This window comes from Enterobacteriaceae bacterium Kacie_13, assembly GCA_013457415.1.
Taxonomy (GTDB): Bacteria; Pseudomonadota; Gammaproteobacteria; order Enterobacterales; family Enterobacteriaceae; genus Rahnella.
On the sequence record CP045666.1, the window covers coordinates 173,014 to 230,181 of the forward strand.

Below are 57,168 nucleotides of genomic sequence, written 5' to 3' on the forward strand. Positions count from 1 at the left end.
TGTCTCGCTCGAGAAACATCATCACCACGGTAGAAAAGATGAAATCATAGTCGCCACTGAAACGGTGTGCGTTGAGATCCTGTTCGCTAATGTTGATATTGTGCAGGGACTCTGCCGCAATAATCTCCCTCACTTTGGCGACGCTGAGCGGATTGTTGTCCCAGCCCGTTACATCAAACCCTTTGAGGTTCAAATACAGCGAATTTCGGCCGCTGCCGCACCCCAGATCCAGTGCCTTTCCGGGCTGAACGTGGTGGGCTGCGTTAATGATTTCTGAATGGGTGCGGGACAGGCCGTATTTGTCGGCATAGTAATCTTCTGGTGCGGGCTGCTGAGTCATTCCCTGTTTTCCTCATAAGTTGAATCGAATGCGAGTGATTATCCTCCTAATTGCGGGGGGCGCTATTACTCTTAGTGGTAACGCAAAGAACGCGACTGGCAGTGTTGTGAACCAGGCTTGTATGTTACATGATGAAATCAGAAGGAAATGATCAATCTGTTGAGAACAAAGAGGGAGATACCATGTCTGGTCCTGATCCGAAAAATAAGCATCCGATGGCAGGTTTTCCACAGGTGTGCTTTATCAACAATACTGTCAATAATCCGAACATCATCATTGGGGATTACACCTATTATGATGATCCTGATGATTCAGAAAACTTCGAGCGCAACGTTCTGTATCACTTTCCTTTTATCGGCGACAAATTGATTATCGGCAAATTTTGCGCGCTTGCACGCGGTGTGAAATTCATCATGAACGGCGCCAACCACAAGATATCGGGTATATCGACTTATCCGTTTTATATCTTCGGTAACGGCTGGGAGAACGTCATGCCTGCCGCAGAAGAGCTTCCGTACAAAGGTGATACTGAAATCGGAAACGACGTGTGGATCGGGTATGACGCGTTGTTTATGCCCGGCGTAAAAATTGGCCACGGTGCCATTATCTCTTCACGCTCGGTGGTGACGGGCGATGTCCCCGCTTATGCCGTCGTCGGAGGGAATCCCGCTAAAGTGATCCGTTACCGGTTTGACGCGGAAACTATTGCTAAGCTGGAAGACATCGCGTGGTGGAACTGGCCTGTGGAGAAGATTTCCCGCAATCTGCCACGGATAGTTTCGGGTGATGTCGGGGCGCTGGTTTCCTGCGAATAAACCCGCTTTACCGGTAAGCCCTTCTGTCAGTTTGCCGGTAAAGATAACTGCCGACACCGTAGACCGGATCGCCCTGAAATCCGATTTTCTGCATCCCGATTTTCTCCAGAACACGCTGTGAGGCCAGATGATTTTCACGCACGGTAGCGGAAATTTGTGCTAATCCCAACCGTTCAAAGCCTGCATTGAGTGCCGCACTGGCAAACTCAGTTGCCAGTCCCTTTCCCCAGACTGTTTTCGCCAGCCGGTAGCCGAGAAATACCCGGTGATTATCGTAACCTTCGCGTACACTCAGCCCGCCAAATCCAATGATTTCCTCCGGATGATTGCGCAACGCGATCGCCCAATGCCCGTGACCGTAAGTGGGCCATTCCAGCAACCAGCCGTTGAGCTTGTCTCGTGCGAACTCCAGATTCGGATAGGGGCCACGCGGATTAAACTCATTGGTCTGCGGATCGCCGTAGATAGCAAAGAGTGAATGAACATCAGTGTCCGCAACCGGACGAAGCAATAGTCGGGATGTTTCAATGATCATAATGAGCGTTTTCCTCCTGTTACCTGAGTTAAATCTTAGCCTGAGTGGTGGAGTCCGCCATCCTCTCACGTAAAAAATCAATAAAGCGCCGCACCTTTTCCGGCACGTGGCGGGTATTGGGGTAGAGCGCAAAAATGCCTTGCTGTGGAAAATGGTGATCGGGCAGCAGATGGCACAGGCGACCGGCGTCGATTTCTGGCTGTACCAGCCAGTCGGGCAGCAGCGCGACACCGGCATCATGCAGCGCAAAAGCGAGCAACGCGCAGGCGCTGTCAGCGGCAATGACCGGTTGCGTATCGACCCGAAAGGGGAGGGTAGCGCCCTGATTGTCGGTTATCTTCCAGCTCATCGGCAGAGGAAGCCGACTGTGGGCAATCCATTTCAGCTGCGCCAGTTTTTGGGGCGTGGTGATCGTTCCTGTTTGCCGGAGAAAGGCGGGTGAGGCGACAGGCAAAATGCCAAACTGGCCGAGCGTGGCGGCATGATGGCTGGAATCCTCCAGATGCCCCAGGCGGATGGCCAGATCAAAGCGTCCGCTGATCAGATCATCATGATGAGAAGATGCAACATGCTGGACCCGCAGTTGCGGATGCAATGCGGCAAAAGCCGACAGCGCCGGTACCACCACTCGCGCACCATACTCTGGCGTACTGGTGATGCGTAACTGACCGCTCAGGCCGCCGTGATCGCGGCGCACGTCGTCAAGCACGGCTTCGGCTTCCTGCAATAACAACTGACAGCGCTGAAAAAAGCGCTCACCGGCATCGGTCAGCGCCACTCGCCGCGTGCTGCGGGTCAGCAGCGCAACGCCAGTTTCACTTTCCAGCAATTTTACATTGAAACTCACCACCGCTTTGGTGAGCCCCAGTGACGCAGCCGCACCGGTGAAACTTCCTGCAGTAGCGACGGCGACAAAAATCTCCAGTCGTTGTAAATTCAGCATACTAATTCACCTGATTGTCAAAATAATTTTGACAGTGTAACCCTGTGCTGTGCGTATATCCCGCAAAAGTTTTCCGCTACATTCCCGGCCTGACAGGTTAACGTGGAATTTATAAGTATGAATTATCGGACGCGCGTTGCCGTGGTGTATCTGCTCGGTTTCTTTGTCGATTTGATCAATATGTTTATCGCCAACGTGGCGTATCCCGGCATCGCGCGGCATTTTCAGGCGCCGGTCAGTGCGCTGGCGTGGGTCAGCACCGGGTACATTCTCGGGCTGACGCTGGTTATCCCGCTCAGCCGCTGGCTTGCCGCGAGATTCGGCGCACGCAGAATATTCATCATTTCGCTGGTCATCTTTATCCTCACCTCATTGGGGGCTGGCGCCGCCGGAAGTCTGATGTCACTTATCATGTGGCGAATTGTGCAAGGGCTGGGCGGAGGGTTACTGATTCCCATCGGACAGACGCTCACTTATGCCCTCTTTCGCAGCCATGAGCGCGCCAGACTTTCGGCGATGATCATGCTGGTCGGCCTGCTGGCCCCGGCATTATCACCCGCGTTCGGCGGTATGATAGTTGACAGTTTCAGCTGGCGCTGGGTATTCGTTGCCAGTCTGCCACTGGCGATACTGACGTGGGTTCTGGCCATTTTCTGGCTGCGTGACGATGAGGAAAATGAACCTGCCGGACAATTTGATTTATCAGGTTTTTTGCTGGCCGGAACGGCGCTGGCGCTGATTTTGCCAGGACTGACGATGCTCGGTGATACCGGGGATATCTCGATGGGTATCCTATTATTGCTTAGCGGGTTGATCCTGATGACGTTTTTTGTGCGTAAATCATTACAACAGTCGCGACCCTTGCTGGAGTTAAGGCTGATAAAGGATCCGCTGTTGCGAACCGCGATGCTTATCTATCAGTGTATTCCCGGCATATTTACCGGTATCAGTCTGATTGCCATGCTGTACCTGCAGCAGGAACTGCATTTTTCTGCCGCGCAGGCGGGCGGGCTGATGGTGCCCTGGTCGCTGGCTTCGTTTGTCGCCATCAGTGTGACCGGTAAGATGTTTAACCGGACGGGGCCGCGCGCCTTGTTCATTCCCGGATGCCTGATGCAGGGCATGGGCATAGGTTTTCTGGTGGCGCTCAGCGTAACCCCGCAACCTTGGCTGGCCGTTACCGCTTTCTCGCTGATGGGATTTGGCAGCAGTTTGTGCAGCAGTACGGCGCAAAGCTGCGCATTCCTGCAGGTTCAGCAGACACAGTTGGCCGATGCCAGCGCGCTGTGGAATATCAATCGCCAGCTCAGTTTTTGTCTCGGCGTGACAGGCGTCAGCGTTATGCTTAACGTTTTGCAGGTTTATTTTCCGCAGCACGCTTACCCGCTGACCTTTATTCTCGCCGCTGCCAGTGTGTTATTGCCGGTGATGTTATGCCTGAAATTGCCGGGTCGTGAGATTGCTCAGGCATTCAATTTGAAGGAAAAAAGATGAATCGTTATATCCAGGAAGTGTTCGACGCTCATGAGCTGATCCAGCGCTGGTTCAGCGATGCCGCTGCGCCGCAAAGTGTTTGTGATGAATTACTGGCTCGTTTTAGCCCGAAGTATTCCATGGTGACACTGACCGGCCATCAGCTTGATTATCCAAAACTGTGCGGATTTTTCGCCGCGCAACGCGGAGCCAAGGCTGGTTTGCAGATTGACGTCGGGCAGCCCGTGGTAATTGCCGAAAGCGCACGACATGGCGTGGTGGCCTATGAGGAACGCCAGCAATTACCGGGGCAGGCGGCAACATTACGCTATTCAACGGTAGTGTTTGAGGTTGACGAGCAGGGGCACATATTATGGCGACATCTGCATGAAACGGCGGCAGGGTGACAGTCAAAATAAACGCGTCTGTTTCGTAACCTCAGTTCATCCACAAAGCCCTGTCCTCTTTTGCAGGGCGATATCTTAATTCCCATCGCGAATTATTTCCCCAAAATGTGAAGGGAGTCATAAGCGATGGTCAAGGAGAGACGATTTTTTGGGTTACAAAATTATCCCCCTCTTAAGTGTTGCCGTATACTCCCTTCAAGCAGAGACAATCAGCATTCTCACTTCATCGTTTATGCCCGTTATTGTCGGCAAAGCAGGATCTCTTGCCGGACCTGCAATCACTTTTGATATGAGGGTTTCGTTATGGATAAGAAAGTCATCTATTTGTTTTGTTCCGCAGGAATGTCTACCTCATTGTTGGTTTCGAAAATGAAAGTCGTGGCAGAGAAATATGAAGTGCCGGTCATTATTGAAGCATTCCCGGAAACGCTGGCGGGGGAAAAAGGCGGTGCGGCAGATCTCGTGCTTCTGGGTCCACAAATTGCCTATATGCTTCCTGAAATTCAAAAAGTATTACCGGGTAAGCCTGTCGAAGTGATTGATTCTGTCATGTACGGAAAAATTGATGGGCTGGGCGTGCTGAAAGCGGCCGTCGCGTCTATCAAGAAAGCAGCAACTGCGTAATGTATGACTTTGCTTTATTTAGTTTTAAATTAGCGTTTATTTAAGTCAAAGAGAAATCCAGTCAAAGAGCGAATTTCATACCCTTGCCGTCGGATGGCGGCATTAAAGGAAAAATCGAATGAGTAAAGCTATTGATTCCCTGGAAAAGATATTACTTCCTTTTGCCGTTACAATTGGTAAGCAACCCCATATCAATGCCATTAAAAATGGTTTCATCAAATTAATGCCGCTGACCCTTGCCGGGGCGATGTTCGTTTTAATTAATAACGTCTTCCTTAACTTTGGCGACGGTTCTTTCTTTTATTCTTTAGGTGTGCGTTTAGATGCCTCCACGATTGAAACACTGAACGGTTTAAAAACTATTGGTGTGAATGTTTATAACGGGACATTAGGGATAATGTCGCTGATGGCGCCGTTCTTTATCGGCATGGCCATGGCGGAAGAACGAAAAGTAGACTCGCTGTCAGCAGGTTTGCTCGCCGTCGCTGCCTTTATGACCGTTACACCTTATAGCGTCGGTGAAGCTTACGCAGTAGGGGCTAACTGGTTAGGCGGTGCCAATATCATATCCGGTATGCTTATCGGTATCGTCGTCGCTGAAATGTTCGCTTTTATTATCCGCAGAAATTGGGTGATTACTTTACCGACAAGTGTCCCTACTTCCGTCGCGCGTTCATTCTCCGCGTTAATTCCAGGTTTTATTATTCTGTTTATTTTCGGGGTAATTTCCTGGCTGCTGGGATTATACGGTCATAACTTCCACCAGATTATTATGGACTCCATCTCTAAACCTCTGGCTTCGATGGGCAGCGTTGTGGGCTGGGCTTACGTCATCTTCAACTCCCTGCTTTGGTTCTTTGGTGTGCACGGTTCACTGGCGCTGACCGCGCTGGACAACGGCATTATGACCCCGTGGGCGCTGGAAAATATCGCCCTGTACACTGAGTACGGCTCAGTGAGTGCGGCGATAGAAGCGGGTAAAACCTTCCACTTCTGGGCCAAACCGATGCTGGATTCCTACATTCTGCTGGGTGGGTCCGGTGCGACGCTAGGTCTGATTATCGCGATTTTCATCGCGTCACGCCGCGCAGATCATCGTCAGGTAGCAAAACTGGCATTGCCGTCAGGCATCTTCCAGATTAACGAACCGATTCTGTTTGGTCTGCCGATCATCATGAACCCGGTGATGTTTATTCCATTCGTCCTGGTTCAGCCAATTTTGGCGGCCATTACGCTGGCGGCATACAGCATGGGTATTATTCCGCCGGTGACTAACCTCGCACCCTGGACGATGCCAACCGGCCTGGGGGCCTTCTTTAACAGTAACGGCAGCATCGCTGCATTGTTAGTCGCGTTGTTCAACCTCGGGATTGCCACGCTGGTGTATATACCTTTCGTTATATTGTCTAACAAGGCGCAGGCGATTATCGAGGAAGAAGAGAGCGAAGAAGATATCGCTGCAGCACTGAAATTCTAATCTAAGCCGGTGCAGGGCGGGCTCACCGCCCTGATTTTTACCGCAATCACGGAGAGATAAAAATGATTGATTTAGACAGCATCACTGATACGCAAGACGATATGCAGGAACTCGAAGAAGTAGTGATGGGGTTAATTATTAACTCCGGGCAGGCCCGCAGTCTGGCCTATGGCGCCCTAAAAAAAGCCAAAGAAGGCGATTTTGAACAAGCCAAAGCGTTAATGGATCAATCCCGTCTTTCGCTCAATGAAGCACATCTGGTGCAAACCAAACTGATTGAAGACGATATGGGCGAAGGCAAGATGAAAGTCAGCCTGATTCTGGTTCACGCACAAGATCACCTGATGACATCGATGCTGGCGCGTGAGTTAATCACGGAACTCATTGAGCTTCACGAGAAAATAAAATAACGTAGGGAGCCATAATGCAGCCACCGGTACTGAGTATGGAAATCAAGACAGCACGCGAAAATCAACTCTTCGACGGTCAGAATTTCCATATGTTCATCTACAACAAAGTAGAAAGCATTTCCGGGTTGCATGAGCATGACTACTACGAATTTACGGTCGTACTGACCGGCCGGTATTATCAGAATGTGAACGGGAAAAGGGTACTGTTAGAACGTGGTGATTTTGTTTTTATCCCATTAGGTTCGAATCATCAAAGCTTTTATGAATTTGGTGCGACGCGGATATTAAATGTCGGGATCAGTAAGGCGCTTTTCGAACAGCACTATTTATCATTATTACCTTCACATTTTGTCGCATCACAAGTGTATAAAATTAAAACTGAGTTTCTGACTTATATTGAATCAGTTATTGCTTCTCTGAATTTCCGCAACGGGGAGTTCAATGAGTTTCTGGAGATGGTGACGTTTTATATTGTCAACCGGTTACGTCACCACAGAGAATCTGAAGTAACAACGGATGCGCCAGTATGGCTGAAAATGGCCATTGAAAAAATGCATGATAAAGCGCAGTTCGGTGAAAAAGCATTGTCGAATATGGTGGAGTTGTCCGGTAAATCGCAGGAGTATCTGACCCGCGCCACGCAGCGACACTACGGCATGACGCCCATGCAGATTATCAATGAGATCCGGATTGATTTTGCGAAAAAGCAGCTTGAAATCACCAACTATTCGGTCACGGATATTGCATTCGAATCCGGATATAGCAGTCCGAGTATGTTTATCAAGAATTTTAAAAAGCTGACGTCTTTCACGCCGAATCATTATAGAAAGAAATTATGCAGTATTAATTAACTCAACATCTTATATTAATTTCTGTTTTCATTTGCAGTGCAATAGATTGCACGGGAGTTCCTATGAGCAAAAAACTGAAAGTCGTCACTATTGGTGGCGGGAGCAGCTATACCCCGGAATTACTGGAAGGCTTTATTAAGCGTTATGATGAACTGCCGGTTTCTGAATTATGGCTGGTAGATGTCGAAGGCGGAAAAGAAAAACAGGATATTATTTTCGACCTCTGCGTGCGTATGGTCAAACGCGCGGGCGTCCCTATTGAAATACATAAAACCCTGAACCGCCGCGAAGCGTTAGTCGACGCAGATTTCGTCACCACGCAGCTGCGCGTAGGTCAATTAAAAGCACGCGAGCTGGATGAGCGTATCCCGCTCAGCCACGGCTATCTGGGACAGGAAACCAACGGCGCGGGTGGCTTGTTCAAAGGGTTACGTACCATCCCGGTGATTTTTGACATCATTAAAGACGTCGAGGAAATCTGCCCGAATGCCTGGGTGATCAACTTCACCAATCCGGCAGGTATGGTCACCGAAGCGGTCTTCCGCCATACAAAATTCAAAAAATTCATCGGCGTTTGTAACATCCCTGTTGGCATGAAAATGTTCATTCAGGACGTACTCAGTCTTGAAAAGCAGGACGATTTGTCGATTGACCTCTTTGGTCTGAACCATATGGTATTTATCAAAGACGTGATCGTTAACGGGGAATCACGCTTTGCTGAACTGCTCGACGGCGTGGCGTCCGGCACACTTACCGCCGGTTCGGTCAAAAACATCTTTGATTTACCGTTCAGCGAAGGGCTGATCCGTTCACTGAACCTGTTGCCATGCTCGTATCTGCTGTACTACTTCAAACAGAAAGAAATGCTGGCGATTGAAATGGGCGAATTCTATAAAGGCGGTGCGCGCGCAACCGTGGTTCAGAAGGTCGAAAAGCAGTTGTTTGAGCTCTATAAAGATCCGGAACTGAGCGTAAAACCGAAAGAGCTTGAACTGCGGGGCGGTGCCTACTACTCCGATGCAGCATGCGAAGTGATCAGCGCCATTTATAACGACAAACAAACTGAGCAATACGTTAATTTCCCGCACAACGGGCACATTGATAATATTCCGGCGGAGTGGGCAATCGAAATGACCTGCACCATCGGGCGCGACGGTGCAACGCCTCATCCGCGGCTGACTCACTTTGATGATAAAGTCCTTGGGCTTATCCACACCATCAAAGGGTTTGAAATCGCGGCCAGCGAAGCGGCACTCAGCGGCAAATTCAACGATGTGTTGCTGGCGCTGAACCTTAGCCCGCTAATCCATTCGGACAAAGACGCTGAAATTTTGGCGCGTGAAATGCTGCTGGCACATGAAAAGCATCTGCCCAACTTCGCAGAAGCCATTGCCGCACTGAAATAACCCGCTTGCCTTCCCGTAAGGGAAGGCAATGCCAAGAGGGAATGATGGATAAATTACTGATAGTCAACGCCGATGATTTCGGGCTTTGCAAAGCGCAAAACTACGGCATTATTGAGGCATTCAGAAATGGCGTTGTCACCTCTACCACGGCGATGATGAATGCTGGCGGCGTTGAACATGCCGCCGCACTGAGTGCCGCAAACCCCGACCTTGCGGTAGGAATGCATTTTGTTCTGACGCTTGGAAAGCCTCTGTCGCTGATGCCAAACCTGGTGCGAAACGGCGAGCTGGGCAAATGGATCTGGGAAGTGGCGGAGCAGGGCACGTTGCCACTTGACCAAATTGCGCAGGAGCTGAGGTGTCAGTTTGCGCGTTTTGTCGAAATTTTTGGTCGCAAGCCGACACACATCGACAGCCATCACCACGTCCATATGATCCCGCAAATCTTCCCGATTGTGGAAGCTTTTGCGAATGAGCAGGGTATTCCGGTGCGTATTGACCGCGATGATCTCCGCAAAGGGGAGATCACGCTGAAAGGCGCGCAAAGTACGCAAGGTTTTGAGAGCGGATTTTATGGCGATGCAATTTCGGAAACGCTCTTTCTGGAAACGCTGGACAGCGCGCTGAAACGTGGCGAGTCGTCGCTGGAGGTCATGACCCATCCGTCATTTATCGATAATACGATTCTGGCGAGTAAGTACTGTTATCCCCGCCTGGCTGAGCTTGATGTGCTGACCTCTCCGACGTTGAAACAAGCGATTGCGGAACGCGGGTTCCGGCTGGGGACGTTTAAGGATCTCTGAGTTATCCATACGACAAAGGCCTGAAGGAATATTCAGGCCTTTTTTTATCGCTCAGAATATTTCAATCAGAACGAGAAACAAGAACAACCCAGCGCACCCCAGAATGCATTGTCATTGGAAACCGGCACGTCGGATCCTCTGGCAATATCGTGGCTGTGTTTATGCACGCCACAGGGGCCAGCGCACTGGTGAGCCTGTCGAACCAGCCCGACGCGTGCGGCACCTTCCGGTGGCGCGGAGCGATAATGCCCCGGTACGCGGGTGACCGGTGACCAGTCAGGTAATACAGGAATAGCAGTCGGTGCGAGGGGCGAGAAGCCGCCAGCGGCATAGACCACCTTGCCGTCCACCATTGTCATGACCGACTCAATCCCCCTGATGCGCTCTTCCGGCACGCTGAAGAAATCTTCAGAAAGTACCGCCAGATCGGCTAACTGCCCGGCTTTGATCTGCCCCTTTTTGCCTTGTTCGCTGGAGAACCAGGAGCTGCCCTGTGTCCACAGCATCAGCGCGGTTTCACGATCGATTCTGGCGTCATCGTCATACATCGCCATCCCGCCGACGGTGCGCCCGGACACCAGCCAGTACAGCGCGGTCCACGGATTATAGCTCGCGACGCGGGTGGCATCCGTCCCCAGTCCGACCGGCAATCCGGCTGCGAGCATTTTCGCCACCGGCGGCGTGTGTTTGGTCGCTTCGAGGCCATACCGTTCAGCGAAATATTCCCCCTGAAACGCCATGCGATGCTGAACGGCGATACCGCCGCCGAGCGCTTTTACACGTTCGATATTGCGCTGCGTAATGGTCTCAGCATGGTCGAAGAACCAGTGAAGACCGTCGAACGGGATATCGCTGTTTACTTTCTCGAAGACATCCAGCATCCGGCTGATCGACTCGTCATAAGTCGCGTGCAGGCGGAAAGGCCAGCGATGCTCGACCAGATGGCGCACCACGCGTTCCAGTTCTGCTTCCGTACCCGGCGGCAAATCCGGGCGCGGTTGCAGAAAATCTTCAAAGTCGGCGGCTGAAAACACCAGCATTTCGCCCGCGCCGTTATGGCGGTAAAAATCCGTGCCCTGACCGGGTTTCAACATATCGGTCCAGAGTGTGAAATCATCCAGCTCTTGTTTTGGGCGTTGGGTGAACAGGTTATATGCGATGCGGATTGTCAGCTGCTTCTTCTGATGAAGTTCATCAATGATCTGATAATCCTCAGGATAGTTCTGGAAACCGCCGCCTGCGTCGATAGCGCTGGTCAGTCCGAGGCGATTAAGCTCACGCATGAACTGACGGGTCGAGTTCACCTGTTGCTCAAGCGGCAGTTTCGGGCCTTTCGCCAGCGTCGAATATAAAATCATGGCATTCGGCTTGGCGATTAACATGCCAGTCGGGTTGCCGTTGCTGTCGCGCTGGATCTCGCCGCCGGGCGGGTTCGGTGTGTCTTTGGTGTAACCAACCACGTTAAGCGCCGCACGATTAAGCAGGGCACGATCGTATAAATGCAGGATAAAGACCGGCGTGTCGGGTGCCGCCTGATTAATTTCATCGAGCGTTGGCATACGGCGTTCAGCGAATTGAAACTCCGTCCAGCCGCCGACCACCCTTACCCATTGCGGGCTGGGTGTGCGCATCGCCTGGTCTTTTAGCATCCGCAACGCATCAGCCAGCGAGGGCACGCCTTCCCAGCGCAGCTCAAGATTGTAATTCAGACCGCCGCGAATCAGATGCAGGTGCGAGTCATTCAGGCCGGGGATCGTCGTATGACCTTGCAAATCGATTACCTGCGTCTGTCCATCGGCAAACTGCATCACTTCATTTTCAGTACCGACTGCTAGAAATTTACCGTCTTTAATCGCCACCGCATCGGCAAGTGGTTTTTCGCGATCGACGGTATGAAATTTGCCATTTATCAGGATCAGGGAAGCAAAACTGTTCATTGGAAAAGCTCCTGTCATTGCGCAGAAGTGCGCGTCAGCCATGAATGAAAAACTCGGGTTATAACGGGCATCCAGAGAAATACCACCAGCGCAACGACCGAGGCGTCATTGAGTAAATGACCCCCTTCCGTGCCTTTGAGCTGTGGCAAAAACTGCCCCCAAAACCAGGGCACAATGTGGGTAGAAGGGTAAATGACCAGTAATGTCAGCAGATATTGTTTCCAGCGGGCAGGTGGCCGGACATTTGCGGCAGGCGGCGTGAACCAGAATTCTGCACCGGGTCGGACTTCGGTCGCATCGCTTTGCAACAAGAGCGGGCTGACTTCCGCCACCAGCTGCTTGCGCAGATCGGAGTTATGCCAGGCATTAAGATTTTCCAGCGTGTCGAAGCGCACCAGAATAGTGTAGGGATCGCCGCTGCGGCTTGGGCGAATGACGTTGACGCCCAGATGCCCCGAAAAATTGCTCGCCTGCGGCATGATTTTATTCAGCCAGGTTTCGTACTGCTCCTCGCTGGCGGGCGCAATTTTATGAGTAATGACGAGTGTTACATGTTGCTGATGGGTTTGGGGCCTGGACATACATCACCTCATTTGATTGAAAATAATTATCGAATCAATGAAATGATGTTAGTCGGCAGGTTGGATCAATGATAGGCGAGAATTTTGGGCTTCTTGTTAAGTTTTTTTGTGAATCATTCCTCGCCCACCACGTGCAGGCTGCGTTGTTTCATTACGCGATGAAGATTGGATTCAAGCCAGTTGGCAAGTCCGGCAATCTGGTCTTTCACCTCAATCCCGAGTGGCGTCAGGCGGTACTCAACGTGCGGTGGTACTACTGGAAATGAACGGCGATCAACAAAGCCATCTTCTTCAAATGACTGTAGCGTCTGTGCCAGCATTTTCTCACTGACGCCGCCCACTTTGCGGCGCAGCTCGCTGAACCTGAGTGTCTCATCACTCAGGGCTATCAGCACCAGCAAACCCCATCGACTGGTGATGTGACGTAAAATCTCGCGTGAGGGGCAGTTAGGATCAAGCACTTCACCACGGCGAATTTGCTCGGTGAGCGGCATTTTTTCAGCGGGATGATCAGACGAAATTATTTTCATACTTACCTTTAGGTGCGTACTTACGAAAAGAAAGTATATCGCATAGGATGTTTCCACGGCGACGCTTTTCGCGCCTTCTGACAAAAATCTTGTGACTGACATTTTGGAGAAACAACATGATCGCAATTACCGGTGCCACCGGCCAGTTAGGCCGCCTTGTTATCGCTGCATTGTTGAAGAAAGTCCCCGCGAATCAGATCATTGCTGCCGTGCGCAGCCCTGAGAAAGCGAAAGACCTGGCAGATTTGGGTGTGGAAATTCGCCAGGCAGATTACAGCCAGCCGGCGACGCTCGACACCGCTTTTAAGGGCGTGGAAAAAGTGTTACTCATTTCCTCCAGCGAAGTCGGTCAGCGTGAAGCGCAACATGGTGCGGTGATTGCCGCGGCCAAACGCGCAGGCGTGAAACTGCTGGCCTACACCAGTCTGCTGCATGCCGATAAAAGCCCTTTGGGGCTGGGTGTAGAACATCGCGCGACCGAAAAAGCGCTAAGCGAATCCGGCGTCCCGTTTGTATTACTTCGTAACGGTTGGTACACCGAAAACTATGCGGCAAGCATCGCTCCGGCGCTGGCGCACAATGCCTTTATCGGTGCGGTGGGCGAAGGGCGTATTTCCTCTGCGGCGCGTCAGGACTATGCCGAGGCAGCAGCGGCGGTACTGAGTCTGGATAATCAGGCGGGCAAAGTATACGAACTGGCGGGTGACGAGTCTTATACGCTGGCAGAATTCACGGCGGAAATCGCGCAGCAGTCAGGCAAAAAAGTAGATTACATTAATATGAGCCAGGCCGATTTTTCTAACGCATTGAAAGGGGCCGGTTTACCCAACTGGCTGGCAGATATGCTGGCGGATTCTGATGCAGGGGCAGCGAAAGGCGCGCTGTTTGATGATTCTCATACATTGAGCAAGCTGATTGGTCGCCCGACAACGCCGGCGAAAGAAGTGATTGCCGCGGCGCTTAAAGCGTAAATAATCACGCATGGTAAGAAAGAATGTTTCCGGCCTGTTAGCGGTATGCTTTACAGGCCGTTTCTTTTTTAAATCACGTCGTCTTGCGTGGATAAAAGCACCAGCTCCAGCAGATTCCGGCAACCTTGCTGGTTGCTGACATTGGTCTCTTGCTCAAGCTGACGGACCAGCCCTTCAATAATGGCTTTGTTGCTCACCGGATAGCGGCTGTACAAAAGGCTGGAAACGACCCTGCCAAGAATCTCCACTTCGCTTAAGGTCTGATTTTCTTGCTGATTGAAGTATTCATTAATTTCTGTAACTGATTGTTCTGCTTCGAATTGCATGTAGACCTCCTTAAACTTCGCATGATAAAGGGTGACATGGGAAGTGTCTGTTGCCAGTCAGAAAGCATAGAATTGTGTAGCAACGCTTCACAATCGCCTTCCCTGTTTCATCTCAACCCTTTGGCTCAAATCTAAAAATACCAGCCAAGAAAAATTGTCTTTGGAAGAGGGGAAATCCGCGTTCTCCTCCAAAGACCAGGCTGAATATGCCCGTAAATGACGGACTAATGATAAAACAGGGGTATAGAGAAGTTATACAAAGATTGCAAATTTGTACAGGTTAGCCTGGGAAATATCTGAATAACGGGTTGCTGGCAATTGTAAGTAGCACGAATTGTACTGTTTGAATTACGCTCGATACATTCACGCGGTGATTTAGTTCAGTATGTAATGATCATTCTGGTTGCATTTTAACCGCTATACAAAACTCATTTGCTGCGTCAGAATGCCCGGCCCAAAAAACAGCGTATGAGGAACGATGCGGTGAAAATCAATGTCATCGGAACCAGCGGAAGCGGAAAATCAACGGTAGCGCGCGGGATCTCTGAGAAACTCAATATTCCTTATATTCAGCTGGATGCATTGTTTTGGCGTGCTGACTGGCAGGGCACACCGGACGAGATCTTTTTTGCAAAAATTGAAGAATCGCTGTCAGATAAAACTGGCTGGGTGATTGACGGGAATTACAAACGGACGCAATCCATCAAGTGGCGGGATGTGGATATGATTGTGTGGGTGGATTACGCCTTTGCGCGCACGTTGTATCAGGCTGTCCGGCGGGCGGCGACGCGCGCCTTGGGTCAGGAAGAAATCTGGCCGGGCACCGGCAACCGTGAGACGTTTCGTAAAAGTTTTTTCAGCAGAGATTCGATCATCTTGTGGACGCTGAAAACTTATCAAAAAAATCGCCGCCAGTATCAAGCATTGCTGACCGATGCCCGCTGGCAGCATGTCCGGTTTGTGCGTTTACGGTCACCCAAAGAGACGCGGTTATTTCTCAATAACTTGTCTCCGTTATTGTCCTTTGCGGGCTCGCTTTAGGTATCCCTGCGAATGGCGTGAATATTTACTGTTTTCTCACATACTTCGCATTCAGCACTATCTCTTTCCCTTTCTTCACCGTCTGCCCACTAATACTGATCAAATCCGAAGGATCAATTTCCTGCCCATCCCAGGCGGACGCAGGAATATGGGTTTCAATGGTGCCAGTTTTGTCGCGGAAGGTATAAGAATCACCGCCGTTCTTTTTAATGATAAAGCCTTCCAGCGTAACCCAGTTTAATGACTGCGTTTTCTTGATGCGCTCGACATTGTTTTCGTGAGCATCCTTGGTACCGCGCTGGCCGCTGTCTTGCTTGTGCTGCGGAGGTGGTGTGTCATCATTTTTGAAACCGCCACCGGTATCTGCCATGGCCTGACTGCTCATCGCAAACGCACCCAGTAAAATAAGAGTCCATTTTTTCATATCGATATCCTCTGCCTTATTTATTTATCCCTAAAAAGCATGGCAGAAAATGCGTACTTCTCCAGCCAACAGGCAAGAACCAGATAATTCCAGAAACGCACAACAGGGAGAAGTTAATATTCGATACCGGTCTGAACCGGTAAATCCAGCCCGTGCGCAATCGCCGCAGCAAAGGCATCAATTGCCGGGATTTGGCTGGCCGGGACATTTGGATAGACCAGCCACAGCTGGCTGCGCGGGGCGAAATCCTTCAGAGCATACAGTTCCAGTTCGGGGCGCAGCGCGTGATGTTCCACCAGCGCGCGCGGCATCAGGCCAAGACCACGTCCTTCGGCGATAAGCGAAAGCTGTAACGTCACACCAAAAGCCTCAAGATTGATTAGCAGCGGCAAACCTTGCTCAATCAGCGCACGTTGCAGCGCGGCGCGGAAACCGCAGCCTTCGGGATTGAGGATCCAGCCATGCTGATAGCACTCCTCCAGCCGCTGCGGCGGTTCTGCCGGGGCTTTCGGGCCGACTACGACTAAATCCACCGCACCGAGAGGTTGATTCTCGATACCTGAAGGAAACTGTTTGCTGGCCGGAAAGAGCACCACTGCGGCCTCCAGTTCCTGACGCTGAATGCGCAGCAATAACTCTTCGCCCCAGCCGCTTGATAAACGAGGTTGGATCTCAGGAAATTGCGCCGAAAGCATTTTCAACGCAGGCAGCAGGCTGCTTTCACTGAGGCTTTGCGGAACGGCCAGGCGCAGCAGGCCGGAAGGTGGGCTGTCGGCAGCCACCAGATCGCTGAGTGCATCGACCTCGCGCAGAATATGTCTGCATTGCTGATAAACGCGTTTACCCATCAGGGTGGGTTTTAGCGGTTTGGTTTGCCGGTTAAGCAAAGGAATGCCAAGAGACTCTTCGAAATTCTGCACACGGCGGGTGATAGCAGGTTGCGTCAGACCCAGTTCATCGGCGGCGAGACGCGTAGATTGCAGGCGGATCACGGCAACAAACGCGGTTAAATCTTCAATTTTCATGGCACTCAATGTCCGTCCAGATAATCAGGAATGAATCCACGCAGCATAATTCAATTTTCATAATGACGCTGGAATGCACTGCACATTTTTATGTGTGAATTGCATATTAGCTTATCCATAAAATGAATTTTGGTTGAGATTGACCGGTGCTAGCCTGTCATGAATGTTCATTAATAGGGGAAGGCGATGACTGCGTTACATACTGCGCCGTTGCGACAGTTTCTTGCTGATTTTACCCGGCTGATTCAGGCACCACATGGTCAGACCGAAGTGCTGGCGCAGGGCAGTGAACTGCTGGCGACGCTGATCCGCGAGGATAACTGGCTGGCGGAGGAATTCGCTCAGCCGCATGCTGAACATTATCAGCAGTATTTATTGTATGCCGATCCACTGTCACGTTTTTCAGTCGTTAGTTTCGTTTGGGGGCCGGGGCAAACCACGCCGGTTCACGATCACCGTGTCTGGGGGCTGATTGGCATGCTTCGCGGCGCGGAAATCAGTCAAAATTTTGCTCGCCACGGTGACGGAACGCTGCAAGTGCAGGGCGAACCGGTCACGCTGCAACCCGGTGATGTCGAGAAGATCGCGCCTGGCCTGCAGGATATTCATCAGGTCAGCAATCTCTACAGCGACCGGGTATCCGTCAGCATCCACGTCTACGGCGGCAATATCGGTGCCGTCTCACGCGCGGTGTATCTCCCTGACGGGCGCGAGAAAACCTTTATTTCCGGCTATTCCAATTCCTGTCTTCCCAACCTCTGGGACCTGTCAAAAGAGATAACTTATGTCTGACTCTCATACATTACCGCTGCGTCATTTCTCTGAAATTCATCAGGCCCTGCGCGAAGGGCTGGAAGTGGCGCTGATTGATGTCCGTGAAGAAGCCGCATTTGCGACCGGTCATCCGTTATTTGCCGCGAATCTGGCGTTATCTAAGCTCGAACTTGAAGTACTGGATCGTATTCCGAACCGCCAGACAGCAGTGACCTTGTATGACAACGGTGAGTTCTATGATGTGCAGCACGGCGAGCGTAAAACTACGCGGGCGGCGGCTTTGCTGCACTCGCTGGGTTATAAAAATGTGGGGGCGCTGGCAGGCGATCTGGCTGGCTGGAAAGAGGCGGGCGGCGAGATCTTTATTGATGTGAATGCCCCGAGCAAAGCCTTCGGCGAATGGGTGGAACACCATTACCAGACCCCGTCGCTGACCGCTGAACAGGTGTTGGCGCTGCAACAACAGGGCGCAAATATCGCGGTACTGGATGTCCGTCGGTTTGATGAGTATCAGGCGATGAGCATTCCCGGCGGCGTCAGTGTACCGGGTGGTGAACTGGCATTGCGTTTACGTGACGCGGTTCCCGATAAAAATACGCAGGTGATCGTCAATTGTGCCGGACGTACGCGCAGTATTATCGGTACGCAGTCGCTAATCAACGCCGGTTTTAAACAACCGATCGCGGCATTGCGTAACGGGACAATCGGCTGGACGCTGGCGGGTCAGACGCTGGCTCATCAGCAGAACGCCACGTTCCCGGAACTGAGTGAAAAATCCCATCAGGCAGCGTTGCATGGCGCGCAGGCTCTGGCTATCCGTGCGGGCGTACGATCAGTGACGTTGTCACAAATTCACGACTGGCAGCAGGATGATTCCCGCACTTTATATCTCTTTGATGTACGCACCGCGGAAGAATTCCGGGCAGGTCATTTGCCGGGTGCACGCCATGTGGCCGGCGGTCAGTTGGTACAGGAAACAGATCACTACGCTACGGTTCGTGGTGGGCGAATTGTCCTGGTGGATGATGATGGGGTTCGTGCAAACATGGCGGCATCATGGCTGGCGCAAATGAAATGGGAAGTGTACGTGGCCGATATTACGGCAGAAGATTTCGCCGAACAGGGTGACTGGAAAGCACACGTCGCTCCGGCTCCGGCGGTGGAGTCTGTGACGCCACCGCAGCTGCAACGCTGGCTGGAAGACGGTGACACCAGCGTCATTGACCTCACCACCAGCGCAAATTTCCGCAACCGGCGTATTCCGGGCGCAGTGTGGACAACGCGCAGCAATATTCCGCAGATAATTGCTTCGCATCCGGAGAAACAGCGCTGGGTAGTGACCTGCACCAGTGGTTTACTGGCGCGTTATGCCGTCACGGAAGTGGCGTTATTAACGGCTAAAAATACCTATTTACTGGAGAAAGGTACGGTCGGGTGGATTGATGCAGGACTGCCGCTTGAGCGGGGCGATAGTGCGTATCTGGACAATCCGCAGGACAGATATCGCCGTCCGTACGAAGGAACGGATGTCAGTGCACAGGCGATGCAGGATTATCTGGACTGGGAATATGGGCTGGTGGAGCAGCTGGAGAAAGATGACTCGCACGGTTTTACATTGTTGAAATAAGCAAGAGAAAGAAGGCTGACGCCTCTGCGTAAAATACGCAGAGGATCAGTTAATACTTAACGGCGGCCACGCGGATGGGTGCGTGCAGTCCAGTCGTAGGTTGCAGAAGTACTAGGAACGGCCTTATTACGGCGTTTTTCCGCACGGGCTTTCGCAGCCACTTTTTCCTTTTCTTCCATCAGTTTGTCGATGTAATCATCTTTGATGCGGTTATTTTCAGAGTTGGTCAACTCACGGCCCTGTGCTTTACGAGCCCGATCAAGCTGGGTTTTCAGTTCCCGCTGTTCGCTTTCCGTCATATCTTGTTGTGTCAGTCTTTTCATTTGAAACGCATCCTGTGAGGAAAGTGGCAACCAGTGTAGTCGTTAATGGGGGGAATTACCCGCGAGAGTCGCTGAACCCGGTTTTTTTGTGCGGCAGACGCGGTAAAACGTATTTTTATCCAATGCCGGATCCCGCCCCGGAATACGGCCATGAAGCCATTTTGCTGCCACGGTTATCGGCATTACATTTTCCATGACATCTTCCGGAACATCCCGCAACAACCTGCAAGACGTGATCTTACAATGTTACCGGTATCACAGAAGCTAAATATCATAAGAAAATTATTATATCTCGTAATTGTAGCGGCCTTTTAACCTCTCTATAACAGATCCTCAGCCCATTGGACGGACTGACTTTTTTGTTTAACCGGAAAAAGGCAGATCGAGTTATGAGTGGAAAATTATCCGTCAAAGAAAAAGTGAGTTACGGTTTGGGCGATATGGCGAGCCATATTGGCCTGGATAACGTCATTATATTTTTAACCTTTTATTACACCGACGTTGTGGGATTACCGGCGGTATTCGTCGGGACAATGTTTTTGGTTGCGCGCGTCGCGGATGCCATTGTGGATCCGGCGATGGGTCTTATCGCCGATCGTACACAAACGCGTTTCGGTAAGTTCCGGCCCTATATTCTCTGGCTGGCGCTGCCCTTTGGGATCAGTTGCTTACTGGTTTACGCCGTACCCGAATCCCTCTCGCTGACCGGGAAAATGGTCTACGCCAGCGTGACCTATTGCGTGATGATGCTGATGTATACCGCCATCAATATTCCTTATTGCTCGATGGGCGCCATTATTACGCCGGATAATACCCAGCGCATTTCCCTGCAATCCTACCGCTTTTTCCTTGCTACGCTGGGCGGCGCAATGTCCACATTTTTAATGATGCCTTTGGCAGAAATGATGGGTGGAGGAAATAAGCTGGACGGCTATTTTGGCGCAATGGCAATAATGGCCTCAATCGCTGTAGTGATGTTTTTATTGTGTTTCCTCAATACAAAAGAACGTATTAGCGCGCCGCCCACGCATGAGAATTTCCTCTCGGATCTGCGGGATTTAGTGCGTAACGACCAGTGGCGCGTTGTCGCGGCGCTGATTTTCTTTAACATTTCTTTTGGCGTCGTTCGCCTCGGCGCGATGATGTATTACGTCACTTATTACCTCGGGCACGCCAGCTACTTTATGTGGTTGCTGGCGGCGCATATTGTCGGCAAAAGTCTCGGCAGCATGCTGGTCAAACCGCTGACCAGAAACCGCAGCAAACTCTCCGTATTCAGTCTGTGCGCACTGCTAACCGGTGCACTAAGCATTGCCATTTTCTTCCTTCCCGCCTGGATTTCACTGCTGGTCGGCATGACGCTGATGGTTTCCACCTTCTATCAGGTCACGACCACATTAATGTGGGTGATGATGTCCGACGTGGTCGATTACGGTGAATACAAACAGGGCAAACGCATGGACGGCACCGTGTTCTCCACGCTGCTTGCAATCCTCAAAATGGGAATGGCAGTCAGCGGTGCGGTGGTCGGCTGGACGCTTGGCCTGAGCGGCTATGTTGCGCATGCAACCCAGCAAAACCCGGCGGCGATGTTGTCAATTATCGCGCTGTTCTCGCTGGTGCCGGGGGTACTGTCGATGTTCAGTGCACTCTCGATGCGCTGGTACAAACTCAATGATGCCACCATGAAAGAGATTAACCAATCCAAAATCACCCCCGAGCGCGTGCCTGAACCTCAGGCCATCTTGCATACACAGGAGTCCGCATGAGCGAATTAATCGCCGAAAAAAACCGTATCCTTTGGCATTTCGATCAGCAAACGCTGGTGATTGAACCCTGGGGAGCCAACAGCCTTCGCGTGCGCGCCACCTGTCGCCCGGCGCTGAATGACACTCTTTGGGCGTTGTTGCCGCAGAGCGAACAGCCGCAGACCGACATCAGCCACGGCACGGAAACGCTGACTATCCGCAACGGCAATATTTCCGCGACGGTGAATATTAAAGGGCAGCTGGCCTTTTACAATCAGCACGGTGAGCTGATTCTTGAAGAGTATTGGCGACAGCGTTCGACCGTCGGAATTGGGGCGACGGAAAAGAGTCAGGACAAATACATCAGCGCGCTAAAAATGGATGCCCGCGAATTTAAGGCCATACCCGGCGGAAAGCATCAACTGACAGTGCGATTCGAATCGCGTCCAGACGAGAAAATCTACGGGATGGGGCAGTATCAGCAAAGCTGTCTGGATTTGAAAGGCTGCACGCTGGAACTGGCGCAGCGTAACTCGCAGGCAAGCGTGCCGTTTATGCTTTCGAGCCTTGGTTATGGCCTGCTGTGGAACAATCCGGCGATTGGCGAAGCAACGTTCGGCAAGAATATTACCCGCTGGGAAGCGCAGGTGACTGGACAGATGGATTACTGGATAACCGCCGGTGATACGCCTGCCGCGATCATGCATCAGTATGGCCGCACGACCGGTACCGCGCCGCTGATGCCGGAGTACGCCACCGGTTTCTGGCAGTGTAAGTTGCGTTACCGTACGCAGCAGGAAGTGCTGGAAGTCGCGCGTGAATATAAACGCCGCGCATTGCCGATTTCGGTGATAGTGATCGACTTCTTCCACTGGCCGAATCAGGGAACCTGGTGTTTTGATCCGGTGGACTGGCCGGATCCCAAAGCAATGGTCGCGGAGCTGAAATCCCTCGGTATCGAAACCATGGTCTCTGTCTGGCCAACGGTAGACAGCCGCACCGACAACTACAAAGAGATGAAATCCAAAGGCTATCTGGTGAATACGGATCGCGGCGTTTCGGTGAATCTGGATTTCCTCGGCAACTGTACGTTCTTCGATGCCACGCATCCTGAAGCCCGTAAGTTTGTCTGGGAAAAGGTTAAGCAAAATTATTACGATCTGGGCATTCGCACCTTCTGGCTGGATGAAGCCGAACCCGAATACCGCGCTTATGATTTTGACAATTATCGCTACCACCTCGGGCCGGTGCTGGAAGTGGGCAACGTCTACCCGCAGAAGTTTGCGCAGGGATTTTACGACGGGCTGCAACAGGCGGGCGAGACGGAAATCGTTAATCTGGTGCGTTGCGCGTGGGCGGGCAGCCAGCGGTATGGCGTACTGGCGTGGTCGGGTGATATTCATTCTTCCTTCCACGCGCTGCGTAACCAAATCGCCGCCGGTCTGAACATGGGTCTGGCCGGAATTCCTTGGTGGACGACCGACATCGGCGGCTTCCAGGGCGGCAACGTCAACGATCCGGCATTTCAGGAGCTGCTGATCCGCTGGTTCCAGTGGGGGGTTTTCTGTCCGGTCATGCGTCTGCACGGTTACCGCGAGCCGCAGATCCCGCCGTCAGAAGCGTGGCGCGACGGCATCGCCCAGTGCAACAGTGGCGCACCGAATGAAGTCTGGAGCTATGGCGAAGAAAATTATGAGCTGATGAAAAGTGGCCTTTTCCTGCGGGAAAAACTGCGTCCCTATATCAGTCGCGTAATGCAGGAAGCCCATGAGAAGGGTGATCCGGCCATGCGCACGATGTTCTATCAATATCCGGATCAGGCCGAAAGCTGGCAGGTGGAAGACCAGTACATGCTGGGCGCGGATATCCTGGTTGCGCCGGTGCTGTACGCGGGGCAACGGGAGCGCGTGGTGTGGCTTCCCGCCGGAGAAGTGTGGGTCGCGCTCAACGGTGAGCGTTATCCAGGGGGATCGAAGATAACCGTGGCCACTCCGCTGGAAGGTATTCCGGTATTTGTGAGGGAGGGCGCGCAGGTGCAGGGGGAGATTGTTCTGGACTAGCAGGTGCCATACATCCCGGATATGTTTCAGTATCTGCAGCTATTGTCGCAAAATCCCGCTTTTAAAGTCAAAATAACTCGATCCGCTCCCTCCCCTGCGAAGGGGAGGGGGCGGGTTGGGTATTGAATAAAATCAATGCGTTGAAGTGTGCTTAGACAAGGTGTTAGCCCTTAAAACCCCCTCCCGACCTCCCCCTTCGCAGGGGGAGGAGCAAAGCAAACCCGCTCAGTGATAACTGATTTATCACAAAATCGTTAACTCTCCGCGAGGATTCCGTAACACCCCCGCCTGTAATCTGTTCCCATCGATACCAACCGGAACGGTGGCAACTATGATTAACAGACGCAATTTCCTGCTCGGCAGCGGTGCCGTTTCCGCCGCCGCGGCTATGGGACTTTTTCCGGCTATTTTCGCCCGCAAGGCGGACGCGCAGGCAATCGCCGAGCACTTTGAAGTGACACTCACCGATGCTCAGTGGCATCAGCGCCTCAGTGATGCGCAATATTACATCTTGCGCGAAGCCGGAACCGAACGTCCTTATTCCAGTCCGTTAAACAAAGAACACCGTGACGGTAAATTCGCCTGTGCCGGTTGCAGCCTGCCGTTGTTTTCCTCTGCGACCAAATTCGACAGCCGCACAGGCTGGCCGAGCTTCTGGAAATCATTACCGAACGCCGCCGTGACGCGCCGGGACACGACACTCGGGATGGTTCGTGATGAAGTGCATTGCCGCCGCTGCGGCGGGCATCTCGGCCACGTTTTTGACGACGGCCCACAGCCGACCGGCCTGCGTTACTGCATGAACGGGCTGGCAATGACGTTTACTCCCAACACGTAATCATCTGCGAGACCATTATGAAAATGACCGATAAAAGAGTGAAGTCGTTACGTAATTACAGCCTGATCGCCGGTCTGGTGCTGGCATCCGCGTTCGTGTTCCAGAATAACGCGTGGTCATGGGGCGGCGCGGAACCGGCTATGGTGATCGCCGCGCCTGCAAAGGATGAGCCCGCAGGTACATCACACAGTGAAACCGCGCTGTTTGCGGGTGGGTGTTTCTGGGGGATCCAGGGAGTGTTCCAGCATGTGAAAGGCGTAACCAGTGCGGTATCCGGGTATACCGGCGGCGCGGCGGGGACGGCGAATTATGAGGAAGTCAGCACTGGCGAAACCGGTCACGCAGAGTCGGTGAAAGTGACGTTTGATCCCACTCAGGTAACCTACGGCGAGTTGCTGCACATCTTTTTCTCCGTCGGCCATAATCCGACGCAGCTAAACCGGCAAGGGCCGGACACCGGCAGCCAGTATCGATCGGCGGTTTTCCCGCAAAATGCCGCACAGGCTGACGTTGCCAAAGCATACATCGCGCAGCTCAACGCCAGTAAAAGCTACAGCAAACCCGTGGTGACGACGGTCGAAAACAATGGGCACTTTTATCTGGCCGAAGCCTACCATCAGAACTTTTTGAATGATAATCCCGACTATCCGTACATCGTGGTGAACGATTTGCCGAAGATTAAAGACTTACAGCACTACTTCCCGGCGAATTATCGCGAACAACCGGTGCTGGTGAAAGAGTAGGGAAAACCGGGAGCGGAAAGCTCCCGGCTGACAGTTTACTTCTTTACTTCGCCCGCTGACGTAATGCGTACGTTAAGACGACGGCGAAGCAGACCATCGGCAACGCATAGGACACCGCCGTGGTGTAGCGGTCGGCGATTGCGCCCATCAGGTACGGCATGATAGCACCACCGACTATCGCCATGATCATCACGGAGCTGGCGCGTTTGGTCTGTTTGCCCATGTTCTTGACGCCCATCGCAAAAATGGTCGGGAACATGATCGACATGAAGAAGAAAATCGCCACTAATGCAATGACCGAGACGTTATCAATTCCCGCAACCACCACCCCGCATAAGACGATATTAGTGATCGCATAAATCACCAGCAGCGTGGCCGGACGGACGAAGCCCATTAGCCAAGTGCTGAAAAAACGTCCGACCATGAAACTGATCATGCCGACGGAAAGCAGATAAGAAGCGTTCTGGTTCGACAGGGTATGCCAGTGCTCAGTGGTGTAGTTGATGAAGAATGCCCCGACGCCGACCTGCGCCGCGACATAGAAAAACTGCGCGATAACTCCGCCGGTGAAATGACCATGTTGCCACAAACCTTTTTCCAGCCCGTGGGCTTCGGACGTGCTCTGTTCGCGGATATCCGGCAGCTTTGTACGACCAAACACAAAGGCGATCAGCAGCACTAACACCGCGATGGCCACATACGTCATTTTCACCGACGAAAGGCCTTCTGCGGTGGTTCCCTGGGTGGCGCTAAAGAACAACGAGCCGCCGATCACCGGGCCAATAAACTGGCCTAATCCGTTGAAGGACTGGGAAAGATTCAGGCGGCGTTCAGCACCGGCAGGGTCACCGAGTACGGTGGCAAAGGGGTTAGCGGCAGTTTCGAGACACCCCAGCCCCAGCGCTATTACAAACAGCGCGAGCAGAAACATGCCAAAGCTGCCTGCGCTGGCGGCCGGAACGAATAACAAGGCACCCAGCGCATACAGGCATAATCCCACCAGGATCCCAGCCTTGTAGCCGAACCTGTCCATAAAGAAACCGGCAGGCAGAGCGATGATAAAATAGGCGCCGAAGTACGCCGCCTGAAGTAAGCCCGATTGGGCTTTATTGACGTGTAACACTTCCTGAAAATGTTTATTAAGTACATCCAGCAGCCCGTAGGATAAGCCCCACAGGAAAAACAGCGTAGTGACCAGAATAAACGCGAGCCGGAAACCGGACGTTGTTTTGCGCTCCGCATAAGCAGGTGAAGCGGTTTTGTCAGCGAGCATAGTGTATTCCTCAGTATCTGGTGAAGCATGTAGGGGGTCAGCTCAGGTGGCTGATTTTTTTATGTCAGATAGCATGAAAAAACGTGTTCGGGGGGCCTCCCCGGCGAAGGGGAGGTGAAAACTATGGCTGATCCGTCAGGGAGAAAATCCTCTTCATTTCTACCCATTTCTCACCGGCAGGTGTCCATGGCGTGGGGCGCTGATATTTCCACATCAGTGCTTCCCATTCACAGACTTTAGGGTCTTCCAGACTGCGGCGTTCAAACAGGTCGGTGTCGAAGTCTTCCGTGGTTTCCATCACCATCATCAGCCGGTTTCCCAGCCGGTAAATCTCCATTGTTGTGACTCCGTAACGGTGCAGGTGAGCAGAAATCTCCGGCCAGATTTGCTGGTGATAACGCTGATATTCTTCGATAAGAACCGGATCGTCGGCCAAATCCAGTGCCTGTACGTAACGGCGGGTCATGTTAACGCCCGGTCAAGATGCATATAGCCACCATCCACGGTCAGCCACTGGCCGGTGGTGTGGGAAGTGCGTGAAGAAAGCAGAAATACCACGGTATCGGCGATTTCTTGCGGCGTGGTCATGCGTTGCCCCAGTGGGATATGTGAGGTTATCTGGTGCATTTTTTCTTCAGGATTGTCGAAGCCTTTGATCCAGCGCTCATACAGCGGCGTCATCACTTCCGCCGGTATAACCGCGTTGACCCGAATTCCATCCTTAAGCAGCGCCGCTGCCCATTCGCGGGTCAGCGCCAGAACACCCCCTTTGGCCGAGGCGTAACCGCTGGTGTTTCCCTGGCCGGTCAGCGCAGTTTTAGAGCTGATATTGACGATGGCGCCCCGGCTGGCGCGCAGGGCATCGAGGCTCAGATGTGCCATCAGATAGTAATGAATGAGGTTCTGCTCCAGTGAGCGGACAAAAGCTTCGCGTCCGGCGTCCAGCCCGACGCTGTCATTGGCACCGGCGTTATTCACCAGCCCGTCGATGCGGCCGTAGCGTGCCATCACGTCGTTCACCGCCGCCGCGCAGCTGGCTTCCTCGCGTAACTCGGTGAGGATAAAACCGGCCTGTGGAACCCGCTGTTGCAGCTGATGCATCAGTTCATTCGCCGGTTCGGTGTTGCTGATAATGACCGGGATTGCGCCTTCTTCGGCCAGCGTCAGTGAAATGGCTGCGCCAATGCCTGAGCCGCCCCCGGTGACGATCACCACTTTATTTTGCAAATGCAGATTCATTGCTCGTTTCCTGTAATCGGTAAACTGCGCAGGCATTGCCGCCAAAAATGGCTGCCTGCTCGTCAGAACTGAGCGTCGCGATGGCCTGCTCGCAGAGTGACCATGGATCTCTGTTACTCTCCGCCAGCAGACACACTGGCCAGTCGGAGCCAAACAACAGCCGTTCAGTGCCAAAAATCTTCAGCGCGACGTCGAAATAGGGCAACAGATCATTGAGCGTGACGCCTGCCGGACGCGGTTCCGTCAGCAAACCTGAGAGTTTGCAACTGACGTGCGGCTGGGCGGCCAGAGGCGCAATCTGTTTCGCCCAATGCGCCGCGCCAAGGCTCAGGTCCGGTTTGCCAAAATGATCCAGCACCAGAAAATAGTTATCGTGGCGTTCGGCGAATTTGACCGCTTCGGCCAGATGTTGGTGCGTCACCAGAATTTCGTACACATAGCCACGCTGCTGTAACTGCCTGATATTCTTGTTAATGACGGTGTCACTCAGCCACTGCGCGGGCGAAATTTCATCCTGAACCTGATGCCGGAAGCCGCGCAGCAGGGGATGTGAAAGCGTCTCCAGCTGCTGTTCAAGCTGAGGAGACAGAAGATCTATCCAGCCGGTAACGGCGCGCACAAAGTCAGTTTTTTCCGCTATTTCCAGCAGCCACTGTGTTTCACGGCTGTCTGAACATGCCTGAACCACGATTGTGCCCTGCGTGTCGTGACGGTGTAACGTATTCCGCAATGTTTCTGGCAAAAAATCCTGCTTCAACACCGCCATTTTGTCGCTTATCCAACGGTAGTCTTGCGGCGTGTAGCGCCAGAAATGCTGATGGCTGTCGATTCGCATCCTTCAGGTTCTCCGCGTGTTTTCATTCACAGGCTCAGGCGTGATGACGGTATTTGTCGATTGAAGCCTGATGCATTTCGATCGAGAAACCCGGCTCCCTGGGAGGCATATAGGCTGCGCCGCGGATGTCACACGGATGGAGAAAATGCTCGTGAAGGTGGTCGACATATTCAATCACCCGGCCTTCATGGGTTCCGGCGATGCACAGATAATCAATCATCGACAGATGCTGCACGTATTCGCACAGCCCGACGCCGCCCGCATGCGGGCACACCGGCAGGTTGTATTTGGCGGCCATCAACATCACTGCCAGGACTTCGTTCACGCCGCCCATACGGCAGGCATCAATTTGCACCACGTCGATAGCCTCACGCATGATGAACTGTTTGAACATGATACGGTTCTGGCACATCTCGCCGGTCGCCACTTTTACCGGTGCGACGCCCTGGCGGATTTTGCGATGGCCTTCGATGTCATCCGGGCTGGTCGGTTCTTCGATAAACCACGGTTTGGCAAAGGCGAGGGCGTTCACCCACGGGATGGCCTCGTCGGTTTCCCACACCTGATTGGCGTCAATCATCAGCTTGCGGTCGGGGCCAATCACTTCACGGGCGATGCGCACGCGGCGGATATCGTCTTGCAGATCGCGGCCGACTTTGAGCTTGAGATAGTCAAAACCGGCGTCTACCGCTTCCTGACACAGACGCCGTAATTTGTCGTCCGGATACCCCAGCCAGCCCGCCGACGTGGTGTAACAGGGGTAACCCTCTGCCAGCAGCTTTTCCAGTCTTTGTGGTTTATTGTCCGCCCGTTGTTGCAGTAGCGTCAGCGCTTCCTGCGGCGTAATGCAGTCAGTGATGTAACGAAAATCGATGCAACGTACCAGCTCTTCCGGCGACATATCCGCTAATAACTGCCACAGCGGTTTTCCGGCAGCTTTACTCCATAAGTCCCACACTGCATTGACGACCGCGCCCGTCGCCAGATGGATGGCACCTTTATCCGGGCCAATCCAGCGCAGCTGGCTGTCACTGGTAAATTCACGCCAGAACTTACCCATATCGGCGGTAATGCCTGCCAGTTCGCGACCGACAACCAGATGTTTCAGCGCATTAATCGCCGCACAGCAGATTTCATTACCGCGCCCGATGGTGAACGTCAGCCCGTGACCGCTCAGGTCAGGATTGTCCGTCTCTAAAATCACATAAGCAGCGGAATAATCGGGGTCGGGATTCATCGCATCCGAACCATCCAGCGAGAGTGACGTGGGGAAGCGCACATCTTCAACCCGTAAAGCCGTAATCTTTGTCATTTCATTTTCCATCAGCAGAAATTAGAGGGACTACGCTTGTACCGTCTTCTGGCGCTGTTCGCCCAGACCTTCGATACCCAAACGCATAACCTGACCGGCTTTTAGATACAGCGGCGGTTTTTGCCCTAACCCGACGCCCGGCGGGGTACCGGTAGAAATAATGTCCCCGGCTTGCAGGCTCATAAAGCGGCTGAGATAGCTGATGATTTCGGGGATCTTAAAAATCATGGTGCGGGTATTGCCGTTCTGGAACCGTTTGCCGTCAATCTCCAGCCATAAGTTCAGCTGATGTGGATCGGGGATTTCATCCGCTGTGACCAGCCACGGGCCGGTCGGGCCGAACGTATCGCAGCCTTTGCCCTTGTCCCAGGTGCCGCCGCGTTCAATCTGGAACTCACGTTCCGAAACGTCGTTGATCACGCAATAGCCCGCAACGTGCGACATCGCGTCTGTTTCGCTGATATAGCGCCCGCCGGTGCCGATCACCACGCCGAGCTCCACTTCCCAGTCGGTTTTGACTGAATCACGCGGGATTTCCACATCGTCATTCGGCCCGACAATCGCGCTGGTCCATTTACTGAAAATAACCGGTTCTTGCGGAATTTCTGCGCCGGTTTCTGCCGCATGATCGGCGTAATTCAGGCCGATACAGATAAACTTGCCGACCTGAGCAACGCAGGCGCCGAGGCGCGGCTCACCGCTGACCAGCGGCAGGCCCTCCGGATCCAGACGGCGCAGTTTATCCAGTGTTTCCGGGTGCAGAAATTCGCCGCGCACATCGGCAATGTGCGCAGAGAGATCGCGCAATTTACCTTTGCTGTCCAGCAAACCGGGGCGTTCTGAACCTGCATTGCCGTAACGTAATAATTTCATTCACTTCTCCCTCTTTAATTTTTTAAATTTGACGGTCAGGACTTAGTTACTCCAGCCGCCATCAATAATTTGTATCGTGCCGGTGGTATAGGAGCTGGCATCGGAAGCCAGATACAGCGCCAGTTGGGCAATTTCTTCCGTTTTTCCGATACGCCCGATAGGCTGGCGTGAGACAAACGCCTGATAAACCTCAGTTTCGCTGCGGCCCTCCGCCTGGGCCTGTGCGGCTATGCGCTGGCGCAGAGAAGGGGATTCCACCGTGCCCGGACAGATGGCATTGCAGCGGATACCCCGGGTGACATAATCGGCGGCGACTGAGCGGGTCAGCCCAATGACGGCAGCTTTTGACGCGCTGTAGGCAAAACGGTTAGGTACGCCTTTGATGCTTGATGCCACCGACGACATATTGATGATTGAACCCCTGCTGCGTTCGAGCATTGCGGGCAGAAAAGCGCGGATCATGTGAAACATCGCCGTTACGTTGAGGTCGAGGGCAAACTGCCATTCACGTTCGCTACACGTCAGAATATCGCCGCTGTGTACCACGCCCGCGCAGTTGAACAGCACATCGACCGGGCCGATCTCTTCTGCGGCAGCGGCGATGGCCTGCGGATCGGTCACATCCAGAATACGAGGACAAATGCCCTGGATATCATGCAGCGCATCGATATTGATGTCGGTAGCAATGACCTCTGCGCCCTGACTGGCGAACAGCGTGGCGGTGTTAAATCCGATGCCTTGTCCGGCGGCGGTGATCAGAACTTTTTTCCCTGCCAGGTTCATAGCAACTCCTGAGAAAATTATGGTTATAGGTCTAATGGTCAGGCCATTGGGGGTGAAAAAAACGCGTTATATGAGGTGCTTTTTGCTAAGATATTCGGCAAGCTCCACCTAAAAACACGATTTTGGTTAACCAGTTTTTTACATGCATAAAACAATTCAGCAAGGTTTTTGTCCAAAAATTGCTAGCTGAATCACTTAATGAGAATTGACCTCAGGTGTCCGATGCCGATAAAAAAATTAGAAAATCCCAGGATATACAGGCAGATAGCTGACCAGCTAAAAACGTTAATTGAGAGTAAGGAATTTCCGCCCGGCAGCCGCCTTCCCGCAGAGCGAGAGTTGGCCAGTCAGTTACAGGTAAGCCGGGCGTCGGTGCGTGAGGCGTTGATTGCGCTGGAAGTGATCGGCCTGGTGGATGTCCGCGTCGGCAACGGTGTGATTGTCTGTCATCCGCCTGCCATGGCGACGGTGCCGTCAAAGGAGCCGGTGATGTCTCAGGCGGGGCGCAATCAGTGGGCAGATGTGGATGATGAGCTGAATATCGAACTGGATTTTACCGCCGAGTTACCGCCATTTTCGCTGCTACAAACGCGGCGACTGATCGAACCTGAAACCGCTGCGCTGGCAGCACGACATGCAACAGATGAGGAACTTGCGGCGATCAGACTGGCATATGAGCAGAACTGTCGCGATAACCGCCAGGGGTCTGCAACGCATCCTGGTGACCGTTTATTTCATATTCGCATTGCGCAAGCCAGCGGTAACCCTGCTTACGCATTTATCATCGCTCACCTGCTCGGCCACCGTTACGGCACGATGTTTCGCAGCCTGCAAATGCATTACACACCGCAGGACATGCCGCATCGTTCCGAGATTGAACATCTTGAAATCCTGACCGCGCTGGAAGCGCGTGATGGCCGCGCGGCTAAAAAAGCCATGAAGAATCATTTAGATGCGGTGATCAAGATTTTTGGGCAAGGGTAGAATGGGTGGTTGCCACCGGTGATGGCTTTTAAAGATGCCTGAGAAGGCATCGGTTTTTAATTGCAGTGATCGCTTAACTTGCAGAGCCGAAACCGACCAGAGGGAAAAGTTTTTCCCCTCTGGATTCCCTTCGCTTTTTCATATCTGTAAAACACTGTTATCCCGCCTCACGGGTTAAATCATTCATCAACCAATCGGCAGACTCACCTTGCTTTTGAGCGACCGCTCAAGTACCTTTCGCGCTTGAGCAAGTGCTCAAAAACCTCTGAGGCTTTTATGTTTTTCAATAATCGCTGGCTGACACTGGCTGTTGTCACCAGTACGCTTTTCCTGATCGTCATCGATATGACGGTGTTATACACAGCATTGCCGCGCCTTACGCTGGCTTTGGGTGCATCGTCTTCTGAAAAATTATGGATAGTGAATGCCTATCCGCTGGTCGTCGCGGGCCTGCTGCCCGGCGCGGGTATGCTGAGCGACCGTCTCGGCCACAAAAAACTGTTTATGTGCGGGCTGCCGGTGTTTGCGCTGGCCTCCCTGTGCGCGGCGTTCTCACCTTCCGCCGATATGCTGATCGCTTCACGCGTATTCCTCGCGGTTGGTGCGGCGATGATGATGCCCGCGACGCTGGCAATTGTGCGTCAGGTGTTTTCCAATGAACGCGAAAGGGCGCTGGCCATCGGCATCTGGGCAGCAGTCGCCTCAGGTGCCGCGGCGCTCGGGCCGGTAGTCGGCGGTATTCTGCTGGAATATTTCTGGTGGGGATCGGTGTTCCTGATTAACGTGCCGGTGGTGCTGGTCGTCTTCCCGCTGGCGCTGTTGCTGATCCCTCGCGGCGAGGGTAACAAACAGCGTCCGTGTGATTTCGTCGGATCGGCGATGGTCATGGCCGGACTGGTCGGCGTGATTTATGCGCTGAAAGAGCTGAGCCAGATTAATTCGTCATGGACAGTTATCTTCAGCGCTGCCGTTGCGGGCATATTCTTCCTCTGGTTGTTCGCCCGTCGTCAGGCGCGCTCTGAGCAACCGATGATCGATTTCTCGCTGTTTCGCAACCGCGCGTTTGCCTGCGGCGTCGGTGTGGCGATCACCTCAATGATCGCAATGGTCGGTATTGAACTGGTTCTGACGCAGCGGTTGCAACTGGTGCTCGGATTACAGCCGATCATGGCGGCGATGTTTATTCTGCCGATCCCGGTAGCCTCCGCGCTGGCTTCGCCGCTGGCAGGTATGTTGCTGCCGCGCTACGGTGCCCGCGCCATGATGGTGGGCGGATTTGCTCTCGCGGCGCTGGGGATTGTGAGTTATGCGCTGTGGCACCAGACCGGCACGGCGATGCAACTTATCAGCCTCGCGGTGTTAGGTTTCGGCCTCGGGGGAGCGATCACTGCGGCCTCGACGTCGATTATGCTTAACGCACCGGAAGAAAAAGCGGGCATGGTTGCGGCTATCGAAGACGTCTCGTGGGAGATGGGCGGGGTACTGGGCGTAACCTTACTGGGTGGCCTGATGACCGCGGTCTACAGCCGCAGCCTGTCACTGCCGACGGAATTAGTCACCGGCGATGGCGCGTATGACAGTCTCGACGAAGCGCTGCGCATTGCGGCCAGTCTCAGCCCTGAACATGCCTCGCTTATTACCAATTTGGCGCGGACAGCGTTCGATCAGGCCTTTATGGCGGTGCTGATTTGCGCGGCGGTGCTGGTGACCGTAAGTGTCGTGGTGTTGAAAATGGTATTACGTAAGTCCTTGGGCGCGCGCCAATCTTCCTGATAAAATGCTGGCCAGAGCGGTTGCTCAAGGCCAGCACAGGAAAAATGATGAAAGAAAACCCGGACTCGCTGAGAGCCAAAATTCTCGACGGCGCAATCAGCCTCTTTATCGAAAAGGGGATTGAGAAAGTTACCACGCGGGAACTGACAGAACACGTCGGCATTTCCCGCAGCCACATTTATCACTATTTCCGCGACTGGCAGACCTTATGCATCGAGGCGTTATCCGTGGTGATGCTGGCGGAGCTGAAAGAGTTCACCGAAGAGATCGCCTTGCTGCATCCACAGGAAAAACTTCATACGCTGGTGCGCAATTACTTGCCGGACACGCAGGGCGATATATGGCAGCTCTACGGATCGCTATGGCAGCTTGCCGCGCACAATGAGGCTTATGCCGAGCTGGCGCAACTGATGGTTAAGAAGTGGCTGGAGCTACTGGCAGAAATTATCAGTGCGGGCATTCACACCGGCGTTTTCCGCTCCACCAACGCCGGACGCGTTACCCGCCAGCTCTCCGCCATCATGAATGGTTACTCCGATCAACTGATCGTCATGCCTTCCGCCGAAGCCCGTCAGGAAGCCATGGACGATATCCTGGATTTTGTGGGGCTGGTGCTGGAGAAGTAAAAAAGGCCGACATCGCAGCGGCCTCCTTTTAACTCAATGCTCCCGCATCCCCGCCATATACATTAGCACATGGAATACCGTCGCCACGACGAATAACCCCAGAACGCTGCCGCCCCAGATAATCGCCATCCAGCCGATGCGTTTCCAGAAAGGCGCTTTGGTGATGACGCTGTTATCCATTTTCTGAATCAAATTCATAATGCGTGCCCTCAGTGATAACCCTGATCCGGCGTGACTTTCCCGCGGAATACGTAGTAGCTCCAGAAGGTGTACACCAAAATGATTGGAATGATGAACAGCGCGCCGACCAGAATGAAGCCCTGACTTTGCGGCGGTGATGCGGCTTCCCAGATGGAAATGGACGGCGGAATAATGTTTGGCCAGATGCTGATCCCAAGGCCGGTATAGCCAAGGAAAACCAGCGCCAGCGTCAGCAGGAACGGCGTGTGATGCGCTTTTTTGCTGATGGCGCGGTACATCCATGCAGAAACCAACACCACCAGCACCGGTACCGGCAGGAACCAGTACAGGTTAGGGCGCGTGAACCAGCGGGTCGCGATATCGCTGTGCGAGACGGGTGTCCACAGGCTGACCGCCGCCGTCACCAGCAGGAACAACACCAGCAGCGGTTTGGCGATTTTATGCATCGCGTCCTGCAGTTCGCCTTCGGTTTTCATGATGAGCCAGGTGCAACCGAGCAGGGCATAAGCCACCACCAGCGCAACGCCGCAGAACAGCGTGAACGGCGTCAGCCAGTCCAGCGCGCCTCCAGCATAGGTGCGGTTAACCACTGGAATGCCGTTGATTACCGCACCCAGCACCACGCCCTGACAGAATGTCGCCAGCACTGAACCGCCGATGAAAGATTTATCCCACACATGACGTTTAGCTTCGCTGGCTTTGAAACGGAACTCAAATGCCACGCCACGAAATATCAGCCCGAACAACATCAGCGTCAGCGGTATGGTCAGCGCATCGAGAATGACCGAGTAGGCCAGGGGGAAAGCGCCGTACAGCGCCGCGCCACCCAGCACCAGCCAGGTTTCGTTGCCGTCCCAGACCGGTGCGACGGTGTTCATCATCACGTCGCGGTCATGTTCTTTTTTCACCAGTGGGAAAAGCAGCCCGATGCCCAGATCAAAGCCGTCCATCACTACGTACATCATCACCCCGAAGATGATGATCAAAAACCAGATCAGCGGTAAATCGATACCCATTATCAAACTCCCTTAGCGTCGTCGGACAGTGATTCTTTGATGGCAGACAATGGACGCGCAGGCGTCCGGTGCTGGCCGGGACCGCCGTGATCGACGCTTTCACCTTCGTGCGCCTGCGGACCCTTGCGGATCAGACGCATCATGTAGCCGTAGCCGACCCCGAAGACCGAGCAGTAGATCACGATGAACAGGATCAGGCTGACGCTCATCTGCAACACGTTATGGTTGGAAACCGCGTCTTTGGTGCGCAGCAGGCCGTAAACGACCCATGGCTGGCGACCCATTTCCGTGGTGATCCATCCCGCCAGTAACGCCAGAAGACCTGAAGGACCCATCAGGAAAGTAAAACGCAGGAACGCTTTTGAGGTGTACATCTTGCCGCCGCGACGCAGGATGAGGCTCAGCACGCCAAGCAAAATCATCAACATACCCAGACCGGCCATGATGCGGAAGGTGTAGAAAATCACCGAGGAGTTCGGGCGGTCTTCTTTAGGGAATGATTTCAGCGCCGGGATCTGATGTGTCAGGCTGTGCGTCAGGATCAGGCTGCCGAGATAGGGGATTTCCACCGCGTAGCGTGTTTCTTCGCGGTTCATATCCGGGTAACCGATCAGCACCAGTGGCGTCGGTTTATTGTCTTTATTCTCCCAGTGGCCTTCAATTGCCGCGATTTTAGCAGGCTGATATTTCAGGGTGTTCAGACCGTGGGCGTCGCCCAAAAAGGCCTGGATCGGGGAGACGATCAGTGCCATCCACATCGCCATCGACAACATGGTGCGGATAGCGGGCGTGTCGCGGCCACGCAGTAAGTGCCACGCTGCCGCAGACCCGACGAAGAATGCGGAAGCGAGGAATGCCGCCGTGGTCATGTGCATCAGGCGGAACGGGAACGACGGGTTGAAGATGATCTTCATCCAGCTGACCGGCACCACCAGATTTTTCACAATCTCGTACCCCTGCGGCGTCTGCATCCAGCTGTTAGAGGCGAGGATCCAGAACGTTGACATCAGCGTGCCGAGCGCCACCATGCAGGTGGAGAAAAAGTGCAGACCCGGGCCGACACGGTTCCAGCCGAACAGCATCACGCCGAGGAAGCCTGCTTCGAGGAAGAATGCCGTAAGCACTTCGTAGGTCAGAAGCGGGCCGGTAATGCTCCCGGCAAACGAGGAGAACATGCTCCAGTTGGTGCCGAACTGGTAGGCCATCACCAGACCGGAGACCACGCCCATACCGAAGTTAACGGCAAAGATTTTCGACCAGAAATGGTACAGGTCGCGGTAAGCCTCTTTTTTGGTTTTCAGCCACATCCCTTCGAGCACTGCCAGAAAACTGGCCAGCCCGATGGTGATGGCAGGAAAAATGATATGGAAAGAGACGGTGAACGCAAACTGGATACGGGCCAGTTCAAGCGCATCAAGACCAAACATAACAACCTCTTTTTGTGCGTCAGGTAATCCTTTCAAACACAGGCACCGGCACGGGATCCGGCGATGTCTGACATTCGCAGGTGAAGTCTTGAATGAAAGGAAGGTATAACGGGGTTTTGCGAGAGGGCGATTTAACCACAGCGTATAAAGGCATTAACAGGGACGGTTTCGCAGGGAAATCAGTCCCTGAAACACTTTCCAAACCAGGGGGAAGAAAGGCGGAAGAAACTAAATCGGTCAGGAGTACAGGAAAGCGCGATTAACCCTAAAAAAAGCGTGGAAATAATGTTGCGTTGATCTGGATCAAACAGTTTGGATGTTTTAGGGATGTAATTACCCTGCATACGGTAATGGTATGTTGTGTACCAAAGCAGTTACTAAATGGTTAAAATTCCAATGCGCTTTGTGCATTCTGATCCTAATGCAATGTAAATTTATGTCATCAGTTTTGAGAAAAATGCGGTGCGAAGGGGTAACGGTTGTAGCAAATTTTTACATTTTGAGTAAAAAGATGAGGGCCGCCAGCAGAACAAAACTGCCGGCGGCGGCATGAAGGGATTTACTAAGGCGTCGAAAGCGGTGATGCCGGATCCAGCATCGCATAGCGGTTCATTAACTGCGTAAACTGAACGTCGAGTTGCTTTAGCAGTTGCGGGGATACAGCCGTGTTCTGCTGTTTCGCTTCTGCGAGTTTACGCAGCGATTCTTCGACCGGTGTGGCGCTGTTGAGTGCCTGCTGGATGGCAAAGACCGAGGATTTCAGCTGGGAGACGGTCATATATTTGCCGCGCTGCTCGTCCAGCCCGTTGAGCTTATCCGCCAGCTGTTGCAACTGCGTGTTCGCCGAGTACCAGCCATTCAGGTTTTCCAGCGGAGTGGCGTTGGCGGTGAGCTGATCCGTCCATTCCTGCGTCAGCTTTTTGGTTGCCGGATTATCCGGCCACAACACCTGTGTCTGATGCACCAGTTGTGTGCCGGTATCCTGCGCCCAGCGCGGGGAGAGTTTTGCCAATTGGTGAGTTTGTTGCTGCGTTGCGTTGATAAGCTGAGGCGCTTCGCGGTTCAGCATCTCTGTTTCACTGTTTTTTAACGCTTCGAGGATCGGCGCACTCAGCGGTTTCGGTACGCTCTGAAGCGTCGTCATCAACTGCTCACTGGCCGGTCGATGATAAAAGGCATTCATGCCAGCCATCACGCCGCTACCTGTCAATACTGACACCACCACACCGGCGATAAATCCTTTCCATTGGGTCGGGCGTTTGGCGGGAGGATGTGTGGGGATCACCCTCTGCGACTCAGCGGTTTCGGGCTGTGCTACGTACACCCACGGCTCACCTGCGCTGACTGACCACTCCCTTTCCGCCTGCGCTGCCGCCGCGGGCAGCACGATGGCCGCATCGGCAGTGGCGTGCATGTTCTCTAAGCGCACCGCCGCCCCGTGCATAAAGGTGCTTAGCGTCGCCAGCTGGCTGGCGTGTTTCAGTTCGAGACGTTGCAGGGCGTCACACAGCGCGTTGATCAGCTTTTCAGCCTGATAAATCTGCGGCAGGTCGCGGTATTCCAGTGTCATACCGCGCAGGGATTGCTGGAGGCGCAGACTCAGACCCGTGAGGATCTCCATTCGCGCATGCACCGGCTGCGGCCACAACGCCGGCCACTGGCGGGAGATCAGCGCGTCGAGGATCGCTAATCCTTCATTCAGCCCGAAGAGCCCGACGAGTTGCGATCTGGCCTGCGTGTACCAGGAGGCGGTTTGCAGTTCGATACCGTTTTGCTGAAACAAGCTCAGGCACAGCTGCTCGACCTTTTTCCAGTTCACATCCGGGCGCGCCGGATGAGAGAGTTTACTCATTTCTTCGCGTAAAGCCGTGTAATCGGCCAGCGCACGCGGATCACCTCCGGTGCGCAGCTGGCGTTCAATAGACATTATCGATTCCTTTCACAGGGGGCTGATCAGATGAAGTGCTGTTGTTTCAGATGGCGGATCAATACACGGCCTTCAGGCATAAACGCGGTGCCAAAGCGCACCAGTCCCACCTCTTTCAGTTCGGCGTCGATGCCGTATTCCAGATGACCGGGCGTGGATTGCGGGAGTAGCACAACAGTCAGCCGCTTCAGGCGCGGCTCGTATTTGAGCAGCGTGCCGGAGAGGGTGGTCAGCAGGGAATGCGCCGTGCCGGGCATCCCCTGTAAGATTTTACTCATGTCCGGCAGGCCATAATCCGGCAAATGGCTGAGCGTTCCGGCGCGGCAGTTGAGAATGCGCTGCATGTTGTCGAGCACGGAAAGCACTACCTGATGCTCGTCACTGACCTGATGAAGCTCGAGGCCGCCCGCAAAGTTGCCGAGCAGCATTTCGTAGAGTGAGGGAGATCGGGAGCCGGGCATCATTTTTTCTCCGCAAGCAGGGTCAGCGCGTTATTACCCAGTTCGATAGTGCGGGGTTCATCCGGATCCAGATCTTCACGGCTTAACACCAGACGCCACTGACCTTTGGCCATATCCGGATTACGGAACAGCCCCACGACGGCCACAAATTTGGCCTCCTTCTCCATCGGCATATCCAGCGATGCCGCTGTGCCCGGCTTTACGACCACGTTGTGACTGGCGAGAAGATCGTCTTTCAGAGCATCCTCGCCGTCGCCTGCCAGTTGCTGATAGACCGTTTTCTGGAAGTTTTTATCATCCCGCAGCTGATAAACGCGAACCATGACTGGCTGTGAGGATGAGTTCGCCTCGGTGGCATCGGTATTGAGAGCTTCACGGGCGGTGAAATCCAGATGCAGCACTTTTATCTGCTTATAAAAAAAAGATTTTGTGGCTGAGACAGTGCCGTCTGTCACCGTTTGGGTCAGCCCGCAGCCGCTCAGTAATAAAGCCAGCGCAGGCAACCAGAGTTTACTTTTTAAAGAGGTATTTAATAACACGACCATTTCCTTCCTGATGCATATCAGGAGCCATTCCGCTGTAGCGGCCCAGCTCCACGGTAAAGTATTCGGGGATATCCTCTGACGGTGCGCCATCGCCCAGCCCCAGCACACCGGTCAGCCCCAGCCGTATCGGTGAATCCCCCAGCACGGGCGCAGGAAGCAGGTGCGTCGGCACCGTCAGCTGAATACAGGCCTTATAGCGCCAGCCAAGATACACCCGCAGCAGTACCTGATAATCCGCATAAATCTGACCGTCCGGCAGCCATTCACTGGCTTCGTCAGGGTCTGAGGTGTGCAGGGAAATCAGCAGCTGGCTGTTGGCATCGGTCGCCTCATCGCCCATCACGGTGTAACCGTCCAGCCAGTTAGCCCCTTCCTCAGCAAATGTCATCGGCGCGGCGATGCGCACGGTGCGCAGGCAATGCGGCGTGATATCCGCCTGTGTAAACGGCGCTAACAGACGCACCAGCGCCTGCACGCCTTCCGCCGTTCTTCCCGGCTGGCGCATCACGCTGAGCAATGCCAAAAAACGTGAGGTCGGTGTCGCAAAATGCTGTTGCGAACCGGGGATCCCCATGCCAATCAGCCCCAGCAGGCTTTGCGAAGTGTTATCTTTGCCGCCTGCTTCGAAGGTGGCCGGATACGAGTACTTTCGCCAGATGCGGTAGAACTGCGTCATGATGCGGTGGTTGAAGATATCGAGAAAACCTTCGAGGGCCTCATGCCCTTCGCGCTGCTGGGTGATGTCGTCGATATACGACGTCGGCAGCGGCGAATCCACTCCGTACAGCCCCATAAAGGTGGTACGCACCGTCGGCGGCGCATCGGGATGTTCTTCATCTGTTTCGAAGGCTTTCAGTTCACTGACCGGGAATCCCATGCCCGGATGTGGGCGAAAACGCACCGGGTCGTCGGCAGGATTGGCGGTGCTCCCCAGCGGGAGACTACCCGGTTGTTGTTCCAGTAACTGACAAAAGCGGAAGAAGTTGATCTTGCCGATGTCGCGCTCAAGCCGGGCATTTAGCCGGGAATGCGCGGCTTGTGATTCTCTTCCCATTCCAGACGTTCTCCTGTCGGTTGCAGTATCAGGGTCAGGCGGTTAAACAGATGAATATCGGTGTACAGTGCGAAGAAGCGGCTGAGCATCTCTCCGAACAGGCAGATATCCCCTGTGCCAGCAAACCCGTTGCTGTCGAGGGTGATTTCAATATGCACGCCGCGCAGCAGATAACCGCGTTCAAAGCGCTCAATCTCGCTGTGCTTCACCTCGGCGATAGCATCCAGACGGCGGCGGTTCATTTCATTTTCCGTCCAGTCATACAGCGCCAGCGTGCCGCGCAGGACTTCGGCGTTATCCATCATCCACAGGAAGCTGCTGCCCAGATGGCTCAGCACCCGCCAGTGAAAACGGTCACGGTTCGGCGGGTAACAGGGCATGGTCGGCACAGACAGATTGCGCACCCGCACATTGGCCCCGGTGGATTTCACCGCGGTATCCAGCAACGTGCTTTGCAGGGATTTGCGGGGTAACTGGCCGTTGGTACCGGTCAGGCTCAGGGACAGGTTTTCATTCTCCGGTACGGTGTGGTTATCAAACGCCTCACCGCCCAGCACCAGCCACGTATCGTGCAGGCCGGAAGGGCCACGTTTGACGCGCGTATGGTAGTAATACTCCGGCGCGTCGTGGCGCAGCATCCCCCCTTTGTGGCGGAAGCTGGTAAACGGCACATACACCTGATGCCCGGAATGTTTGGAAGAGATCACCGAGTCCACCGAGTAGATCTCGGTATAGCCATCCTGCACGCGCATCGGGCGCAACAGATATTCCGTCTGCAACGAGGAGAGCGAGAGCGGGTCAGATTCCAGCGGGAACAGGTTAATGACCGGGACGCAATGTAAACGCAGATGCTTTTCTGAGAACGAGAAATCATGCTCCCAGCGTTTCTCCAGTACCACGTCAATTTCAAACCACGCCAGCTCTGCCGGTAAGGCCACGGTTTCCAGCCCTTTCAGCGCGGCGAACATGAATTTTTCACGGAAGGTGAAGTATTCCAGCAGCAACTGATAACCACTGAACGCGCTGTCGCCTTTTGGCCACAGCTGGTCTTTCTCACTGAATCCCTGTGGCGAAAAGCAGCCGTCCAGCGGCTGACGGTCGGATTGCCCCGGCAAACGGATCCACAGTTTGGCGGTATTGAGCGTTAAGGCTTCATGCAGGGCGCAGGCCAGTGGCGCATCGGCATCAAAATAAAGCGGCAGATGGCTCAGGGACATTTTGCTCCAGTCGGCAAGCTCACCGCAGTGAAAACGCAGACGGATCACCGAGCGGCCGTCCGGCTCGGTGTCCAGCACCGCGCGGCTAAGCGAAAGCGGCAGCAGATCAATATCCTGCGTGGTGGTGTAGCGGCATCGCGTGCGACGCTCTCCTATCGGCCGGGAAAGCACTTCAAAGCCTTTGCTCACCGCCATGCGCTCTTTCATTCCTTGCCATTCGGGGGTGAATTCCACAATGGAGAGGGAAGGGATGGTGCGCAGATAGTGCGGCCACAACAGGCTGACCAGCCCTTCGGTCAGTTCCGGCAGATCGTCGTCGAGTTTTTCCCTCAGGCGACCCATCAAAAAGGCAAAACCTTCAAACAGGCGTTCTACATAGGGATCACGGGCACCGGCTTTATCCAGATTGAGTCCGGCAGCACGGTCAGGGTGCGCACGAGCAAATTCTTCGCCCGCCTCGCGCAGGTAACGCATTTCGGCGTCAAAATAACGCAGGGTTAAGTCGTCCATGTTTTTCTTTTCATTAAGGTGAGTGAGCTGAACGGAGTGGCATTAATTATGGCATAGCGATTCATCAAGTACATATTGGGTTGCCATGCCCGGGGTCCAACCCAGAGGAATGCCTTGACATTGAATATACCCTCGAACACTCAAATGATATTTATAAATGAAATAAAACGAAATCGTGGAAATTAATATTACAACTATCGAGGTCATTGAAAATATCATTAACTTCTTCCCGCGTTCGGTTGATATTTGTTTCCCGTGGGCAATGACAGGAATAATCATCAATAAGAAAGGAATGGTTACTAATGGTGAAAATGCCGCAAAAAAACTCCACGCAGAAAAAATAATGACAGGGGTATTATCAAAATATTTGAACATAGATTCAAAAGCGAAGAATGATATCATTAATGATAACAGAGAGAAAAAAACAAATCCTAAAAATGCCAAAAATCTGTGTTTAAGGTCATACATGATTAATGCATCCGTGGTGTAACTTCGTTAATGGATGAGCGTAAGTATTTAACCACTTGATCTTCTATAACTTTTACGCCTTTATTTAGCATTTTATCTGCGTACATAGCGCCCAAATCCCAAACTCCTTTTTCTATCTTCCTTGCTTCCCAAACGAACTCTTGCTGAGCTGCTTCTATATACTTAACTACTTTGTCAGTTATTCCAAATTTTTCATCCATCGTATTGAGTATCCACGCTGTTCCAAAACCAAAAACAACGACAACAACCAAAGGCCCTATGACAAAAGGTGTCATTGAAATGACTGCCCCGGCTCCCCAAACCACAGCTGAAACAATACCAACTTTTACCACGTCGGTAGCAAGGCTGCCAACAAACGTGGCTAAATTGGTTTGGTCATTTAAAATATAATCAGCGGTTCGGTAAGCGGCGGCAACATAAATTGTCAATCTTGCACCGTCTATTACAGATTTTGCTAATCCATATTTTCCAATCCCAATGTCTACAACCTTAGGGTTTTTTAATGCAAACACCGGTGCATTTAGTATTTTCCGCACACCTGGATAACCAGATATTTTGATAAGCTCAGTACCTTTCTCATTCGCAAAAGTCGTGGCTTTGATACCAAAGCTACCAAGTTTCGCTATCAGAATTGATGTATTTATTGCATCTCGTCCATTCAGACCATAGTTCACAATGATTTGTCCTGGGCCAGATTGAGTAATATCTACCCATCCTTTTTTAAAGGCATTCCAACTAGCCAGTATCTCATACCCTTCTTCAGGCGTAAGTAGCATCACATCCTGATTTCGGGCTTCAAGCATTGCCCGGATACGATCGTCGGGTAACGTATGTGTATTAATCAACGCAGTTGCAGGATAATCAGGTACATAGCCTGATTCAGTTTTTTCCCCAGTCACATAGGACGACAATACCGGCTGTTTTGTCTGAACTGGTGTTGCTTTATTCTGAGTCTCGCCTGTCCTAATCTCATACGTTTTCGTTGTTATCGAAGGAATGAAACGCGCCTGACATGGGCAACTACTTTGGCTGTGTAAGGTGCCTGCAAACTTTCGGCCGTGAATCGAATTAGCCGGTATGGGGCCGACGATAACGAAAATCCCCGGAACTTTACCGCAGGTAACCTGTTCTTGTTCCCGGGCAATTGCCTTCCCCATGAGGGTGTGAGCAGGGTCACCTCCGAGGATTTTTCCTCCACACGTCGTTTTGTCGCCAATGACGAGGTAATAACCTTTTGCCATGATGTTCTCCTTTTTAACCGCACAACACCGCGGCGCGGGCAGGGTCCAGTGCTATCAGCCCGCTGAGCAGGTGTTCCATTTCGATCAGTAAACGGTTCTTGTCACCGTCGCCGCGCTGAGTTTTCATGCGCAGTAATTTCAGGCGGCGGGCTTTGACTTCGAAAATTAATTCGGGCTCCCACTGCTGCAAAGTGAGCGCTGTGCCACCGTTATCGAGATCGCTTTCTTCGCCCGCCTCGCGCAGGTAACGCATTTCAGCGTCGAAGTATCGAAGGGTTAAGTCGTCCATAGTGGGTCTCAGTAAAATAAAGATGACCAAAATCAAGAGGGGCTAATTCATATTCATTTACTAGCTATCTTACTTTTTCTAAGATAAGTAGGATCACGACACATTGATTAGAATGGAATTATACTTTTGATATGAAGATAGCAAATATAACCCAGTAAAAAAATAGAGAAAGATAATCCAGAGAAAGTTAAAAAATCCAAAAAAGAGAAAACATTGCTTCATATTATATTTTGTCATAAACCCGCGGTATTATGTGTATCACCCTCTAATTACATTAAAAATTAAATCTAACGCTCTCTTTTTAGCTCACTTTCCACATAATTGAATACTAATAGCATATTTTTTCGCAGTCCCAGGCATCCAACCTGAGGGGGATTCTTGACATGAAATGTACCCTTTATGTTCAAGAATAGAAATATACCCTAATGAAATGAATATTACTAAAACAAAAGAAAATACACACAAATATTTGAAATATGGCATTAATTTCTCCATCTTCTCAATGGCTGTATTTCGTTCATAAATACATTCTAAAAAAAACCAACAAATTGGGAAGGTGAAAATGATTGGAATACAGACTAAACCAATAGACATCCATGAGAAAGCTATTACATGCCTAAATTCGAGATAATTTGTTATTTCACTAATCCAAAAGTACAGAGATAATAAAGATGTGCTGAATAATATAAATAATGAGGAAATCGATCTTATTTTCATTTCAATATTCTCTAAGGTTTATCCCACTAAGAGTATCTCTTAGGTAATTTCTAACTTCAGATTCAATGACTATTTTACCTCTTATAAGCATTTCATCGGCAAACATAGCTCCCAAGTCCCAAAACCCTTTTTCCATATCTCGCGCTTTTTCAACAAACTCTTGTTGAGAATGCTCAATGTATTCAATTAGCTGGTCGGTTATCCCAAATTTTTCATCAAGCTTGTTTAACCCCCAGGCGGCTAAGAAACCAACACCTACCACAATTGCTAAATTTAGCGCTATAAATGGAGTTATGATAATAACACCTGCAGTAAAAGAAATGATTGAAACAATCCCGATTTTAATCACGTCCGTTGCAATAGAACCAATAAATGTTGAAAGTGTAGTTTCATCGTTTAAAATGTAGTCAAGAATTCTATAAGCTGCAGCAACATAAAAAGTAACTCTGGCTCCTTCTATAATTGATTTTGTAACTCCAAATTTCCCGATTCCTAAATCTACAATTTTAGGGTTTTTAGCAGCAAAAACTGGCGCGTTCAAAACTTTTCTAACCCCGGGGTAGCCACTTATTTTAATCAATTCTGTACCCTTAGCATTAGTAAAGTTCGTTGCTTTAATGCCAAAATTGCCAAGTTGAGAAATAATCATCGAAGTAGTGACTACATCTTTGATATTTGTACCGTAGCTGACTATAAACTCCCCCGGAAGGGCTGTGTGATCTGTAGCCATCCGCTCTTGTACGTTCCCCATGAGCTTAGTACCTCGATACATTCTTCTGGAGTCAGCAGAGCTATGTCTTGATTATTCGCTTGTAGCATTCCTCTAAGTTTCATATCAGGCAATGTATCTGTATTAATCAACGCAGTTGCAGGATAATCAGGTACATAGCCTGATTCAGTTTTTTCCCCAGTCACATAGGACGACAATACCGGCTGTTTTGCCTGAACTGGTGTTGCTTTATTCTGAGTCTCGCCTGTCCTAATCTCATACGTTTTCGTTGTTATCGAAGGAATGAAACGCGCCTGACATGGGCAACTACTTTGGCTGTGTAAGGTGCCTGCAAACTTTCGGCCGTGAATCGAATTAGCCGGTATGGGGCCGACGATAACGAAAATCCCCGGAACTTTACCGCAGGTAACCTGTTCTTGTTCCCGGGCAATTGCCTTCCCCATGAGGGTGTGAGCAGGGTCACCTCCGAGGATTTTTCCTCCACACGTCGTTTTGTCGCCAATGACGAGGTAATAACCTTTTGCCATGATGTTCTCCTTTTTAACCGCACAACACCGCGGCGCGGGCAGGGTCCAGTGCTATCAGCCCGCTGAGCAGGTGTTCCATTTCGATCAGTAAACGGTTCTTGTCACCGTCGCCGCGCTGAGTTTTCATGCGCAGTAATTTCAGGCGGCGGGCTTTGACTTCGAAAATTAATTCGGGCTCCCACTGCTGCAAAGTGAGCGCTGTGCCACCGTTATCGAGATCGCTCAGCAAATGCAAAGCCATATCATTCTTACCGTATTGTTCCGCAACGCGAGCCATCACCAAACGGATCAGCCACTGATGTCGCGGTGTGCTGATGCCGGGACGTGACTGCAACCAGCGCAGGGAGGTTTCGACGCCGTCGCTGTCGGCCTGCGTCAGTGCTTCGGATTCGAGCTGAAGGATGTCGTCTTCGCCACAAGTGACCGCAGCGGCAGTTTCGTTATCCCATCCGATGTCAGATTCCAGCACGTGCTGGTTAATCCAGCTTTGCGTCACTTCATCGGCGAACGGCGTGCCGTCGCTCCAGGCTAAACTTTCCAGCCCCGGCAGACGGGTCAGTAGCAGATTGAGATCCTGCGTGATGCATGTGGCCCAGCCGTCATAAGGTGCGCCAGATTTTGTGAGTGCCTGATGCAAATACCACTGCACATCCAGCCAGAAGTGGTTAACCCCTTCACTAAATATGGATCCCGCCTGCTCCAGCAATTCCAACCAGCTTTGTTGAAGGTAAAGACGTTTCAGCTGGGCGCGATATTCAGGGCGCGGCGGCATCAAACGGGTGCGACCACTGGCATCCAGCGGTGGCAGTTCGTGTACGGTGTCCCAGCGCACGCTTTTGATGAGATGATGGCCGGAGAGCCAACCCTGCGGTTGATCGCGAAGGTATTTCGCCAGCGTTTTGGCCTGTTCCATCAAATCGCGTCCTGACTGTACCGCGCGTATGGATGGAGCGCTGTTGCTCTCCGGCGCAGAGGAAGACGAACTGCTGTTTTGCGGAACGACGGCGTTCATACCGCCGGATTGTACCAGCCGGTTTTCCAGCGCGGTAAACAATGCGCCCAGCTGCGGACGGGAGGCTTCGTCCCAGCTGCTCAGTGCGTGTTCGATGAGCGTCAGCGCACCGACGATGCGGGTAAAATCAGTTTTTTCCACTTCTGGATACAACGACAGGCTGTCCAGTACGCGGGATCCGGAAATCCATTCCAACGCCGTTTTGCGGCTGGCGGCACGCAGGGGATGCAAGCTTTCGCCAAAACGGGTGATTAACCCGGCCAGCAGGGACAGGCCGTCGGCCAGACCGGCCTCACCGTCACGATGCAGACGCGCCCAGATGTAATAGGTGGCGACGCGCACGTCCTTGCACTGGCCGGTCAGCAGTTTTTCTGCCAGCTCGCAGGTGAGTGTGGTGTCTGCGCCAGAGAGTTTGTTGACCTCTTCGCGCATCTGCTGAAAATCATCGTCGTAGCCGGGGTCGGTTCCGGCGGGATTATCTGACGAGAGTGGTTGCAGCCAGTTGACCCAGAGTTCGGCCTGCAAATGCGCCTGCTTTAACAGCGATTCACTTTCTGCGCCGCAAGCGGTTTGGAGTGTGGTTAATGTGGCCATTATTGTTCCTCGGCGATCGCATCAGGATCAAAAGGTTGCTCGGTTTGCGCCGGTGCGGCCTGTATCAGGAAAATCTGTTTGGGCAGCGTGAAGTTACGTAACTGCAACAGACCGAGCGGACCTTTGCCCAGCTCGGTGCGCAATATCCATTGCAGCGGCTGTTTGTCCGGGGTGGTGAAGGTCAGCTGATAGCGGCCTTCGTCCAGCTTTTGCTGTTTTGCCTGCTCCATCCAGCGGATAAGCCCCCAGGTTCCCTGATAATCACCGTACAAACGCGCCCCGGCGGAGGTCGAGGTCCACGTCAGCATGGTGCCCGGTTTATAGGTATCCCCTGGCCAGCGAAAACTCTGCCAGCTTTCCATTTGGTTGAAGTAATGCAGTTTTTGTCCGTCGATCGACAGACTGGTTTCCACCACGTCAGGCACCGGGCGCGCCAGCAGTTCGAAGCGCATACCCTGACTGCCGTCGGTGAACAAAATGTCAGAGATCTGGCTCAGCTGATTAATCGCCGTCAGGAACTCCGGGTTAAACGTCAGCCCCTGACTGTTCACTTTGTCCGGCACCCACCGCGTGCCTTCTTTATGCAGAACGCCGCTCAGCTGACGGGTCAGGAAGCTGTCAATTCGGCCGCTGTCTTTGCGGATAAATTCTGCCAGCATCGGCAGCGACGCATCACTTTTACTGACCGCAAAGGGATAACGCCCATCAAAGGCTGATTTCCAGTTCGCCACGATGGCGTTTTTCCACTGGTCATTCAGGCTGGCGGAGGACGGCTGTAACACGGTCTCCCACGCCTGCGTCAGCGGCTGGACAAACATGCTCTGACCGAACCCGCTCCACTCCTCACCCAGACTGGCGGCAATCAGGCTGCCGTATTCCTGCGTGTCGGTCAGATCGACGCTTTTCCCCTGAAAGACGGTTTGCGCCAGTATCTGCGTCATTTCCTGCGGGTCTGAGGAGTTCGCAACCTGCTGGAGTTTCAGACGCACGCGGGTAACGCGGGTCAGCAACGTTTGCAGGCTGAGGGAGCTGTCAGTGGACATCATGTTTTTTGCGTTGCCTTTGCCCATCAGCGTCAGCAACGGCCCGAAGGTCTCATCCAGCGGGCCGACCGGTCCGCTGGCCTGCTGATCGATAGCCGGTTGCGCGTCGCTGTTGATCAACGCTTTGGCGGATTTCACCAGAGAGTCGGTCAGCGCCTGATCTTTCTGCCCGGTCTGCCCTTGCCACGCCAGCGTATTCATCAAGGCAATCAGCGGCGACTGACGCACGTCACTCATCAGCGTCAGCTGGTCGATAACGTCTGAAAGATTGTGCGCTTCGTTCCAGCGCAGGCTGTTGAGGAAGGTCAGCCAACTGCCGGCAAAATCGGTGAAGTAGCGTTCAGTAAGACGTTTTTTCAGCGCCTCGGGGGAAATGTTATCGGCGACCGAGTGGCGGTTATCACTCAGCACCCAGTCAATTTCTTCGCGGCGTGATTCCACCGCTTTGTCGATCGCCTGCTGGATCTGTTCATCCCACGCCTTGCGGGTAAACATGCCCGGCACTACGTCTTCGCTGGTAAACAGACGCTGCGCATCGGTTCCGCCAGTCATATCGACGAGCGTCATGTCCGCGTAATTGCGGCGCACCGAGAGCAGCATATTTTCATACAGCGTACTTTCGGCATTGCGCTGGCCGATTTCTCCCAGCAGCACCTGACGTGCTTGTGATACCAGGGATTTATCGGCGGTGATTTTCCATGAGGATTGCGTGGGTAAATTCACCGCATAGAACAGCCATAAATCCGGTGCCAGACTTTGCCAAAGACCGGTAGATACGCCGGGACGAGCCGGTTCTGTGGTTTTCATCACCTGGGCGTAAAATGCGCCATCGGCTTTTTCAGGGCGCGCCATCATCAGATAGGCTTTCAGCTGGTCATAACCTGATTTTGCCAGCGCCGCACGCTTTGGACTATTGGCGGGCAGGCTGGCCAGTTCGTTAAGTTTTTGCTGCAAACTTGCCGCGGCTGCATCACGAATCAGACGGTTGCTGGCGTTGCCATACCAGGGCATCAGGGTAGTCAGCAATTGGGCATTGTGATCCAGACTAAAACGCTGATACCACGGCGATCCTTTTGCCACGCGGACCTGCATCCGGCCAATATCATTGCGCAATGCCTGTAAGGCGAGCAGCTGTTCATCAGAGACCGGCTGGGGCTTCGCCAGAACCTGAGCCTGATCAGCGGCAGAAATCATCTGATGACGGTTCATCGCAAAAGACAACACGCTGCCCGCGCCCCACAGAACAATCAGCGCGAGCACGCTGTAGCAGAGCGTTTGCTCCCACGGCAGACCGACGCGGCGACCCTGCGCAGACCGGCAATCCTCCAGTACACCCTGCCAGCTGGCTGGCGCCGCCCAGGTTTTTTCATGCACATCTGTCGCCGGCGTTGAGGCATCAGGCAGGCTGAACATCAGCCCGCGCAGGGGAATGCGCTGACTGTATTCGCTGAACCACGGCGTCAGGATCCTGCGCCAGCGCAATGCCGCGGATCCTTGCAGCGTGTTGGCCAGACGCAGAAGGAAATCATGCTGACGGTTTAGAAAGACCTGCTGTAACCCCTGTTCGCGAAGCTGAGGGATCAGCGATTTCAGCTGCGATTCTACCGATTCCGGGGATGCATTCACGCCAAAAACCGTGCCCACCGGCTGTTCAGCACGCTCAGCCTGCGGCCATGCACTGTCGCAAACCTGCCACAGATACACCGGCGGCTGATAACGCAGCGCTTGACCGGTTTTTTCCAGCGTCCGCAGGCCGTCATCCATCCACTGCGCGCTCTGGCTTTGTGATTCTGTCATCGCCCAGACAATGCCATCGAGCGGGCGGCTGCGACGAAGTTTCCGCCATTGGGCCAGACGGGTTTCATCTGCTTCTTCATGCAGACTGCCACCATGGAACAGCACCGTTCGCTGACCTTCCAGCCAGCCTTGCGCCGCCAGTGTTGGGGCGAGCGCTGCGATTTGTTCTGGCTCACCGACGACCATCAGCAGGCGCACTTTGTAACGCCAAAACAGACCGTAGCGGCGGCGGAGGCGGTTTTTCAGCTGAGTAATTTCTCCCTGAGATTTATCTTCCGCTTTTTCGGTTTTCACCGGGGCAGGGGCATCGTCACCTCCTGCATGCTGACGGTCGTTTTTGAAGCTTCTACGTGCCTCAGATCGGGTTCCCCAGAACAAAAAAAAGGCCAGCAGGAAAAAGGCAATACACACAGCGGCAGAACCACTCAGCCACGCATACCAGCCAGGTGTCTGCGGGACTAATTTCAAATATTCAGGCTGAAAGCACACTATCCAGAAAACAACCGCCCCCGCCAGTGAGGCCATTAGCACCAGACACCAGAACACCAGTTCCGGTTTTTTCAATAGCGAAAGGATCCGCCTCATACTCCGCTCTCCTTAATTGAAGCTACCGGGGATACCACCATGTTCCATACCTTTCCATTTTGTTGTTCGTGGCATATCAGCAGGTGATGTGCCGGATGTTGTTGTATTGCCTGAGCTGCAGCGGCAACAGCAATCCAGGCCGCACCTTTACCGGGGTTGCCCATGAAATCATTAAAGTTGTGAGTTCTTGTTTGTGGTTCAATAGAGCTTAATGATGAAGAGCTTATAGCCTTCATCAAAGCAAGATACTCATCAGTCTCTGCCGTCATTCCGCTCAGCCAAAGATGCTCTGGTACTTCAGGTGTAACAGGCACCCAATCGAGTGCTTGCCTAATCGCATATTCAAATGCATCAGATGACTCCCCTACCTGTTCCGGTCTGTGGAGAAAAGCTATCGGGGGGAGTAGGTGCTGAGTCAGACGGTTACCCATCAACACCCCACTCACGGCCTCTGCCGACAGAGGTGTGTCCGCTGCGGCATACTGGCATGACACGACAAGCAACAGATCCTCGCTCTGAATGTTATGATCCAACCAGTGATCAATAGGTTGCATGCCGGAAACGGATATCCGGGAACAGGGCTGGGTGATCCCTCGGCTTTCCCAGGCGCGCCACCAAATCGCCTCTGTCTGTTCTTCTGGCAAAGAGGACGAGGACTCGAAGATCAACCTGACAGGTTTATTCTCAGGCAGTAGCGCAAAGCGCAGCGCCAATTGTTTTGCCAATACGGTAAATAACAACTCAAGATGACTTTCCTCAGACATGCCTGCAGTTCTGGCTAGCTGGCTCAGGCGAATGTTTTCTTCACCCCGCCAGGAGCGCTGGGGGAAGAGCACATTTTCATTGCGCAGGAGGTTGCTGGCCACTGAAGCAAAGGGGGCGTCTGCTGATGAATGTGCGGTGCAACACTCTGCCGCCAGTATTTGCAACACTCTGCGTCCCCGACGGACTTCCTGAATAATGGTTTTTTCTCTTTGTTTGTCCCAGGCGTTGGCAAAAATCTGTCTCAGCAGGTAAATCAAAAAAAGAATAAGCAGCAAGGCTCCTACAACCAGTCCGGGGACACCGACAGACAGCCACATATTATTTTTTCCCGTCAACAGACGAGACAGAAAAATGCTCAAACCAACCAGAATAACAAGCACCACCATCCAGCGAGACAGCCGGGGTGGAGTGGGTCTGATGCAGGTTTTTGGAATATTTTTTAAATCTACGGGCATATCTTTTTTCTTGTATTAGAGAACTCTGGGGAGTTAAATGGCAGAGGCAGGTAATGCTTTATAGGCGACTGGATTTCCCTATGCTATACCGTTTTTTTACCCCAGAGTTTATTCAGAGATAATGTAGAAGTTACCGTGACTTATTGTTTACGCGGCGTTATGTTCAGTCAGTTTAGATAAAATATTTCCCATGGCTGTCGAAACATAGTCACGCTCCCCCTCAAGCCAGCCCTTACGTAGTGTGCAGGTTTTATCCACTTCAGGTGTTTGTATGTGTAACTTATAAATACGGTTATCGACATGCGTGACTTTGACATTATTATATGGGACACGGTAGGTTTCGGAATACAGTCCAGGGGTAATGATTAACTCATCTTTTGACAAACCGATGACAATCCGATTTTTCAGGCGGAAACCATTAACCAGAGCCAGCACGCCCGCTCCTACCAAAATCCCACCGGTCCCGAGACCCATGGCCATTATCGCCCCTCCGAGTACAATAAAAATTACGCCATTAATAAAAAACGGAGTTGTTTTGAAGAGTAATTTCACATCTTCATTCGCCTCTGTAATTTCTTCCGTATTTCCTTCTGCAGGTGTAATTAAACCTGTCCCCCCCTCAGTGTTTATATTTCTCTCTTCTTCTGAAGCGGAAAATACAGTCATGCCCTGGTTGGTTTTTTTTTCGTAACTTGACATGTATCCCATGAAAAACACCATGCCAATGGGGAGCATGAAAAATGCGCCAATGCCTGCGATAATCCGCCCCACTTTTGGTGTCAAAAATAACAAACCAATACTTGCAATTTGCATGACCAATGCAGCAATAAATAATGGGAATACAATAGCCCACACCTGGTGTGAATGGTCATAATCGTAGCCGCCCGCTGTTGCAGATAAATTAAACCATGCAATGCATGTAATTAATATATTAATAAACAAACCAATCCAAAGCATTAAGCTTATTTTTTTCATGTTAAATTCCTTTTAGATAAATAAAAACACTGTTGATTTATAATAACGCGGCACAGTTCAATGTGTCGGTTTGAACAGAAAAAATCTAAGAGAAGCAAATCCAGTTGCCGATGCAAACCGGTTTAAGGGGCAGTTGTCGATTCACTCTCCCATTCATCCGGCCACTGGTCGGCTTTGCGCGGGCGCCAGTCATCCGGGCGGCCGGGGCTGTCGGGCTCTGCAACAACATTATCGTGTTGCATATACACACAGAGATAACTCCATATTTGACACAACTGTTCCCGCGAGCTGCGCTCTTTGGCGATAAGAAAGCGGGTCACGACTTTGTTGGTACCGGGCTCGCAGACGGAACCAAAAAGCCGATATCCCGAATCTACTCGCACATTGGAATAGCCAATTTCCCCGTGCACATCTGCCCAGTTGTATGACCGAATGGTGGTTGGCCATTTGAGCCACGGGAAGAACGTATGTTTGTATTCGTAGATATAGATTTTTTGTCTTTTGCGATTCAAACGGAGGGGCTGGTCACGGGGTTGGACAAAATACATTTTCAGGCAAAAAAGCGCCAGTGGAGAAAACGCACATGCACCTGTTAATCCTAAAAAAATCATCACATAGTCATCGTGCCCTACCTGTAGAACAAAACCAAAAATCCCAAAGACAGCAGCAAAAATAGAAATGAAAATTCCGCATACAAGCATCCCCCCCCATACCACTTCCGTGCTATACCGAGGTATTTCCAGAAAAGTATCGTTGAGTGTAGTAAGCCAACGTAGTTGTGGTGGCACCAACTGCGGTTCGTGGTTCTCCGGCATATCTTCCCGCCAGCAGGAGATTGGAGGGTTGAGCTTTGGCTCCGATTCATTAAATGTAAACAGAGGCATGGTTGTGCAATCCTTGTCAGAGTCTTACTTCTGCGTGTCAGGCGCAGTGGTCGATTCCCGTTCCATCTCCGCAGGCCACTGGTCGGCTTTGCGCGGTCGCCAGTCGTCCGGGCGGCCGGGGCTGTCGGGCTCTGCAACAACCTTATCGTGTTGCATATACACACAGAGATAACTCCAGATCTGGCACAACTGTTCACGCGAGCTGCGTTCCCTGGAATCCTTAGCGATAAGAAAGCGGGCAATAACGTTGTGGGTTCCCGGTTCACAGACTGAGCCAAATAGCTGATGCCCCATGTCTAACCGCGCGCCGGGGTAGCAAATTTCCCCATGCACATCCGCCCAGTTGTAAGATCGGATGGTGACCGGCCATTTGAGCCAGGGAAGAAATGTACGTTTGAATTCATAAATATAGATTTTTTGTCGTTTCCGGTTCAGGCGGAGGGGTTGATCGCGGGGCTGGACAAAATAAACTTTGAAGGAAAAAAATGCCAGACTAACCATAACCAATGCCCATCCCAGTCCTATCGATATCATCCAATAGCCTTCAATACCTTTCTGCATGAATAAACCAGAGATTCCAAATCCAATAGCTAGGATACATAATAAAATCCCACTCAGAAGTACCCCTCCCCAGGCAACTTCCGTGCTGTACCGAGGTATTTCCAGAAAAGTGTCGTTGAGGGTAGTAAGCCAGTGCAGTTGTGGCGGCACCAACTGCGGTTCGTGGTTCTCCGGCATATCTTCGCGCCAGCAGGAGATTGGAGGGTTGAGCTTTGGTTCCGATTCATTAAATGTAAACAGAGGCATGGTCGTGCAATCCTTGTCAGAGTCTTACTTCTGCGTGTCAGGCGCAGTGGTTGATTCCCGTTCCATCTCCGCAGGCCACTGGTCGGCTTTGCGCGGTCGCCAGTCATCCGGGCGGCCAGGGCTGTCGGGATCTGCAACAACCTGGTCGTGCTGCATATACACACACAGATAACTCCAGATCTGACATAACTGTTCCCGTGAGCTGCGCTCTCTGGAATCCTTAGCGATAAGAAAGCGGGCAATAACGTTGTGAGTTCCCGGTTCACAGACTGAGCCAAATAGCTGATGCCCCATGTCTAACCGCACGCCGGGGTAGCAAATTTCACCATGCACATCTGCCCAGTTGTATGATCGGATGGTGACCGGCCATTTCAGCCACGGGAAGAACGTATGTTTGTATTCGTAGATATAGATTTTTTGTCTTTTGCGATTCAAACGGAAGGGCTGGTCGCGGGGCTGGACAAAATACATTTTCAGAAAAAAAAATGTCAGACTTAACAAGGCGAATATGCAAGGTAATTGTGAAACTATCATCCAATAACCATCAATACCTTTTTGCATGAAGAAACCCAACCCCCCAAAACCAGCTGCTAAAATCGGGCCTAAGATCCCGGGCAGAAGCAGCAAACCCCAGGCTACCTCAGTGCTGTAACGGGGTATTTCCAGAAAAGTGTCGTTCAGCGTAGTGAGCCAGTGTAGTTGGGGAGGGACCAACTGCGGCTCATGGTTCTCCGGCATATCTTCCCGCCAGCAGGAGATTGGAGGGTTGAGCTTTGGTTCGGGTTCTTCAAATGAAAACAGGGGCATATGTACTTCCTTGTCAGAGTCTTACTTCTGCGTGTCAGGCGCAGTGGTCGATTCCCGTTCCATCTCCGCAGGCCACTGGTCGGCTTTGCGCGGTCGCCAGTCGTCCGGGCGACCCGGGTTTGCAGGCTCTGCGGTGACCTTATCGTGCTGCATATACACACAGAGATAACTCCATATTTGACACAACTGTTCCCGCGAGCTCCGCTCTTTGGCGATAAGAAAGCGGGTCACGACTTTGTTGGTACCGGGCTCGCAGACGGAACCAAAAAGCTGGTAACCTGAGTCATAACGGGCACTGGAATAGCGAATTTCCCCATGCACATCTGCCCAGTTGTATGATCGGATGGTGACCGGCCATTTCAG

Annotated in this window: 56 protein-coding genes and 2 pseudogenes (2 of these 58 cut by a window edge); 20 read left to right on the forward strand and 38 right to left on the reverse strand. The window is 52.5% G+C overall.

Features of this window, described 5'->3' with window-relative positions; all coding sequences use genetic code 11:
- On the reverse strand, window positions 1-340 hold the 5' portion of the coding sequence (tehB, locus tag GE278_22145; GenBank protein QLK63495.1) for a tellurite resistance methyltransferase TehB. 260 nt of this gene lie to the left of the window's left edge; the window shows 340 of its 600 coding nt (coding positions 1-340); it begins with the start codon at window positions 338-340; its stop codon lies off the left edge, out of view.
- A 182-nt stretch (window positions 341-522) separates the two neighbouring features.
- Between tehB and vat the strand changes: the two genes are divergently transcribed.
- On the forward strand, window positions 523-1,155 hold the full coding sequence (vat, locus tag GE278_22150; GenBank protein QLK63496.1) for a Vat family streptogramin A O-acetyltransferase: 633 nt from the start codon (window positions 523-525) through the stop codon (window positions 1,153-1,155).
- 7 nt (window positions 1,156-1,162) lie between these two features.
- Here the strand turns inward: vat and GE278_22155 are convergent, their stop codons facing one another.
- Complete coding sequence (locus GE278_22155; protein QLK63497.1) at window positions 1,163-1,690, reverse strand: GNAT family N-acetyltransferase; 528 nt, start codon at window positions 1,688-1,690, stop codon at window positions 1,163-1,165.
- 28 nt (window positions 1,691-1,718) lie between these two features.
- The gene (locus GE278_22160; protein ID QLK63498.1) at window positions 1,719-2,633 is read right to left on the reverse strand and encodes a LysR family transcriptional regulator; all 915 of its coding nucleotides are present in this window, start codon (window positions 2,631-2,633) and stop codon (window positions 1,719-1,721) included.
- 117 nt (window positions 2,634-2,750) lie between these two features.
- On the opposite strand from GE278_22160, the gene GE278_22165 reads away from it, so the two are divergent.
- From GE278_22165 to chbG, 8 genes are all read left to right on the forward strand, one after another.
- On the forward strand, window positions 2,751-4,127 hold the full coding sequence (locus GE278_22165; protein ID QLK63499.1) for an MFS transporter: 1,377 nt from the start codon (window positions 2,751-2,753) through the stop codon (window positions 4,125-4,127).
- Window positions 4,124-4,513: a DUF4440 domain-containing protein gene (locus tag GE278_22170; GenBank protein QLK63500.1), complete on the forward strand. Its 390-nt coding sequence runs from the start codon at window positions 4,124-4,126 to the stop codon at window positions 4,511-4,513. The genes GE278_22165 and GE278_22170 overlap by 4 nt, the downstream gene beginning before the upstream one ends.
- 303 nt (window positions 4,514-4,816) lie before the next feature.
- Complete coding sequence (locus tag GE278_22175) at window positions 4,817-5,137, forward strand: PTS sugar transporter subunit IIB (protein ID QLK63501.1); 321 nt, start codon at window positions 4,817-4,819, stop codon at window positions 5,135-5,137.
- A gap of 118 nt (window positions 5,138-5,255) precedes the next feature.
- Window positions 5,256-6,614 (forward strand): PTS N,N'-diacetylchitobiose transporter subunit IIC, encoded by a 1,359-nt coding sequence (gene chbC / locus GE278_22180; GenBank protein ID QLK63502.1) that lies wholly within the window; start codon window positions 5,256-5,258, stop codon window positions 6,612-6,614.
- A gap of 62 nt (window positions 6,615-6,676) precedes the next feature.
- On the forward strand, window positions 6,677-7,024 hold the full coding sequence (gene chbA, locus GE278_22185) for a PTS N,N'-diacetylchitobiose transporter subunit IIA (protein ID QLK63503.1): 348 nt from the start codon (window positions 6,677-6,679) through the stop codon (window positions 7,022-7,024).
- A gap of 14 nt (window positions 7,025-7,038) precedes the next feature.
- Complete coding sequence (gene chbR / locus GE278_22190; protein QLK63504.1) at window positions 7,039-7,875, forward strand: transcriptional regulator ChbR; 837 nt, start codon at window positions 7,039-7,041, stop codon at window positions 7,873-7,875.
- Window positions 7,876-7,937: 62 nt separating this feature from the next.
- Window positions 7,938-9,281 carry a 6-phospho-beta-glucosidase gene (locus GE278_22195; GenBank protein QLK63505.1) on the forward strand — a complete coding sequence of 448 codons (1,344 nt, stop codon included), beginning with the start codon at window positions 7,938-7,940 and terminating at the stop codon, window positions 9,279-9,281.
- Window positions 9,282-9,325: 44 nt separating this feature from the next.
- Entirely contained in the window at window positions 9,326-10,084 is a 759-nt protein-coding gene (chbG, locus tag GE278_22200) for a chitin disaccharide deacetylase (GenBank protein ID QLK63737.1), read from the forward strand.
- A 65-nt stretch (window positions 10,085-10,149) separates the two neighbouring features.
- On the opposite strand, the gene GE278_22205 is transcribed toward chbG, so the two are convergent.
- The 3 genes from GE278_22205 to GE278_22215 form a co-directional block, all read right to left on the reverse strand.
- Complete coding sequence (locus GE278_22205) at window positions 10,150-12,021, reverse strand: amidohydrolase family protein (GenBank protein ID QLK63506.1); 1,872 nt, start codon at window positions 12,019-12,021, stop codon at window positions 10,150-10,152.
- 14 nt (window positions 12,022-12,035) lie between these two features.
- Window positions 12,036-12,602, reverse strand: a complete 567-nt coding sequence (locus GE278_22210; protein QLK63507.1) for an antibiotic biosynthesis monooxygenase — start codon at window positions 12,600-12,602, stop codon at window positions 12,036-12,038.
- Window positions 12,603-12,715: 113 nt separating this feature from the next.
- Window positions 12,716-13,132, reverse strand: coding sequence for a transcriptional regulator (locus tag GE278_22215; protein ID QLK63508.1), 417 nt, complete (start codon window positions 13,130-13,132; stop codon window positions 12,716-12,718).
- Between the two features lie 116 nt (window positions 13,133-13,248).
- Between GE278_22215 and GE278_22220 the strand changes: the two genes are divergently transcribed.
- Window positions 13,249-14,103 carry an NAD(P)H-binding protein gene (locus tag GE278_22220; protein QLK63509.1) on the forward strand — a complete coding sequence of 285 codons (855 nt, stop codon included), beginning with the start codon at window positions 13,249-13,251 and terminating at the stop codon, window positions 14,101-14,103.
- Between the two features lie 68 nt (window positions 14,104-14,171).
- Here the strand turns inward: GE278_22220 and GE278_22225 are convergent, their stop codons facing one another.
- Entirely contained in the window at window positions 14,172-14,429 is a 258-nt protein-coding gene (locus GE278_22225) for a biofilm development protein AriR (GenBank protein QLK63510.1), read from the reverse strand.
- Window positions 14,430-14,912: 483 nt separating this feature from the next.
- Here GE278_22225 and GE278_22230 point away from each other — a divergent pair, with 483 nt between their 5' ends.
- Window positions 14,913-15,470, forward strand: coding sequence for an adenylate kinase (locus tag GE278_22230; protein QLK63511.1), 558 nt, complete (start codon window positions 14,913-14,915; stop codon window positions 15,468-15,470).
- A gap of 25 nt (window positions 15,471-15,495) precedes the next feature.
- Here the strand turns inward: GE278_22230 and GE278_22235 are convergent, their stop codons facing one another.
- Both GE278_22235 and GE278_22240 read right to left on the reverse strand, forming a co-directional pair.
- Entirely contained in the window at window positions 15,496-15,894 is a 399-nt protein-coding gene (locus GE278_22235; protein ID QLK63512.1) for a NirD/YgiW/YdeI family stress tolerance protein, read from the reverse strand.
- 113 nt (window positions 15,895-16,007) lie between these two features.
- A complete protein-coding gene (locus tag GE278_22240; protein ID QLK63513.1) occupies window positions 16,008-16,919 on the reverse strand; it encodes a LysR family transcriptional regulator in 912 nt (303 codons plus the stop codon).
- A 186-nt stretch (window positions 16,920-17,105) separates the two neighbouring features.
- On the opposite strand from GE278_22240, the gene GE278_22245 reads away from it, so the two are divergent.
- Entirely contained in the window at window positions 17,106-17,711 is a 606-nt protein-coding gene (locus GE278_22245) for a cysteine dioxygenase (protein ID QLK63514.1), read from the forward strand.
- Window positions 17,704-19,320, forward strand: coding sequence for a rhodanese-related sulfurtransferase (locus GE278_22250; GenBank protein ID QLK63515.1), 1,617 nt, complete (start codon window positions 17,704-17,706; stop codon window positions 19,318-19,320). The genes GE278_22245 and GE278_22250 overlap by 8 nt, the downstream gene beginning before the upstream one ends.
- Before the next feature lie 56 nt (window positions 19,321-19,376).
- On the opposite strand, the gene GE278_22255 is transcribed toward GE278_22250, so the two are convergent.
- The gene (locus tag GE278_22255; protein QLK63516.1) at window positions 19,377-19,643 is read right to left on the reverse strand and encodes a DUF3811 domain-containing protein; all 267 of its coding nucleotides are present in this window, start codon (window positions 19,641-19,643) and stop codon (window positions 19,377-19,379) included.
- Between the two features lie 389 nt (window positions 19,644-20,032).
- Here GE278_22255 and GE278_22260 point away from each other — a divergent pair, with 389 nt between their 5' ends.
- From GE278_22260 to msrA, 4 genes are all read left to right on the forward strand, one after another.
- Window positions 20,033-21,412, forward strand: coding sequence for an MFS transporter (locus GE278_22260; GenBank protein QLK63517.1), 1,380 nt, complete (start codon window positions 20,033-20,035; stop codon window positions 21,410-21,412).
- Window positions 21,409-23,451 (forward strand): family 31 glucosidase, encoded by a 2,043-nt coding sequence (locus GE278_22265; GenBank protein ID QLK63518.1) that lies wholly within the window; start codon window positions 21,409-21,411, stop codon window positions 23,449-23,451. Before GE278_22260 ends, GE278_22265 begins: the two co-directional genes overlap by 4 nt.
- Window positions 23,452-23,782: 331 nt before the next feature.
- Window positions 23,783-24,289 carry a peptide-methionine (R)-S-oxide reductase MsrB gene (gene msrB / locus GE278_22270; protein QLK63519.1) on the forward strand — a complete coding sequence of 169 codons (507 nt, stop codon included), beginning with the start codon at window positions 23,783-23,785 and terminating at the stop codon, window positions 24,287-24,289.
- Window positions 24,290-24,306: 17 nt separating this feature from the next.
- A complete protein-coding gene (gene msrA, locus GE278_22275) occupies window positions 24,307-25,032 on the forward strand; it encodes a peptide-methionine (S)-S-oxide reductase MsrA (GenBank protein QLK63520.1) in 726 nt (241 codons plus the stop codon).
- Between the two features lie 43 nt (window positions 25,033-25,075).
- Here msrA and fucP read toward each other — a convergent pair whose 3' ends face one another.
- The 7 genes from fucP to GE278_22310 form a co-directional block, all read right to left on the reverse strand.
- A complete protein-coding gene (gene fucP / locus GE278_22280; GenBank protein ID QLK63521.1) occupies window positions 25,076-26,305 on the reverse strand; it encodes an L-fucose:H+ symporter permease in 1,230 nt (409 codons plus the stop codon).
- A gap of 121 nt (window positions 26,306-26,426) precedes the next feature.
- Complete coding sequence (locus tag GE278_22285) at window positions 26,427-26,771, reverse strand: L-rhamnose mutarotase (GenBank protein QLK63522.1); 345 nt, start codon at window positions 26,769-26,771, stop codon at window positions 26,427-26,429.
- Window positions 26,768-27,544 carry an SDR family oxidoreductase gene (locus GE278_22290; GenBank protein ID QLK63523.1) on the reverse strand — a complete coding sequence of 259 codons (777 nt, stop codon included), beginning with the start codon at window positions 27,542-27,544 and terminating at the stop codon, window positions 26,768-26,770. Before GE278_22290 ends, GE278_22285 begins: the two co-directional genes overlap by 4 nt.
- Complete coding sequence (locus GE278_22295; GenBank protein QLK63524.1) at window positions 27,522-28,379, reverse strand: amidohydrolase family protein; 858 nt, start codon at window positions 28,377-28,379, stop codon at window positions 27,522-27,524. The genes GE278_22290 and GE278_22295 overlap by 23 nt, the downstream gene beginning before the upstream one ends.
- Before the next feature lie 34 nt (window positions 28,380-28,413).
- On the reverse strand, window positions 28,414-29,691 hold the full coding sequence (locus GE278_22300) for a fuconate dehydratase (GenBank protein QLK63525.1): 1,278 nt from the start codon (window positions 29,689-29,691) through the stop codon (window positions 28,414-28,416).
- Window positions 29,692-29,721: 30 nt separating this feature from the next.
- Window positions 29,722-30,564 carry an ureidoglycolate lyase gene (locus tag GE278_22305; GenBank protein ID QLK63526.1) on the reverse strand — a complete coding sequence of 281 codons (843 nt, stop codon included), beginning with the start codon at window positions 30,562-30,564 and terminating at the stop codon, window positions 29,722-29,724.
- Between the two features lie 42 nt (window positions 30,565-30,606).
- Entirely contained in the window at window positions 30,607-31,347 is a 741-nt protein-coding gene (locus GE278_22310; GenBank protein ID QLK63527.1) for an SDR family oxidoreductase, read from the reverse strand.
- Window positions 31,348-31,569: 222 nt separating this feature from the next.
- On the opposite strand from GE278_22310, the gene GE278_22315 reads away from it, so the two are divergent.
- The 3 genes from GE278_22315 to GE278_22325 all read left to right on the forward strand — a co-directional run bounded on the left by GE278_22315 (window position 31,570) and on the right by GE278_22325 (window position 34,730).
- Window positions 31,570-32,331 carry an FCD domain-containing protein gene (locus GE278_22315; protein ID QLK63528.1) on the forward strand — a complete coding sequence of 254 codons (762 nt, stop codon included), beginning with the start codon at window positions 31,570-31,572 and terminating at the stop codon, window positions 32,329-32,331.
- Window positions 32,332-32,607: 276 nt separating this feature from the next.
- The gene (locus tag GE278_22320) at window positions 32,608-34,104 is read left to right on the forward strand and encodes an MFS transporter (protein QLK63529.1); all 1,497 of its coding nucleotides are present in this window, start codon (window positions 32,608-32,610) and stop codon (window positions 34,102-34,104) included.
- Between the two features lie 47 nt (window positions 34,105-34,151).
- Window positions 34,152-34,730 (forward strand): TetR family transcriptional regulator, encoded by a 579-nt coding sequence (locus GE278_22325; protein ID QLK63738.1) that lies wholly within the window; start codon window positions 34,152-34,154, stop codon window positions 34,728-34,730.
- A 33-nt stretch (window positions 34,731-34,763) separates the two neighbouring features.
- Here GE278_22325 and GE278_22330 read toward each other — a convergent pair whose 3' ends face one another.
- The 21 genes and pseudogenes from GE278_22330 to GE278_22430 form a co-directional block, all read right to left on the reverse strand.
- Window positions 34,764-34,928 (reverse strand): DUF2474 family protein, encoded by a 165-nt coding sequence (locus GE278_22330; protein QLK63530.1) that lies wholly within the window; start codon window positions 34,926-34,928, stop codon window positions 34,764-34,766.
- An 11-nt stretch (window positions 34,929-34,939) separates the two neighbouring features.
- Entirely contained in the window at window positions 34,940-35,947 is a 1,008-nt protein-coding gene (gene cydB / locus GE278_22335) for a cytochrome d ubiquinol oxidase subunit II (protein ID QLK63531.1), read from the reverse strand.
- A 2-nt stretch (window positions 35,948-35,949) separates the two neighbouring features.
- Complete coding sequence (locus GE278_22340; protein ID QLK63532.1) at window positions 35,950-37,374, reverse strand: cytochrome ubiquinol oxidase subunit I; 1,425 nt, start codon at window positions 37,372-37,374, stop codon at window positions 35,950-35,952.
- Between the two features lie 562 nt (window positions 37,375-37,936).
- Complete coding sequence (locus GE278_22345) at window positions 37,937-39,301, reverse strand: type VI secretion protein ImpA (GenBank protein ID QLK63533.1); 1,365 nt, start codon at window positions 39,299-39,301, stop codon at window positions 37,937-37,939.
- A 26-nt stretch (window positions 39,302-39,327) separates the two neighbouring features.
- On the reverse strand, window positions 39,328-39,762 hold the full coding sequence (gene tssE, locus GE278_22350) for a type VI secretion system baseplate subunit TssE (GenBank protein QLK63739.1): 435 nt from the start codon (window positions 39,760-39,762) through the stop codon (window positions 39,328-39,330).
- A complete protein-coding gene (gene tssJ, locus GE278_22355) occupies window positions 39,762-40,307 on the reverse strand; it encodes a type VI secretion system lipoprotein TssJ (GenBank protein ID QLK63534.1) in 546 nt (181 codons plus the stop codon). The genes tssE and tssJ overlap by 1 nt, the downstream gene beginning before the upstream one ends.
- Window positions 40,273-41,361 (reverse strand): type VI secretion system baseplate subunit TssG, encoded by a 1,089-nt coding sequence (gene tssG / locus GE278_22360; protein QLK63535.1) that lies wholly within the window; start codon window positions 41,359-41,361, stop codon window positions 40,273-40,275. The genes tssJ and tssG overlap by 35 nt, the downstream gene beginning before the upstream one ends.
- Window positions 41,325-43,088 (reverse strand): type VI secretion system baseplate subunit TssF, encoded by a 1,764-nt coding sequence (tssF, locus tag GE278_22365; GenBank protein ID QLK63536.1) that lies wholly within the window; start codon window positions 43,086-43,088, stop codon window positions 41,325-41,327. Before tssF ends, tssG begins: the two co-directional genes overlap by 37 nt.
- Window positions 43,089-43,130: 42 nt before the next feature.
- Window positions 43,131-43,556: a DUF1240 domain-containing protein gene (locus tag GE278_22370; GenBank protein QLK63537.1), complete on the reverse strand. Its 426-nt coding sequence runs from the start codon at window positions 43,554-43,556 to the stop codon at window positions 43,131-43,133.
- A gap of 2 nt (window positions 43,557-43,558) precedes the next feature.
- Complete coding sequence (locus tag GE278_22375) at window positions 43,559-44,818, reverse strand: PAAR domain-containing protein (GenBank protein ID QLK63538.1); 1,260 nt, start codon at window positions 44,816-44,818, stop codon at window positions 43,559-43,561.
- Between the two features lie 13 nt (window positions 44,819-44,831).
- Window positions 44,832-45,035, reverse strand: a pseudogene (locus GE278_22380) (type VI secretion system protein TssA).
- Window positions 45,036-45,413: 378 nt separating this feature from the next.
- Complete coding sequence (locus GE278_22385) at window positions 45,414-45,824, reverse strand: DUF1240 domain-containing protein (GenBank protein ID QLK63539.1); 411 nt, start codon at window positions 45,822-45,824, stop codon at window positions 45,414-45,416.
- 1 nt (window position 45,825) lies between these two features.
- Window positions 45,826-47,081: pseudogene (locus GE278_22390) on the reverse strand (PAAR domain-containing protein).
- Between the two features lie 13 nt (window positions 47,082-47,094).
- Window positions 47,095-48,687, reverse strand: coding sequence for a type VI secretion system protein TssA (gene tssA, locus GE278_22395; GenBank protein QLK63540.1), 1,593 nt, complete (start codon window positions 48,685-48,687; stop codon window positions 47,095-47,097).
- Window positions 48,687-52,112: a type VI secretion protein VasK gene (locus GE278_22400; protein ID QLK63541.1), complete on the reverse strand. Its 3,426-nt coding sequence runs from the start codon at window positions 52,110-52,112 to the stop codon at window positions 48,687-48,689. Before GE278_22400 ends, tssA begins: the two co-directional genes overlap by 1 nt.
- Window positions 52,109-53,332, reverse strand: coding sequence for a hypothetical protein (locus GE278_22405; GenBank protein QLK63542.1), 1,224 nt, complete (start codon window positions 53,330-53,332; stop codon window positions 52,109-52,111). The genes GE278_22400 and GE278_22405 overlap by 4 nt, the downstream gene beginning before the upstream one ends.
- Before the next feature lie 147 nt (window positions 53,333-53,479).
- Window positions 53,480-54,307, reverse strand: a complete 828-nt coding sequence (locus GE278_22410; protein ID QLK63543.1) for a hypothetical protein — start codon at window positions 54,305-54,307, stop codon at window positions 53,480-53,482.
- A gap of 122 nt (window positions 54,308-54,429) precedes the next feature.
- Window positions 54,430-55,191: a hypothetical protein gene (locus GE278_22415; GenBank protein QLK63544.1), complete on the reverse strand. Its 762-nt coding sequence runs from the start codon at window positions 55,189-55,191 to the stop codon at window positions 54,430-54,432.
- Between the two features lie 24 nt (window positions 55,192-55,215).
- Window positions 55,216-55,998, reverse strand: a complete 783-nt coding sequence (locus tag GE278_22420; protein ID QLK63545.1) for a hypothetical protein — start codon at window positions 55,996-55,998, stop codon at window positions 55,216-55,218.
- Between the two features lie 24 nt (window positions 55,999-56,022).
- Window positions 56,023-56,805 (reverse strand): hypothetical protein, encoded by a 783-nt coding sequence (locus GE278_22425; protein ID QLK63546.1) that lies wholly within the window; start codon window positions 56,803-56,805, stop codon window positions 56,023-56,025.
- A 21-nt stretch (window positions 56,806-56,826) separates the two neighbouring features.
- Window positions 56,827-57,168 carry the 3' portion of a hypothetical protein gene (locus tag GE278_22430; GenBank protein QLK63547.1) on the reverse strand. Its footprint extends 432 nt past the window's final position, so 342 of the gene's 774 nt are visible here — the last part of the coding sequence; the start codon falls outside the window, past its right edge — the gene reads right to left on this strand; it ends in the stop codon at window positions 56,827-56,829.

What these genes read in the sequence shown, in the direction of transcription:
- msrA (QLK63520.1), top strand. Translation starts at nt 24,307, where the DNA reads ATGAAAATGACCGATAAAAGAGTGAAGTCGTTACGTAATTACAGCCTG.
- tssE (QLK63739.1), bottom strand. Translation starts at nt 39,762, where the DNA reads ATGCCCGGCTCCCGATCTCCCTCACTCTACGAAATGCTGCTCGGCAAC.
- chbC (QLK63502.1), top strand. Translation starts at nt 5,256, where the DNA reads ATGAGTAAAGCTATTGATTCCCTGGAAAAGATATTACTTCCTTTTGCC.
- GE278_22195 (QLK63505.1), top strand. Translation starts at nt 7,938, where the DNA reads ATGAGCAAAAAACTGAAAGTCGTCACTATTGGTGGCGGGAGCAGCTAT.
- GE278_22160 (QLK63498.1), bottom strand. Translation starts at nt 2,633, where the DNA reads ATGCTGAATTTACAACGACTGGAGATTTTTGTCGCCGTCGCTACTGCA.
- GE278_22170 (QLK63500.1), top strand. Translation starts at nt 4,124, where the DNA reads ATGAATCGTTATATCCAGGAAGTGTTCGACGCTCATGAGCTGATCCAG.
- GE278_22245 (QLK63514.1), top strand. Translation starts at nt 17,106, where the DNA reads ATGACTGCGTTACATACTGCGCCGTTGCGACAGTTTCTTGCTGATTTT.
- GE278_22290 (QLK63523.1), bottom strand. Translation starts at nt 27,544, where the DNA reads ATGAATCTGCATTTGCAAAATAAAGTGGTGATCGTCACCGGGGGCGGC.
- GE278_22315 (QLK63528.1), top strand. Translation starts at nt 31,570, where the DNA reads ATGCCGATAAAAAAATTAGAAAATCCCAGGATATACAGGCAGATAGCT.
- GE278_22330 (QLK63530.1), bottom strand. Translation starts at nt 34,928, where the DNA reads ATGAATTTGATTCAGAAAATGGATAACAGCGTCATCACCAAAGCGCCT.
- GE278_22165 (QLK63499.1), top strand. Translation starts at nt 2,751, where the DNA reads ATGAATTATCGGACGCGCGTTGCCGTGGTGTATCTGCTCGGTTTCTTT.
- GE278_22375 (QLK63538.1), bottom strand. Translation starts at nt 44,818, where the DNA reads ATGGCAAAAGGTTATTACCTCGTCATTGGCGACAAAACGACGTGTGGA.
- GE278_22415 (QLK63544.1), bottom strand. Translation starts at nt 55,191, where the DNA reads ATGCCTCTGTTTACATTTAATGAATCGGAGCCAAAGCTCAACCCTCCA.
- GE278_22255 (QLK63516.1), bottom strand. Translation starts at nt 19,643, where the DNA reads ATGAAAAGACTGACACAACAAGATATGACGGAAAGCGAACAGCGGGAA.
- GE278_22425 (QLK63546.1), bottom strand. Translation starts at nt 56,805, where the DNA reads ATGCCCCTGTTTTCATTTGAAGAACCCGAACCAAAGCTCAACCCTCCA.
- GE278_22220 (QLK63509.1), top strand. Translation starts at nt 13,249, where the DNA reads ATGATCGCAATTACCGGTGCCACCGGCCAGTTAGGCCGCCTTGTTATC.
- GE278_22310 (QLK63527.1), bottom strand. Translation starts at nt 31,347, where the DNA reads ATGAACCTGGCAGGGAAAAAAGTTCTGATCACCGCCGCCGGACAAGGC.
- GE278_22400 (QLK63541.1), bottom strand. Translation starts at nt 52,112, where the DNA reads ATGAGGCGGATCCTTTCGCTATTGAAAAAACCGGAACTGGTGTTCTGG.
- GE278_22295 (QLK63524.1), bottom strand. Translation starts at nt 28,379, where the DNA reads ATGCGAATCGACAGCCATCAGCATTTCTGGCGCTACACGCCGCAAGAC.
- GE278_22345 (QLK63533.1), bottom strand. Translation starts at nt 39,301, where the DNA reads ATGTCTATTGAACGCCAGCTGCGCACCGGAGGTGATCCGCGTGCGCTG.
- GE278_22210 (QLK63507.1), bottom strand. Translation starts at nt 12,602, where the DNA reads ATGTCCAGGCCCCAAACCCATCAGCAACATGTAACACTCGTCATTACT.
- GE278_22305 (QLK63526.1), bottom strand. Translation starts at nt 30,564, where the DNA reads ATGAAATTATTACGTTACGGCAATGCAGGTTCAGAACGCCCCGGTTTG.
- GE278_22250 (QLK63515.1), top strand. Translation starts at nt 17,704, where the DNA reads ATGTCTGACTCTCATACATTACCGCTGCGTCATTTCTCTGAAATTCAT.
- GE278_22155 (QLK63497.1), bottom strand. Translation starts at nt 1,690, where the DNA reads ATGATCATTGAAACATCCCGACTATTGCTTCGTCCGGTTGCGGACACT.
- GE278_22320 (QLK63529.1), top strand. Translation starts at nt 32,608, where the DNA reads ATGTTTTTCAATAATCGCTGGCTGACACTGGCTGTTGTCACCAGTACG.
- cydB (QLK63531.1), bottom strand. Translation starts at nt 35,947, where the DNA reads ATGGGTATCGATTTACCGCTGATCTGGTTTTTGATCATCATCTTCGGG.
- GE278_22235 (QLK63512.1), bottom strand. Translation starts at nt 15,894, where the DNA reads ATGAAAAAATGGACTCTTATTTTACTGGGTGCGTTTGCGATGAGCAGT.
- msrB (QLK63519.1), top strand. Translation starts at nt 23,783, where the DNA reads ATGATTAACAGACGCAATTTCCTGCTCGGCAGCGGTGCCGTTTCCGCC.
- GE278_22410 (QLK63543.1), bottom strand. Translation starts at nt 54,307, where the DNA reads ATGAAAAAAATAAGCTTAATGCTTTGGATTGGTTTGTTTATTAATATA.
- tssJ (QLK63534.1), bottom strand. Translation starts at nt 40,307, where the DNA reads ATGGTCGTGTTATTAAATACCTCTTTAAAAAGTAAACTCTGGTTGCCT.
- chbA (QLK63503.1), top strand. Translation starts at nt 6,677, where the DNA reads ATGATTGATTTAGACAGCATCACTGATACGCAAGACGATATGCAGGAA.
- GE278_22260 (QLK63517.1), top strand. Translation starts at nt 20,033, where the DNA reads ATGAGTGGAAAATTATCCGTCAAAGAAAAAGTGAGTTACGGTTTGGGC.
- chbG (QLK63737.1), top strand. Translation starts at nt 9,326, where the DNA reads ATGGATAAATTACTGATAGTCAACGCCGATGATTTCGGGCTTTGCAAA.
- GE278_22340 (QLK63532.1), bottom strand. Translation starts at nt 37,374, where the DNA reads ATGTTTGGTCTTGATGCGCTTGAACTGGCCCGTATCCAGTTTGCGTTC.
- GE278_22225 (QLK63510.1), bottom strand. Translation starts at nt 14,429, where the DNA reads ATGCAATTCGAAGCAGAACAATCAGTTACAGAAATTAATGAATACTTC.
- tssA (QLK63540.1), bottom strand. Translation starts at nt 48,687, where the DNA reads ATGGCCACATTAACCACACTCCAAACCGCTTGCGGCGCAGAAAGTGAA.
- fucP (QLK63521.1), bottom strand. Translation starts at nt 26,305, where the DNA reads ATGCTCGCTGACAAAACCGCTTCACCTGCTTATGCGGAGCGCAAAACA.
- vat (QLK63496.1), top strand. Translation starts at nt 523, where the DNA reads ATGTCTGGTCCTGATCCGAAAAATAAGCATCCGATGGCAGGTTTTCCA.
- chbR (QLK63504.1), top strand. Translation starts at nt 7,039, where the DNA reads ATGCAGCCACCGGTACTGAGTATGGAAATCAAGACAGCACGCGAAAAT.
- GE278_22325 (QLK63738.1), top strand. Translation starts at nt 34,152, where the DNA reads ATGAAAGAAAACCCGGACTCGCTGAGAGCCAAAATTCTCGACGGCGCA.
- tssG (QLK63535.1), bottom strand. Translation starts at nt 41,361, where the DNA reads ATGGGAAGAGAATCACAAGCCGCGCATTCCCGGCTAAATGCCCGGCTT.
- GE278_22240 (QLK63513.1), bottom strand. Translation starts at nt 16,919, where the DNA reads ATGAAAATTGAAGATTTAACCGCGTTTGTTGCCGTGATCCGCCTGCAA.
- GE278_22370 (QLK63537.1), bottom strand. Translation starts at nt 43,556, where the DNA reads ATGTATGACCTTAAACACAGATTTTTGGCATTTTTAGGATTTGTTTTT.
- GE278_22385 (QLK63539.1), bottom strand. Translation starts at nt 45,824, where the DNA reads ATGAAAATAAGATCGATTTCCTCATTATTTATATTATTCAGCACATCT.
- GE278_22265 (QLK63518.1), top strand. Translation starts at nt 21,409, where the DNA reads ATGAGCGAATTAATCGCCGAAAAAAACCGTATCCTTTGGCATTTCGAT.
- GE278_22405 (QLK63542.1), bottom strand. Translation starts at nt 53,332, where the DNA reads ATGCCCGTAGATTTAAAAAATATTCCAAAAACCTGCATCAGACCCACT.
- GE278_22300 (QLK63525.1), bottom strand. Translation starts at nt 29,691, where the DNA reads ATGACAAAGATTACGGCTTTACGGGTTGAAGATGTGCGCTTCCCCACG.
- GE278_22215 (QLK63508.1), bottom strand. Translation starts at nt 13,132, where the DNA reads ATGAAAATAATTTCGTCTGATCATCCCGCTGAAAAAATGCCGCTCACC.
- GE278_22205 (QLK63506.1), bottom strand. Translation starts at nt 12,021, where the DNA reads ATGAACAGTTTTGCTTCCCTGATCCTGATAAATGGCAAATTTCATACC.
- GE278_22285 (QLK63522.1), bottom strand. Translation starts at nt 26,771, where the DNA reads ATGACCCGCCGTTACGTACAGGCACTGGATTTGGCCGACGATCCGGTT.
- GE278_22420 (QLK63545.1), bottom strand. Translation starts at nt 55,998, where the DNA reads ATGCCTCTGTTTACATTTAATGAATCGGAACCAAAGCTCAACCCTCCA.
- GE278_22175 (QLK63501.1), top strand. Translation starts at nt 4,817, where the DNA reads ATGGATAAGAAAGTCATCTATTTGTTTTGTTCCGCAGGAATGTCTACC.
- tssF (QLK63536.1), bottom strand. Translation starts at nt 43,088, where the DNA reads ATGGACGACTTAACCCTGCGTTATTTTGACGCCGAAATGCGTTACCTG.